General features: G+C 70.2%; 34 protein-coding genes and 1 pseudogene. 16 read left to right on the top strand and 19 right to left on the bottom strand.

The genetic code is table 11. The annotated features are described in order from the left end of the window. The first annotated feature begins 29 nt into the window (after positions 1-29). The gene (locus SSQG_RS30275; protein WP_003993746.1) at positions 30-1,670 is read left to right on the top strand and encodes an alpha/beta hydrolase; all 1,641 of its coding nucleotides are present in this window, start codon (positions 30-32) and stop codon (positions 1,668-1,670) included. Here SSQG_RS30275 and hemQ read toward each other — a convergent pair whose 3' ends face one another. Continuing rightward, entirely contained in the window at positions 1,671-2,402 is a 732-nt protein-coding gene (hemQ, locus tag SSQG_RS30270) for a hydrogen peroxide-dependent heme synthase (RefSeq protein ID WP_003993745.1), read from the bottom strand. It abuts the gene before it with no gap. 5 nt (positions 2,403-2,407) lie between these two features. Further along, positions 2,408-3,871 carry a protoporphyrinogen oxidase gene (hemG, locus tag SSQG_RS30265; RefSeq protein ID WP_003993744.1) on the bottom strand — a complete coding sequence of 488 codons (1,464 nt, stop codon included), beginning with the start codon at positions 3,869-3,871 and terminating at the stop codon, positions 2,408-2,410. A 174-nt stretch (positions 3,872-4,045) separates the two neighbouring features. Here hemG and SSQG_RS30260 point away from each other — a divergent pair, with 174 nt between their 5' ends. Beyond that, complete coding sequence (locus tag SSQG_RS30260) at positions 4,046-5,050, top strand: DUF4349 domain-containing protein (protein ID WP_003993743.1); 1,005 nt, start codon at positions 4,046-4,048, stop codon at positions 5,048-5,050. 27 nt (positions 5,051-5,077) lie between these two features. Next, the gene (locus SSQG_RS30255) at positions 5,078-6,475 is read left to right on the top strand and encodes an FAD-dependent oxidoreductase (RefSeq protein WP_039933957.1); all 1,398 of its coding nucleotides are present in this window, start codon (positions 5,078-5,080) and stop codon (positions 6,473-6,475) included. Positions 6,476-6,599: 124 nt separating this feature from the next. Here SSQG_RS30255 and SSQG_RS30250 read toward each other — a convergent pair whose 3' ends face one another. Beyond that, positions 6,600-6,932 (bottom strand): hypothetical protein, encoded by a 333-nt coding sequence (locus SSQG_RS30250; RefSeq protein ID WP_003993741.1) that lies wholly within the window; start codon positions 6,930-6,932, stop codon positions 6,600-6,602. Positions 6,933-7,068: 136 nt separating this feature from the next. Here SSQG_RS30250 and SSQG_RS30245 point away from each other — a divergent pair, with 136 nt between their 5' ends. Beyond that, on the top strand, positions 7,069-7,887 hold the full coding sequence (locus SSQG_RS30245; protein ID WP_039933956.1) for a rhomboid family intramembrane serine protease: 819 nt from the start codon (positions 7,069-7,071) through the stop codon (positions 7,885-7,887). A gap of 22 nt (positions 7,888-7,909) precedes the next feature. Here the strand turns inward: SSQG_RS30245 and hemE are convergent, their stop codons facing one another. Further along, positions 7,910-8,977 (bottom strand): uroporphyrinogen decarboxylase, encoded by a 1,068-nt coding sequence (gene hemE / locus SSQG_RS30240; RefSeq protein WP_003993739.1) that lies wholly within the window; start codon positions 8,975-8,977, stop codon positions 7,910-7,912. 101 nt (positions 8,978-9,078) lie between these two features. On the opposite strand from hemE, the gene SSQG_RS30235 reads away from it, so the two are divergent. From SSQG_RS30235 to SSQG_RS30225, 3 genes and pseudogenes are all read left to right on the top strand, one after another. Continuing rightward, positions 9,079-9,753: a DUF3000 domain-containing protein gene (locus SSQG_RS30235; RefSeq protein WP_003993738.1), complete on the top strand. Its 675-nt coding sequence runs from the start codon at positions 9,079-9,081 to the stop codon at positions 9,751-9,753. A 323-nt stretch (positions 9,754-10,076) separates the two neighbouring features. Next, on the top strand, positions 10,077-10,739 hold the full coding sequence (locus SSQG_RS30230) for a response regulator transcription factor (RefSeq protein WP_003993737.1): 663 nt from the start codon (positions 10,077-10,079) through the stop codon (positions 10,737-10,739). A gap of 187 nt (positions 10,740-10,926) precedes the next feature. After that, positions 10,927-12,217, top strand: a pseudogene (locus SSQG_RS30225) (ribonuclease D). A gap of 111 nt (positions 12,218-12,328) precedes the next feature. Here SSQG_RS30225 and SSQG_RS30220 read toward each other — a convergent pair. From SSQG_RS30220 to SSQG_RS30210, 3 genes are read right to left on the bottom strand one after another with little or no spacing between them, the layout of a single operon-like run. Next, positions 12,329-13,159, bottom strand: a complete 831-nt coding sequence (locus tag SSQG_RS30220) for a carbohydrate ABC transporter permease (protein WP_003993735.1) — start codon at positions 13,157-13,159, stop codon at positions 12,329-12,331. Then, on the bottom strand, positions 13,156-14,103 hold the full coding sequence (locus tag SSQG_RS30215) for a carbohydrate ABC transporter permease (RefSeq protein ID WP_039933954.1): 948 nt from the start codon (positions 14,101-14,103) through the stop codon (positions 13,156-13,158). The genes SSQG_RS30220 and SSQG_RS30215 overlap by 4 nt, the downstream gene beginning before the upstream one ends. Beyond that, positions 14,103-15,416 carry an ABC transporter substrate-binding protein gene (locus tag SSQG_RS30210; RefSeq protein WP_039933953.1) on the bottom strand — a complete coding sequence of 438 codons (1,314 nt, stop codon included), beginning with the start codon at positions 15,414-15,416 and terminating at the stop codon, positions 14,103-14,105. The genes SSQG_RS30215 and SSQG_RS30210 overlap by 1 nt, the downstream gene beginning before the upstream one ends. Positions 15,417-15,591: 175 nt before the next feature. Here SSQG_RS30210 and SSQG_RS30205 point away from each other — a divergent pair, with 175 nt between their 5' ends. The 6 genes from SSQG_RS30205 to SSQG_RS30180 all read left to right on the top strand — a co-directional run bounded on the left by SSQG_RS30205 (position 15,592) and on the right by SSQG_RS30180 (position 25,569). Beyond that, the gene (locus SSQG_RS30205; RefSeq protein WP_003993732.1) at positions 15,592-17,970 is read left to right on the top strand and encodes a glycoside hydrolase family 2 protein; all 2,379 of its coding nucleotides are present in this window, start codon (positions 15,592-15,594) and stop codon (positions 17,968-17,970) included. Then, on the top strand, positions 17,967-19,007 hold the full coding sequence (locus SSQG_RS30200) for a LacI family DNA-binding transcriptional regulator (protein WP_003993731.1): 1,041 nt from the start codon (positions 17,967-17,969) through the stop codon (positions 19,005-19,007). Before SSQG_RS30205 ends, SSQG_RS30200 begins: the two co-directional genes overlap by 4 nt. Positions 19,008-19,127: 120 nt before the next feature. Further along, a complete protein-coding gene (locus SSQG_RS30195; RefSeq protein ID WP_003993730.1) occupies positions 19,128-20,345 on the top strand; it encodes a thiolase family protein in 1,218 nt (405 codons plus the stop codon). After that, positions 20,342-22,471 (top strand): 3-hydroxyacyl-CoA dehydrogenase NAD-binding domain-containing protein, encoded by a 2,130-nt coding sequence (locus tag SSQG_RS30190; RefSeq protein ID WP_003993729.1) that lies wholly within the window; start codon positions 20,342-20,344, stop codon positions 22,469-22,471. The genes SSQG_RS30195 and SSQG_RS30190 overlap by 4 nt, the downstream gene beginning before the upstream one ends. Before the next feature lie 162 nt (positions 22,472-22,633). After that, complete coding sequence (locus tag SSQG_RS30185) at positions 22,634-24,085, top strand: cellulose binding domain-containing protein (RefSeq protein ID WP_003993728.1); 1,452 nt, start codon at positions 22,634-22,636, stop codon at positions 24,083-24,085. 59 nt (positions 24,086-24,144) lie between these two features. Continuing rightward, positions 24,145-25,569 carry a polysaccharide deacetylase family protein gene (locus SSQG_RS30180; protein WP_244299296.1) on the top strand — a complete coding sequence of 475 codons (1,425 nt, stop codon included), beginning with the start codon at positions 24,145-24,147 and terminating at the stop codon, positions 25,567-25,569. Between the two features lie 88 nt (positions 25,570-25,657). Here SSQG_RS30180 and SSQG_RS30175 read toward each other — a convergent pair whose 3' ends face one another. The 3 genes from SSQG_RS30175 to SSQG_RS30165 all read right to left on the bottom strand — a co-directional run bounded on the left by SSQG_RS30175 (position 25,658) and on the right by SSQG_RS30165 (position 29,885). Beyond that, positions 25,658-27,385 (bottom strand): glycosyltransferase, encoded by a 1,728-nt coding sequence (locus SSQG_RS30175; protein WP_039933952.1) that lies wholly within the window; start codon positions 27,383-27,385, stop codon positions 25,658-25,660. Then, positions 27,382-28,653 (bottom strand): nucleotide sugar dehydrogenase, encoded by a 1,272-nt coding sequence (locus SSQG_RS30170; protein WP_003993725.1) that lies wholly within the window; start codon positions 28,651-28,653, stop codon positions 27,382-27,384. Before SSQG_RS30170 ends, SSQG_RS30175 begins: the two co-directional genes overlap by 4 nt. A 212-nt stretch (positions 28,654-28,865) precedes the next feature. Beyond that, on the bottom strand, positions 28,866-29,885 hold the full coding sequence (locus SSQG_RS30165; RefSeq protein WP_039933951.1) for a hypothetical protein: 1,020 nt from the start codon (positions 29,883-29,885) through the stop codon (positions 28,866-28,868). 81 nt (positions 29,886-29,966) lie between these two features. Between SSQG_RS30165 and SSQG_RS30160 the strand changes: the two genes are divergently transcribed. After that, entirely contained in the window at positions 29,967-30,338 is a 372-nt protein-coding gene (locus SSQG_RS30160; protein WP_003993723.1) for a hypothetical protein, read from the top strand. Positions 30,339-30,406: 68 nt separating this feature from the next. On the opposite strand, the gene SSQG_RS30155 is transcribed toward SSQG_RS30160, so the two are convergent. From SSQG_RS30155 to ngcE, 9 genes are all read right to left on the bottom strand, one after another. Next, entirely contained in the window at positions 30,407-31,918 is a 1,512-nt protein-coding gene (locus SSQG_RS30155) for an amino acid permease (RefSeq protein WP_003993722.1), read from the bottom strand. A 145-nt stretch (positions 31,919-32,063) separates the two neighbouring features. Continuing rightward, entirely contained in the window at positions 32,064-33,995 is a 1,932-nt protein-coding gene (dxs, locus tag SSQG_RS30150) for a 1-deoxy-D-xylulose-5-phosphate synthase (RefSeq protein ID WP_003993721.1), read from the bottom strand. 257 nt (positions 33,996-34,252) lie between these two features. Beyond that, on the bottom strand, positions 34,253-35,554 hold the full coding sequence (locus SSQG_RS30145; protein ID WP_003993720.1) for a sugar ABC transporter permease: 1,302 nt from the start codon (positions 35,552-35,554) through the stop codon (positions 34,253-34,255). After that, on the bottom strand, positions 35,551-36,342 hold the full coding sequence (locus SSQG_RS30140; RefSeq protein WP_031119096.1) for an ATP-binding cassette domain-containing protein: 792 nt from the start codon (positions 36,340-36,342) through the stop codon (positions 35,551-35,553). The genes SSQG_RS30145 and SSQG_RS30140 overlap by 4 nt, the downstream gene beginning before the upstream one ends. Positions 36,343-36,540: 198 nt before the next feature. Then, complete coding sequence (locus SSQG_RS30135; protein ID WP_039933950.1) at positions 36,541-37,641, bottom strand: sugar ABC transporter substrate-binding protein; 1,101 nt, start codon at positions 37,639-37,641, stop codon at positions 36,541-36,543. A gap of 133 nt (positions 37,642-37,774) precedes the next feature. Then, complete coding sequence (locus SSQG_RS30130) at positions 37,775-38,986, bottom strand: ROK family transcriptional regulator (protein WP_003993717.1); 1,212 nt, start codon at positions 38,984-38,986, stop codon at positions 37,775-37,777. A 182-nt stretch (positions 38,987-39,168) separates the two neighbouring features. After that, positions 39,169-40,092, bottom strand: coding sequence for a carbohydrate ABC transporter permease (locus SSQG_RS30125; RefSeq protein ID WP_003993716.1), 924 nt, complete (start codon positions 40,090-40,092; stop codon positions 39,169-39,171). 4 nt (positions 40,093-40,096) lie between these two features. Further along, entirely contained in the window at positions 40,097-41,023 is a 927-nt protein-coding gene (locus SSQG_RS30120) for a carbohydrate ABC transporter permease (protein WP_003993715.1), read from the bottom strand. Positions 41,024-41,064: 41 nt separating this feature from the next. Beyond that, positions 41,065-42,519: an N-acetylglucosamine/diacetylchitobiose ABC transporter substrate-binding protein gene (gene ngcE / locus SSQG_RS30115; RefSeq protein ID WP_039933949.1), complete on the bottom strand. Its 1,455-nt coding sequence runs from the start codon at positions 42,517-42,519 to the stop codon at positions 41,065-41,067. Between the two features lie 367 nt (positions 42,520-42,886). Here ngcE and SSQG_RS30110 point away from each other — a divergent pair, with 367 nt between their 5' ends. Continuing rightward, positions 42,887-46,684: a GH92 family glycosyl hydrolase gene (locus tag SSQG_RS30110; protein ID WP_003993713.1), complete on the top strand. Its 3,798-nt coding sequence runs from the start codon at positions 42,887-42,889 to the stop codon at positions 46,682-46,684. 19 nt (positions 46,685-46,703) lie between these two features. Next, positions 46,704-48,332, top strand: a 1,629-nt coding sequence (locus SSQG_RS30105; protein WP_052310367.1) for an alpha-glucuronidase, incomplete at its 3' end; no start/stop codon positions are given.

The raw sequence follows: 48,332 nt of genomic DNA, 5'->3' as shown, positions 1-48,332 counted from the left end.
GTCGCCACGGTGCACCGAAGGGATACGTGATGAGAGCCGCCCTCCTCTACTCGGCCGCGGGGTCCTTGCTGCTGAGCGCCCTCACCGCGACGCCGGTCGCCGCGACGCCGGTCACCGGGGAGCGGGAGGCGGCCGAGCTGCGTGGCACCGCCGTGGCCGCGGCGCGGGCGAAGGCGGCCGGCGTCGACTTCGGCCCGTGTCCCGACGCGCGGGACCGGCCGGGCGGCATGCGGTGCGGCACCGTGACCGTCCCGCTCGACTACGCCCGGCCGGACGGCCGGCAGATCGAACTCGCCGTCAGCCGGGCCCGGGCCACGCACAAGGACCCGCACGACAGCAGGCACAAGGTCCGCCGCCAGGGCGCCCTGGTCTACAACCCGGGCGGGCCGGGCGCCTCCGGCCTGTACTTCCCGCTGGCCGGACAGCTCCCCGGGTGGAAGCGGATCGCGGCCGCGTACGACCTGGTCGGCTACGCCCCGCGCGGCGTCGGCCGTTCCGCACCGCTGTCCTGCGAGAACCCGAAGCACTTCTTCAAGGGGCCCACGCAGTCGCCCGCGCACCCCTCGGAGTCGTTCAAGAAGGCACGCGTCGCCGAGGCGAAGGCCTACGCGCGCGGCTGCGCCGAACGGACCGGCAGCGCGCTGCGGCACTACCACTCGCTGAACAACGCCCGCGATCTCGACGTGCTGCGCGCCGCGCTCGGCGAGGACCGGCTGACCTTCGTGGGCACCTCGTACGGCACGTACTTCGGGGCCCTGTACGCGACGCTGTTCCCCCGGCACGTACGGCGGATGGTGTTCGACTCGGTGGTCCACCCCGCCCCGGCACGGGTCTGGTACCGCAACAACCTCGCCCAGTCGGCGGCGTTCGAGCGCCGCTGGCAGGACGTCCGGGAGTGGATCGCCCGGCACCACGACGTGTACGGGCTGGGCGGGACCGCGCGGGAAGTGCGGCGCAGCTACGCGCGGGCGAGCGCGCGGCTGGCGGCCCGGCCGGCGGGCGGGAAGGTCGGGCCGGGGCAGTTGCAGGGGGCGTTCCTGCAGGCCGGGTACTACGACGAGCAGTGGCCGCACAGCGCGCGGGCGCTGTCGGCGTACCTCAAGGGCGATGCCCGGCCGCTGGTCGAGCAGGCGGCCCGGGATCCGGAGGCAGCCGCCGAGGCGGAGAACTCCCGCGCGGTCTACGTGGCCGTCGAGTGCAACGACGCCTCCTGGCCGACGGACTGGGAGGTGTGGGACCGGGACAACACCCGGCTCGCGCGGACGGCGCCGTTCGAGACCTGGGACAACGTCTGGACGAACCTGCCGTGCGCCTATTGGCGGGCGCCACGGCAGCGGCCCCTCGCCGTGGGCGCCCGGCCCGGCGCCCTGCCCCCGACGCTGATCCTGGCCGCCGAACGGGACGCCGCCACGCCGTACGACGGCGCCCTGGAACTGCACCGCCGTCTCGCGGGCTCGGTCCTGGTGACCGAGCGGGACGCCGGCGCGCACGGACTGGCGGGCGGCCCGAACGCCTGCGTCAACGGCCACATGGAGGCGTATCTGCTGACGGGGCGGCTGCCGGGAAGGCGTACGGACTGTGCCCCGCGTCCGGAACCGAAGCCGGACGCGGAGGCGAAGGCGCGTCGCGCGGCCCCGGGCGAGCCCGGGGCCGGACGGCCGCGTCGCTGATCAGGCCAGGCCGGCGACCAGTTCGGCGATGTCCTTGCGGCGGCCCGTGAAGAACGGCACCTCCTCGCGGACGTGCCGGCGGGCCTCCGAACCGCGCAGGTGGCGCATGAGGTCGACGATGCGGTGCAGCTCGTCGGCCTCGAAGGCGAGGATCCACTCGTAGTCGCCGAGGGAGAACGAGGCGACGGTGTTGGCCCGCACGTCCGGGAAGCCGCGGGCCATCTTGCCGTGGTCGGCGAGCATCCGGCGGCGGTCCTCGTCGGCCAGCAGGTACCAGTCGTAGGAGCGTACGAAGGGGTAGACGCTCACGTAGTTGCGGGGCGTCTCGTCGGCGAGGAACGCCGGGATGTGCGAGCGGTTGAACTCGGCGGGGCGGTGCAGCGCCATGTTCGACCAGACCGGTGTGAGCGCCCGGCCCAGCTTGGTACGGCGGAAGAGGTTGTACGCCTCCTGCAGCGCGTCGCTGGTCTCCGCGTGCCACCAGATCATCAGGTCGGCGTCGGCGCGCAGGCCCGAGACGTCGTAGGTGCCGCGGATCGTGACGTCCTTGGCGGCGAGCTGGTCGAACAGCTCCTGGACCTCGTCGGCGTACCCGGCACGGTCCTCGGGGAGCACGTCCTTCAGCTTGAAGACGGACCAGAGCGTGTAGCGGATGACCTCGTTGAGGTCCTTGGCCAGCTTGCCCTTGTTCGGGAGGCGGTCGGGCGCGGTGGTGGAGGCGTCGTCACTCATGCTCCTCATTCTCCCGCTCCGCCGTGCAGGCTCTGCACCGGGTGGGCGGTGAGCTCCTGCACACCCCGCAGGTCACCGTGGATCTGGTCCACGGCGGCGTACGCGCTCGCGATGCACGCCGGGACACCGACGCCGTCGTACGGGGCGCCGCACACGGCGAGCCCCGGGAGCCGGGCGACGTGCTCCCGGACGCGGGCCACGCGCGCGTGGTGGCCGACGGGGTACTGGGGCAGGCCGTCGTCCCAGCGGGTGACGCGGGTCGCGACGGGTACGGCGTCCAGGCCGGTCGCCGCCCGCAGGTCGTGCCGGGAGACGTCCACGAGCTCGGCGTCGTCACGCCGCAGGATCTCCGTCTCGCCGTACCGCCCGACGGAGGTCCGCAGGACGAGCAGGTCGGGGTCCTCGTCGGCGATCCAGCCCCATTTCTGCGAGGCGAAGGTGGCGGCCTTGATGGTGCGCCCGTCGACCGGCGGCACGAGGAAGCCGCTGCCCTCGGGGAGGGCCGCTTCGGCGCGGCGGTAGGCGAGGGTGACCAGGGCCATGGAGGCGTACTCGACGGCGCCGAGCTCGGCGGCGGCCCCGGGGCTGTCGGTGCGCAGCAGGGCGGCGGCGGCCTGGGCGGGGACGGCGACGATCACCGCGTTGGCGTGCCACACGTGCACACCGGAGACGATGCGCCACCCGCCGTCCGCCGGGGTGCGGCGCAGCTCCGTCACCGGCGTCCCCGTCAGGATCTCGCCACCGCGGGCCCGGACCGACTCCGCCACCGCGAGAGGCAGGGTGCCCACACCGCCCTGGATGCCCGTGAACACCGGGCCGGTCTGCTGGGCGGCGGCCGCCTTCGCCTGGATCTCGCGGACCCCCTCCGTCAGGGAGGTGTGGGCCCGGGCGGCCTCGAAGAGCTGCGGGACGGCCGAGCGCATCGAGATGCGGTAGGCGTCGCCCGCGTACACGCCGCCCAGCAGGGGCTCCACCAGGCGGTCGACGACCTCGCGGCCGAGGCGAGCCGCCACGTACTCCCCGACGGCCACGTCGTCACCGACCTCCGTGCGGGGCAGCTCGGCGTCCTGCTCGATGCGGGCGAGGCCCTCGTCGGACAGCACGCCGGACAGGGCGGCGGCGGTGCCGGGCACGCCCATCACGTGGCCCTTGGGCATGGGGCGCAGCGCGCCGCGCGTCCAGATCGAGGCCGTCGCCGTGGCAGGCGGCTGGAGGCGGTCGGCGAGGCCCACCTCCCGCGCCAGTGCCACCGCCTCGGGGCGCCGGGCCAGCAGCGACTCGGCGCCGAGGTCCACGCGTGCGCCCGCGATCTCCCCGGGCAGCAGCTTGCCGCCGACCCGGTCCGCGGCCTCCAGCACCGTCACCCGCGCCCCGCGCTCCAGCAGCCGGTGCGCGGCGGCCAGACCCGCGATGCCGGCCCCGATGACGACGACATGCCCCGTGCTCGCCCGGGCTTGAACTTCGCGCATGCCACCAGCCTCTCAGACCCCGCCGACAGCGCGCCCGCGCCCCGGTGTCCGTCACGAGTCCCGACCGTGACCACATCGGGACCGTCCCGGGCCAAACGTCCGGTGCCGTCCGGGCGTCGAAGAAGCGTCGGCAGTTTCCGACACCCGTCCGATCGACCCCCGGGGGATGCCCGTATGCGCACACGACGATCCGTACGACGTTCCGTACGCCGCCCCGTCCCGGCCCTGGCCGCGCTCCTGCTGGCCGCGGCCCTCGCGCTCACCGGGTGCAGCGCCGGGGACGACGCGTCCGGCGGCAGTGCCGCCGCCGACAACGCGGGCACCGGCTCCCAGGCGGACGGCAAGGCGGGCGCACGCGAGGCCGCCCCCGGCGGCGCTGGAAGCGGAGCCGGGTCGACCGCGCCGCCGAAGCTCACCGCGACCCACATCATCCGCACGGCCTCGCTGACCGTGCAGGTCAAGGACGTCCCCGAGGCCCTGGCCCAGGCCCGCGCCGGCACCGAGAACGCGGGCGGGTACGTCGGGGACGAAACCACCACCCGGGACGAGGAGGGCCACGAGCGGACCCGGGTCGTGCTGCGGGTTCCCGTGGAGAAGTACGACGAGGTCCTCACCGGGCTGGAGGGCGCGGGCAAGCTCCTCGACCGCAACGCGAAGGCGGAGGACGTCACCGACCAGGTCGTGGACGTGGAGAGCCGGATCAAGTCGCAGCGGGCCAGCGTGGCGCGGATCCGCGAGCTGATGGACCGCGCCACGAGGATCGGCGACGTGGTGACCCTGGAGGGCGAACTGAGCACCCGCCAGGCCGACCTGGAGGCGCTGCTCGCGCGCCAGGCGTCCCTGAAGGACCGCACGAGCCTGGCCACCATCACCCTCACGCTGTCCGAGACACCGGTGAAGAAGGCCGAGAAGGACGACGACCCGGGCTTCGTGGACGCGCTGGCGGGCGGCTGGGACGCGTTCGTGACGATGCTGCGCTGGCTCGCGGTGGCAGTCGGCGCGCTCCTGCCGTTCGCGGCGGTGGCCGCCCTGATCACACTGATCTGGCTGCGCGTCGTACGCCCCCGCCTCCCGCGCCGCCCGCGGCCCGCGCCCGCGCCGAGCGCGCTCGGCCCGCTGCCGACGGCCCGGCCGGCGCCCGAGTCCGGGGGCCCGCGCACCCCAGGCGAGCAGGACTGAAATGCCGTGCTCCCGTAGCGTGTTCGCATGAGCATGAGCCGTACGCGGGGTACACGGGAGCGACTGGTCGTGATCGGCGGCGACGCCGCGGGGATGTCCGCGGCGTCGCAGGCACGCCGTCTGAGGAAGCCCGACGAGCTGGAGATCGTGGCGTTCGAACGCGGCACCTTCACGTCGTACTCGGCGTGCGGGATCCCGTACTGGGTGGGCGGCGACGTCCCGGACCGGGACAGGCTCGTCGCCCGTACGCCCGAGGAGCATCGCGCACGGGACATCGATCTGCGGCTGCGCACCGAGGTCATGGAGCTCGACGTCGACGGGCAGCGGGTCCGCGCGCGTGACGTCGACTCCGGCGCCGAGTCCTGGACGTCGTACGACAAGCTCGTGATCGCGACCGGTGCCCGGCCGATCCGCCCGGACATCCCCGGCATCGACGCTCCCGGTGTGCACGGTGTGCAGACACTGGACGACGGCCAGGCGCTGATCGACACGCTGACGGGCACGCGTGGCCGTCGCGCGGTGGTCGTGGGGGCCGGGTACATCGGCGTGGAGATGGCCGAGGCGCTCATCAACCGCGGCTACGAGGTGACGGTCGTCAACCGGGGCAGCGAGCCCATGTCGACGCTCGACCCCGACATGGGCCGCCTGGTGCACGAGGCCATGGAAGGCCTGGGCATCACGATGGTCGACGACGCCGAGGTCACCGAGGTCCTGACGGGTGACGACGGCCGGGTACGCGCGGTGGCCACCCGGGACCGGGAGTTCCCGGCGGACGTCGTCGTGCTCGGCATCGGGGTGCGCCCCGAGACGGCGCTCGCGAAGACGGCCGGCCTCCCGCTGGGCACGCACGACGGCCTCCTCACCGACCGCTCGATGCGGGTCCGCGGCCACGAGAACATCTGGGCCGGCGGCGACTGCGTCGAGGTCCTCGACCTGGTCTCCGGCCAGGAACGGCACATCGCGCTCGGCACGCACGCCAACAAGCACGGCCAGGTCATCGGCACCAACGCGGGAGGCGGCTACGCCACGTTCCCGGGTGTGGTGGGCACGGCGGTCAGCAAGGTCTGCGACCTGGAGATCGCGCGCACGGGACTGCGCGAGAAGGACGCCCACCGTGTGGGCCTGCGCTTCGAGGCGGTCACCATCGAGTCGACCAGCCGCGCGGGCTACTACCCGAACTCCTCCCCCATGACGGTCAAGATGCTCGCCGAGCACCGCACGGGCCGCCTCCTCGGCGTCCAGATCGTCGGCAGGGAGGGCGCGGGCAAACGGGTCGACATCGCGGCGGTCGCCCTCACGGCGGGCATGACGGCGGAACAGATGACGGCCCTGGACCTCGGCTACGCCCCACCGTTCTCCCCGGTCTGGGACCCGATCCTGGTAGCAGCCCGCAAGGCGGCGACGAAGGTCCGCAGTTCGATGTAAGGGACGGCGCGGTCATTGCCATAGGGGCGCGGGGCTGTATTGATGTGCGGCTCCGCCGCGTGGGCGCGACCAGTTACAACGAGCCCGCACCCGGCAGCACCCCCGCCCCCCCACGGCGAACTCCCTAAGCAGTCCCAGCCGTCCCGTTGATCCGATCAATGGCCTGCCGCGCCTGCTCCGCCGGCGGCCGGGACGGCAAGGACGAAACCGACGCCGAAGCAGCCGTCACCGCCGGCGGCTGCTCCCCCGCCGGCTTCGCGTGCGCGGCGACCCGCGACGAACGCAACCGGTGGCTCACCGCCTCATCCAGCGTCACGGGCCGCCGCATCTGGGAGGCCAGCCGCCCGGCCTCCTGGCCGAGGCGCGCCACGTCCTCCCAGGGCAGCCGCACCACCAGCGTGAGCTCCGCCTCGCCGTCGGGCAACGCGTGCATCGCGGGAGTAACTCGGTCGTTCATCGCCTGTTCCTCACGTCGGCCCCGCGACCCGCCTTCCCCGCGCCGCGGGCGGTTGCCGACACATACGCACACCCGCACGGCTGCGTTCAGCCACATCCCCCTGATTCATCGGCGCCTCTGCGGGCACACGAGTGGTGTGGTCATCCCCGTCCATGACGTGAACCCCGTGCGGCGCACCCCCTGGGTGACGTACGCCCTGCTCACCGCCAACATCGTCGTGTTCCTGCGCACCCCCGGCATGGCCGGCTCCCTGACGGGCGACAGCAGCCTGGCCCAGCTGTGCCACCTCCAGGCGTTCCTGGACCATTACGCGGCGGTGCCACGGGAGCTGATCCACCATCAGCTGCCACGACTGGTGCCCACGGGCGACGTCGGAGTCGGCTCACAGGGAGCCGGCTGTGTCGTCGGGCCGCCGCCCTACGACAAGTCCCCGGAACTCAGCGTCCTGACAGCGATGTTCCTGCACGGCAGCTGGCTGCACCTGCTGGGCAACATGCTGTTCCTGTGGATCTTCGGCAACAACATCGAGGACCGGATGGGCCACCTCCGGTTCCTGCTCTTCTACGTCGTCTGCGGATACGCGGCGGGGTACGGCTTCGCGCTCCTCAACGCCGACTCGGGCGCCCCCCTGATCGGCGCGTCAGGGGCGATCGCGGGGGTGCTGGGCGCCTATCTGGTGCTCTACCCGAGGGCCCGGGTCTGGGTCCTGGTGCCGTTCCTGATCTTCCTGCCGCTGCGGCTGCCGGCCTGGATCGTGCTGGGCTTCTGGTTCGTCCTGCAGGCGGTGTACTCCTCCGGCGAGGGGGTCTCCGACGCCGGCACGGTGGCGTACGCGGCGCACGTCGCGGGCTTTGTCGCCGGCATGCTGATCGCCTGGCCGTTGCGGCCCGGCACGCCGCCGCCGCCGGAGCCGCGCGGCATCCTCTTCGGCAGGCGGGCGCGGCCGGGCTGGTAGGGCCCCTCGGCGCGCGGGTGCGTCAGCGGGCGGTCCGTGTGTGGACGTACTCCACCAGCCGCGTCAGCGCGTCCGGGTCCGTGGCCGGCATGACGCCGTGGCCGAGGTTGAAGACGTGCCCCTCCAGGTCCGCCGCCGCGTCCAGGACCTCCTGGGTCTTGGCCTCGACGGCCTCCGTCGGGGCGAACAGCACGGTCGGGTCGAGATTGCCCTGGAGCGCCTTGCCGGGGCCGACGCGGCGCGCGGCCTCGTCCATGGGGACGCGCCAGTCGACGCCGACGACGTCCGCGCCGGCCTCGCCCATGAGCGGGAGCAGCTCGCCGGTGCCGACGCCGAAGTGGATGCGCGGCACGCCGTAGCCGGCCACGGCGTCGAACACCTTCGCCGACGCCGGCAGCACGGAGCGCCGGTAGTCGACGGGGGCGAGGGCGCCCGCCCAGGAGTCGAACAGCTGGACCGCCGAGGCGCCCGCCTCGATCTGCACCTTCAGGAAGGCGGCCGTGATGCCGGCGAGGCGGTCGAGCAGATCGGCCCAGAGCTCGGGGTCGCCGTACATCATCGCCTTGGCGTTCTCGTACGTGCGGGACGGGCCGCCCTCGACGAGGTAGCTGGCGAGGGTGAAGGGGGCGCCGGCGAAGCCGATGAGGGGCGTGGCGCCGAGCTCGCGGGTGAGCAGGCCGATGGCCTCGGTGACGTAGGAGACGTCCTCGGGGGTCAGGTCGCGCAGTTGGGCGAGGTCCTCGCGGCTGCGGATCGGGCGCTCGACGACCGGGCCGACCCCTGGCTTGATGTCGAGGTCGACGCCGATGGCCTTGAGCGGGACGACGATGTCGCTGAAGTAGATCGCCGCGTCCACGTTGTGCCGGCGCACCGGCTGGAGGGTGATCTCCGTGACGAGTTCGGGCCGCATGCAGGACTCGAGCATCGGAATGCCCTCGCGCACCTTGCGGTACTCCGGCAGTGAGCGCCCGGCCTGCCGCATGAACCACACCGGCGTGTGGGGGACGGGCTCGCGCCGGCAGGCCTTGAGGAAGGCGGAGTCGTACGTGGCGGACGGCTGCTGGACCCGGGGGGCGTCGTTGGCACTCACGGGGCAAGTTTCGCACGCCGCGCATGGGCGTGATTCAGCCCCTGGAGAGGCGCGGGGTGTCTAGCCCGGCAGCCGGGCTCCGGTCCCCGTAATCTTCCCGCATGGCTGCGGCTCAGGGACGACTGTCGGACGGCGCTGGCGGAATGGACGAAGCGAAGGACACCGAGAAAGACCGGCGGGAGGCGGACACCGCCCCGCTGCCCTTCCGGGCCGCCGTCGACGCGCTCAGGTCGGCGCGGCTGCGGCCCCAGATCGAGGTCGAGCCGACCCCCGCGCCGAAGCGGCTCGCCCCCCACTCCTACGCGCTGGAGGCCGCGGTCGTCGACGGCGACCAGGACCTGGCCGACGGCCGGCTGGTGCTGCTGCACGACCCGGCCGGACACGACGCGTGGCAGGGCACGTTCCGGCTGGTGACGCTGGTGCGCGCGGAGCTGGAGTCGGAGATGGCCGCGGATCCGCTGCTGCCGGAGGTGTGCTGGTCCTGGCTGACCGGCGCGCTCCAGACGCGCGGACTGGCGTACGGGGAGCCGAGCGGCACGGTCACGCGGGCGAGCTCCCACTACTTCGGCGGGCTGTCCGCGCGCCCGGCCGCCTCGCAGATCGAGATCCGGGCGTCGTGGACGCCGCGCGAGGGTCTGGGCGGGGTTCCGGACACGGCCGCGCACCTGGCGTCCTGGTGCGATCTCCTCGCCCAGGTCGCGGGCCTGCCGCCGGCCGGGCCCGGGGACGCGTCGGTGGTGACGCTGCCGCAGCGGCGGGGGCCCCAGTCCCGCTGATCGAACCTGTTCCGACCCCGTACTGATCGAACCTGTACGGGGCGGTCAACCATGCCCTGTCGACGATCACACCTGCGTCCCTCTCTTGGCCGAATCACTTTGTCGATACGGCCACTTTCGACCGCGTAGCGACGCAGAGCGAAACCGTTCGACCTTCGAATGATCGACCGCGTGTCCGAATTGCACGGATTGTTATCACCGATTCGTGATCATTCTCTAAAGGCGGACGGGTTGGGTGCCGAAGACGACTGTGACCTTGAAAGCACGGTTCGTCCCGGCTTCACCCCCACGAGCCGGCCCCGTCCCGCACCCCAGGAGGCCTGGTGTCCGTTCTCCTCGAGCAGCCCGCAAGCCTGGTCGCCTACCGCCCGAACAAGCCCACCGCCATGGTGGTCGTGGCCGACCCGCGTGTTCGCTCCACCGTCACCCGCCACCTGTGGGCGCTCGGTGTACGCGATGTCATCGAGGCCTCGTCCATCGCGGAGGCTCGTCCCCGCATCGGCAACCCCCGCGACATCTGCGTCGCCGACGTCCATCTGCCCGACGGCTCCGGCCTCACCCTGCTGTCGGAGACCCGCGCCGCGGGCTGGCCCAACGGGCTCGCCCTCTCCGCCGCCGACGACATCGGCGCCGTGCGCAACGCCCTCGCCGGCGGTGTGAAGGGCTACGTCGTCACCGGCACGCGCACCAACGTCGGGCTCCCCACCCGCCCGGGCGCCGCCCCCATCGGCGCCGCCGCCGCCCGTCTGCACCGCCGCCCCCCGGGCGCCCCGAGCCACCCGGGCGGTTACCGCGAGCTGTCCGGCCGCGAGGTCGAGGTGCTGCGCCTGGTCGCCGAGGGCCAGTCGAACAAGGCGATCGGCGTTTCCATGGGGCTGTCCGCCCTGACCGTCAAGAGCCACCTCGCCCGCATCGCCCGCAAGCTCGGCACGGGCGACCGCGCCGGGATGGTCGCGGTCGCGCTGCGGACCGGGATCATTCACTGACCCTCATTCCGATGACCCTTTGTGATCAGTCACTCACGTGAACGGAACTCGGACCACCGATCCCGTCCATGCCTTCACGACCCGCGAACCCGATGTTTCCCCGACCTGACTGGTTTGCGACCCCCGGGTGCCCGTCGACGGAACGTTCCGTCGGCGGGCGCTGTCCATACACGGATACCCTTGACATGTGACCGACGCCCACGAGACCGCAGCAGACAGCTCACTGCGAACCACCGGAGGCGCCCCTCCGGACGACGGCGGAACTTCTGCTACGGAGGCGCCGATCCCTTTGCTGGAGCCGCGTGAGGGCATTCCGCCCGTGATCGCGGACGAGGCCGCCCTGGCCCGGGTGATCGCCGCCTTCGCGGCGGGCTCCGGCCCGGTCGCCGTCGACGCCGAGCGGGCGTCCGGCTACCGCTACGGGCAGCGCGCCTACCTGGTGCAGCTGCGCCGCGAGGGCGCCGGAACCGCGCTGATCGATCCCGTGGCCTGCCCCGACCTCTCCGCCCTGGGCGAGGCCCTGTCCGGCGTCGAGTGGGTGCTGCACGCCGCCACCCAGGACCTGCCCTGCCTGCGCGAGATAGGCATGGTGCCGACACGGCTCTTCGACACCGAGCTCGCCGGGCGGCTCGCCGGATTCCCCCGGGTCGGCCTCGGCGCGATGGTCGAGGGCGTCCTCGGCTTCGTCCTGGAGAAGGGACACTCCGCCGTCGACTGGTCCACCCGTCCGCTGCCGGAGCCCTGGCTGCGGTACGCGGCGCTGGACGTCGAGCTGCTCGTCGACCTGCGCGACGCGCTGGAGAAGGAACTGGACCGGCAGGGCAAGCTGGACTGGGCCCGCCAGGAGTTCGACGCGATCGCCTCCGCCCCGCCGCCGGAGCCGCGCAAGGACCCCTGGCGGCGTACGTCCGGGATGCACAAGGTGCGCCGGCGGCGGCAGCTGGCCGTCGTACGGGAGCTGTGGCAGACCCGGGACCGGATCGCGCAGCGGCGGGACGTCTCCCCCCGGCAAGGTGCTCGGGGACGCGGCGATCGTGGAGGCCGCGCTGGCCCTGCCGGCCAACGTGCACGCGCTGGCCGCGCTGAACGGGTACGGACACCGGATGGGCAAGCGGCAGCTGGAGCAGTGGCAGGCCGCGGTGGACCGGGCGAAGGGGCTGAGCGAGGCGCAGTTGCCGCAGCCGGGGCAGCCTGTCGCGGGGCCGCCGCCGCCCCGCGCCTGGGCCGACAAGGACCCGGTGGCCGCGGCGCGGTTGTCGGCCGCGCGGGCCGGGGTCTCGGCCCTGGCCGAGGAGCTCAACATGCCGCAGGAGAATCTGATCACGCCGGACACGGTGCGCCGGGTCTGCTGGGAGCCGCCTGCGGTTGTCGACGCCGAGTCCGTGGCGGCCGCGCTGGCAGGTCATGGCGCGCGTCAATGGCAGGTCGAGCAGGTCACGCCGGTGCTGGTGGAGGCTCTGTCCGCGAAGGAGGCCTAGCCGCCGCAGAGCTTCTCGTCGTACGGCGGCTGCGGGTGTGTCGTGGTGGTTCGCGCCCATGCGGCGGAGCCGCATATCGACACGGCCCCGCGCCCCGGAGAAGAAGGGCGCTTACTTCGTGGCCCCTTGCGTGAAGCCGTTGTAGATGAAGCGCTGGAGGAACAGGAAGACGATCAGGGTCGGGGCGATCACGAGGATCGCTCCTGCCGAGATGGTCTCCCAGTGGGCGCCGAAGGGGCCCTTGAAGCGGAACAGGGACGTCGAGATCACGCCAAGATCCTCGGAGGGCATGTAGAGGAACGGAATGTAGAAGTCGTTGTAGGTGGTGATGCCCTCGACGATCACCACCGTCGCGATCGCCGGCTTCAGCAGCGGGAGGATGATCCTGCGGTAGATCGTGAAGGCGTTGGCGCCGTCCAGGCGGGCCGCCTCGTCCAGCGAGGTCGGGATGGACCGGACGAACTGCAGGAAGATGTAGATCGAGACGATGTCCGTGCCCATGTAGAGGGCGATCGGCGCCCACAGGCTGTCGAACATGCCGAAGCTGTTCACGATCTGGAAGGTCGCCACCTGGGTCGTGACACCGGGGACCAGCGCGGCGATCAGGAACAGGGCCACGACCAGCTTCCTGAAGCGGAAGGTGAAGCGGTCGATCGCGTACGCCGTCATCGAGCCGATCAGGACCGTGCCGCCGATGGCGAAGAGCAGGATGAGAGCCGTGTTGGCGAACGCCGACAGCATGTGGCCGTCCTGGAAGGCCGTCGCGTAGTTGTGGAAGTTGAGCAGGTCGTCGGGGAGGGCGAGGGCGCCGCTGTCGTCCGCCATCTCCCGCTCGGACTTCAGGGACGTCAGGAGTACGGCCACCAGCGGGAGCAGGACCACCACCGTCGCGGCGACCAGGGACAGATACACCAGCGTTCGGGCCACCGCGCGGCGCGTCATGCGAGGTCCACCTTGTCGTCGGGGACGAGGCGCCGCTGGACCCAGGTCACCGCCAGGACGATCAGCAGCAGCACGATCGCGGCCGCCGAGGCGAGCCCTGTCTTGTTGAACTGGAAGGCCAGCTTCACGGTCTGGATCACGAAGGTCTCGGTGCCGGTCGCCCCGCCGGTCATGATGTACGGGATCTCGAAGACCGACAGCGAGCCGGAGACCGAGAGGATCACCGTCAGGGACAGCACCGGTTTGATGCCGGGCGCGATGACGTGGCGGAACTGGTGCCAGCGGTTCGCGCCGTCCAGCTCGGCCGCCTCGTGGAGCTCCCCGGGGATGGACTGGATCGCGCCCAGGAAGAGGACGAAGTTCAGGCCCAGGTAGCGCCAGACCGAGACGGCGGCGAGGGAGGTGTTCGCCGACGTCGGGGAGCCGAGCCACGCGCGGTCCGTCTCGATGCCGAGGAGGCCGAGGACCGAGTCGAGGGTGCCGCCGTCCTGGAAGAAGTAGAGGAAGACGAAACCGATCGCCACCCCGTTGATCAGGTACGGGAAGAACAGCACGCCCTTGAAGAAGTTCCGGAAGCGGACGTTGAAGCTGAGGATCGTGGCGAAGTACAGCGCGGCGACGATCTGGAAGACCGAGGCCGCCAGGTAGTAGCCGCTGACCCAGAAGACCTCGAACAGGTCGGAGCGGGTGAAGAGTTCGGCGTAGTTCTCGGCGCCCGTGTAGTGCAGCTCGGGGCTCACGCCGTCCCAGTCGGTGAAGCTGTAGGCGACCATGTTGGCGATCGGGGCGTACGTGAAGACGATCAGCAGCGTGAGCGGGGCGAGCAGGAAGAGCCAGGGGGTGGCCCCGCGCCACAGCGGTGCGGGGCGCGGGGCGGGGGCCCCTCCGGGCGCGGGCGGCCCGGGCACCGACTCCCGGGCCGCCCTTGCGGTCGTGTCCGTCATCAGGACCCCAGGGACTGCTGGGTGTCGGTCCACTTCTTCGCGAGGCCGTCCAGGAAGTCGTCCAGGCTGCCCTTGGTGGCGCCGCGGGCGAGGTCGACCAGGTCCTGGCGGTAGTCGGGCTTGTTGATGCCGACCTCCGACTGGTTGTCGATGGTCTTCACCTCGGCGCCCTTGGCATCGTCGAGGTCGAGGATCCTCACCCCGGCCTCCTCGTACGGCTTCAGGACCTCGGGCAGCGGGGCGGACCTGAGCGGGGACAGCGCCAGGTTGTCCGCCGCGTAGCCGGACTTGTCGGTGAACCAGTCGATCCAGGCGCGGGCGGCGGCCTTGTGCTCGGAGTGGATGTTGACGGCCTGGTTGTAGTCGGGCTGCGCCACCGCGCAGAAGGTGCCGTTCTTCTGGGCCGGGAAGGGCATGAAACCGATGTCGCCGGGGTCCGCGCCGGCCTGCTCCGCCGCGCCCCGCATCTGGATGACGGCCCAGGAGCCGAGCCACATCGTGGCGATCTCCCCCTTGGCCAGCTTGGGCTTGGAGGCCTCCCAGTTGGTCGTCGTCGGATCCTTCTCGACGAGCCCTTCGCGCACGATGTCGTAGAGCAGCGTGTCGGCGGTCCGGACGTCGGCGCCCTCGGCCCACGGGTCGCCCTCGGCGAGCTTCGTGGTGGCCTGTTCGTCGCAGCTGACCGAGCCGTTGACCTGTGTCCACTGGGTGAGCGGCCACATGTCCTTGAAGTTGGTGTAGTACGGGATCGCGTCGGTCCTGGACTTGATCGCCTTGAGGTCGGCGAGGAACTCGGCCGGGGTCTTCGGCCAGTCGGTGACGCCGGCCTCCCGCCACACCTTCTTGTTGTAGATGAACCCCGGGACCGCGCCGAGTGGGCTCTGGCCGTAGACCTTGCCCTCGACCGTGGTGTAGTCGGTGAAGCGGTACTTCTTGCTCCGCTCGGCCTGACGGCCCAGTGAGGCGAAGAACCTGGGGTAGTCCTTCTTCTCGATCACCCCGGGGATCATGAGGACGTCGCCGTAGTTCTCCGTGTTCATACGGATCTTGACTTCGCCCTCGTAGTCGGTGATGCCGTCGAACTCGACCTTCGCCTTGGGGTAGGTCTTTCGGAACTCGGCGGCGTACTTCTTCATCGTCCCGTCCTGCACGAGGTCGGTCCGGTGGGTGAGGACGGTGATGGTTCCGCTGACCTCGGCGGGGTCGTCGGGCGCCTCGGCATCCGCGCCCTTGGAGGAGCCTCCGGTGCCCGTGCAGCCGGAGGCCAGCAGGGCGGCGCCCACGGCGAGGGCGAGGACGGTACGGCGGTTCATGTGCATCAGCTCCGTTCGCGGAGAGGAACTCGGGACGGAAGAGCACGTGCGGTATGGCTGGTTCGGCACTCTGACAGCGCTTTCTCAACCGGTAAAGTCCCATTCCCGCCAACGATGTGAAAGCCACACACGACGCCACACACGACTCTTCTCTGAACCGGTTAAGGGAGTGCGCATGCTGGAGGCCACACCGCTCGGCGACGGATGGATCCTGCGGTACGAGTCGGACACGCCGGCGGCCTCGGTGCCGGGCTGTGTGCACACCGACCTGATGGCGGCCGGGGTGATCCCGGACCCGTTCCTCGGCCGCGACGAGACCGAGGTGGCGTGGGTGGGGCGCCGCGACTGGACGTACGAGCGGGAGCTCGGAGACCTGTCCGCGTCGGTCGCGCACGAGCAGACCGATCTGGTCTTCGACGGGCTCGACACCGTCGCCGAGATCTCCCTGGACGGGCGGCCGTTGGGGACGGTGCGGAACATGCACCGCTCGTACCGGTTCGACGTGACGGGGCTGTCGGGGCGGCTGTCCGTGCGGTTCGTCTCCGCGTACGCCGAGGCCGAGGCCGTACGGGGGCGGCTGGGCGAGCGGCCCGCCGCGTACGCCGAGCCCTACCAGTACCTGCGCAAGATGGCCTGCTCCTTCGGCTGGGACTGGGGGCCGACGCTGGTGACGGCCGGGATCTGGCGGCCGGTGCGGCTGGAGCGCTGGTCGACGGCCCGGATCGCCCGGGTGCGTCCGCTGGTCACCGTCGACGAGGGCGTGGGCGTCGTCGAGCTGGCCGTCGACGTCGAGCGGACCCGGGGGGAGGCGCCGCTCACCGTGGAGGCGACGGTGGGCGGGGTGCGGGCACGGGCGACGGTCGACGGGTCGGGCGGCGTGGTGCGGCTCCGGGTGCCGGACGCGGAGGTGTGGTGGCCGCGCGGATACGGCGAACAGCCGCTGTACGACGTGGAGTTGAGGCTGCTGTACGGTGAGGACGCGCTGGACGTGTGGCGGCGGCGGGTCGGTTTCCGGACCGTGGAGCTGGACCGCCGGCCCGACGCGCACGGCACCGGCTTCACCCTCGTCGTCAACGGCGAGCGGCTCTTCGCACGCGGGGTCAACTGGATCCCCGACGACGTCTTCCCGTCCCGGATCACCCGCGCGCGCTACCGGGAGCGGCTGGAGCAGGCCGCCGCCGCGGGCGTGGACCTCGTACGCGTCTGGGGCGGCGGGATCTACGAGAGCGAGGACTTCTACGACGCCTGCGACGAACTCGGGCTGCTGGTCTGGCAGGACTTCCCGTTCGCGTGCGCGGCCTACCCGGAGGAGCAGCCGCTGCGCGGTGAGGTGGAGGCCGAGGCGCGGGAGAACGTCGTACGGCTGATGCCGCATCCGTCGCTGGTGCTGTGGAACGGCAACAACGAGAACCTGTGGGGCTTCCGGGACTGGGGGTGGGAGCCGGCGCTGGCCGGGGACTCCTGGGGCGAGGGGTACTACCTGGGCGTGCTGCCGCGTGTGGTGGCCGAGTTGGACCCGACCCGGCCGTACACGGCGGGCAGCCCCTGGTCCGGGTCCTGGCGGCACCACCCGAACGACCCGGCACACGGCACCCACCACTCGTGGGAGGTGTGGAACCGGGAGGACTACGCCGACTACCGGCTGAGCGTGCCCCGGTTCGTCGCCGAGTTCGGCTGGCAGGCGCCGCCCGCGTACACCACGCTGCGGCGCGCTCTGCCCGGGGAGGAACTCGCGCCGGACTCCCCCGGCGTGCTGCACCATCAGAAGGCCGACGACGGCAACGGCAAGCTGGAGCGGGGGCTGGCCCGGCACTTCGCCGTGCCGGACGGGGACTTCGACCGCTGGCACTACCTCATGCAGCTCAACCAGGCGCGGGCGGGCGCGGCCGGGATCGAGCACTGGCGCGCGCACTGGCCGGTGTGCGCGGGCACGGTCGTCTGGCAGCTCAACGACTGCTGGCCGGTGACGTCCTGGGCGGCGATCGACGGCGACGGCCGGGAGAAGCCGCTGTACCACGAGCTGAAACGGCTGTACGCGGACCGGCTGCTGACGCTGCGGGCGCGGGACGGGCGGTTGGAGTGGGCCGCCGTCAACCAGTCGGCGCAGGACTGGAGGGGGACGCTGATCCTGCGCCGGATGTCCGTCGAGGGCGAGGTACTGGGGCAGGCGGCCGTGGAGCTGGCGGCCGTGGGGCGGACCGTCGCCCGGGCCGGTGTCCCGCGTGAGCTGACGCCGGTCGGGCCGAAGGAGTTCCTGGTCGCGGACGCGGAGGGACTCCGGGCACTGCACTTCCCGGTACCGGACCGTGACGTCCCTTATCCCGCACCGCGGTTCGACGTCGCGCTCGCCCCGGACGGCATCACCGTGACCGCCCGCACCCTGGTCCGGGACCTGCTGCTCCAGGCCGACCGGCTGGATCCGGGGGCGCGGGCCGACCGGGGGCTGGTCACGCTGCTGCCGGGCGAAGAGGTGACCATCGGGGTGAGCGGCTGGAGGACTCCGGACGTCCGGAGCGCTCGTTCGGCCCTGTACTGCGTGGAGCCCACCCGATGACGGCCACGCCGACCCCCCGCGTCACCATCAGGGACGTCGCCGCGCGCGCCGGCGTGTCCAAGGGTGCCGTGTCGCTCGCCTTCAACCACAAGCCCGGGCTGTCGGAGGCGACCCGGGACCGGATCTTCCGGGCCGCGCGGGAGCTGGGCTGGGCGCCGAACCTCACGGCCCGGACGCTGGCCGGGTCCCGCGTGGACGTGGTGGGGCTCGCGGTGTGCCGGCCGGCGCGGATGCTCGGGCTCGAACCCTGGTACATGGAGTTCGTCTCGGGCGTGGAGAGCGTCCTGGCCGAGCACTCCTGTTCCCTGCTGCTGCGGCTCGTCCGGAGCATGGACGAGGAGCTGCGGGTCCAGGAGGCGTGGTGGCGGGGGCGGCAGGTCGGCGGGTCGATCCTCGTCGACTTCCAGGCCGGCGATCCCCGGGTGGGCCTAGTGGAGGGGCTCGGGCTGCCGGTGGTCGCCGTCGGGCATCCCTCACTGACCGGGGGGCTCCCTTCCGTGTGGACCGACGACGCCACGGCCGTGACGGAAGCGGTGCGCTACCTGGCCGCGCTCGGGCACCGGCGGATCGCCCGGGTCGGCGGGGCGGCGGCCCTCGGGCACACGGCGATCCGGACGGCGGCGTTCGACGAGGCGGCGGGGGCGCTGGAGCTGGCCGGGGCGTGGCAGGTGGCGACGGACTTCTCGGGGGACGCGGGGGCGCGGGCGACGCGGTCGCTGCTGACCGCGGCGGTGCCGGACCGGCCGACCGCGATCGTGTACGACAACGACATCATGGCGGTGGCGGGGCTGTCGGTGGCGGCGGAGATGGGGTTGCGGGTGCCGGAGGACGTGTCCCTCCTGGCGTGGGACGACTCGCAGCTGTGCCGGCTGACGCATCCGACGCTGTCCGCGATGAGCCATGACGTGCACGGGTTCGGGGCGGAGGTGGCTCGGACGTTGTTCGGGGTGATCACCGCAGAGGGCACGGCCGGGTCGCATCCCGTGCCCACGCCCGTACTGACACCTCGGGGATCCACGGCACCCCCGAAGGTGTGACCTTCACCGCTCCGCCTGTCAGGACTGTGCAGCTACGTTACCCATAAGTAGCATGGGCCTGAGCGCGCGCTCAGCGCATCGCAGCAGCAATGCAGTTCCGGACCCTGGAGGAGAGCCATCGTGCCTCGTACCGTCAGGGACGTCGTCTTCGTCGACGGCGTCCGCACCCCGTTCGGCAAGGCGGGCCCGAAGGGCATCTACCACGAGACCCGTGCCGACGACCTCGTCGTGAAGGCGATCCGGGAGCTGCTGCGCCGCAACCCCGGACTCGACCCGAAGAAGATCGACGAGGTCGCCATCGCCGCGACCACGCAGATCGGTGACCAGGGACTCACCATCGGCCGCACGGCCGGGATCCTGGCCGGTCTCCCCCAGTCGGTCCCCGGCTACTCGATCGACCGCATGTGCGCCGGCGCCCTGACCGCCGTCACCACGGTCGCCGGCTCCGTCGCCTTCGGCGCGTACGACGTCGCCATCGCCGGCGGTGTCGAGCACATGGGGCGTCACCCCATGGGCGAGGGCGTCGACCCGAACCCGCGGTTCGTGAGCGAGAAGCTGGTCGACGAGTCGGCCCTGTTCATGGGCATGACCGCGGAGAACCTGCACGACCGCTACCCGCAGATCACCAAGCAGCGCGCCGACGAGTACGCCGTGCGCTCCCAGGAGAAGGCCGCCAAGGCGTACGCCAACGGCAAGATCCAGGCCGACCTGGTGCCGATCTCGGTCCGCCGCACCTCCCCCGAGGCCGGTGAGACGGGCTGGGGCCTGGTCACCGCCGACGAGCCGATGCGCCCGGGCACGACCCTGGAGAACCTCTCCGGTCTGAAGACCCCGTTCCGTGTGCACGGCCGGGTCACCGCCGGTAACGCGGCCGGTCTGAACGACGGCGCCACCGCCTCCCTCATCGCCTCCGAGGAGTTCGCGCGGGAGCACGACCTCCCCGTGAAGATGCGCCTGGTCGCCTACTCCTTCGCGGGCGTCGAGCCCGAGGTCATGGGCTACGGCCCGATCCCGGCGACGGAGAAGGCGCTGGCCCAGGCGGGTCTGTCGATCTCCGACATCGGCCTGTTCGAGATCAACGAGGCCTTCGCCGTCCAGGTCCTGGCCTTCCTCGACCACTACGGCATCGCCGACGACGACGAGCGCGTCAACCAGTACGGCGGCGCCATCGCCTTCGGCCACCCGCTGGCCTCCTCCGGCGTCCGTCTGATGACGCAGCTGGCCCGCCAGTTCGAGGAGCAGCCGCACGTCCGCTACGGCCTGACCACCATGTGCGTCGGCTTCGGCATGGGCGCGACGGTCATCTGGGAGAACCCGCACTTCGAGGGGGACAAGTGAGCACCACCGCCGAGCTTCTCAAGCAGGCTTCCGAGCTGTTCCCGGACGAGGTCGTCACAGTTGCGCACGTACGCCACTTCGACCTCCCCCTCGGTGCCGGGCGCTTCGCCCTGATCACCCTGGACAACGGCCACGACCACACCAAGCCGACCACCTTCGGCCCGGCGTCGCTGGCGAACCTGAACGCCGCGATCGACCAGGTCGAGAAGGAGGCGGCGGACGGCGAGATCGTCGGCGTCGGCCTCACCGGCAAGCCGTTCATCTTCGCGGTCGGCGCCGACCTCAAGGGCGTGGAGATCCTCAAGGAGTACGAGCACGCCCTCGCCATCGGCAAGGGCGGCCACGAGGTCTTCAAGCGGCTGTCCAAGCTGGCCGTGCCGACCTTCGCGTACTACAACGGCGCCGCGATGGGCGGCGGTGTCGAGGTCGGTCTGCACTGCACCTACCGCACCGTCTCCGCGGCCCTGCCCGCGTTCTCGCTGCCCGAGGTCTTCCTCGGTCTGGTCCCGGGCTGGGGCGGCTGCGCCCTGCTGCCGAACCTGATCGGCCCCGAGAAGGCCGTCTCGGTGATCATCGAGAACAGCCTCAACCAGAACAAGCAGCTCAAGGGCAAGCAGGTCTTCGAGCTCGGGATCGCCGACGCGATCTTCGAGGGCGCGGACTTCCTGGAGCAGTCGCTGATCTGGACCGCGGCCGTCCTCAAGGGCGAGCTGGAGATCGAGCGCCCGGTGATCGACCGCGGCGAGGCCTGGGACCAGGCCGTCGCCAAGGGCCGCTTCATCGCGGACTCCAAGGTGCACGGCGCGGCCCCGGCCGCCTACCGCGCCCTGGACATCATCGCCGCCGCCAAGAACGGCGACCTCCAGCAGGGTTACGACGCCGAGGACAAGGCGCTCGCCGACCTCATCATGGGCGGCGAACTGCGCTCCGGCATCTACGCCTTCAACCTGGTGCAGAAGCGCGGCAAGCGCCCGGCCGGCGCCCCGGACAAGAGCCTGGCCCGCCCGGTCACCAAGGTGGGTGTCGTCGGCGCCGGTCTGATGGCCAGCCAGCTCGCGCTGCTGTTCCTGCGCCGCCTGGAGGTGCCGGTCGTGCTGACCGACATCGACCAGGAGCGCGTCGACAAGGGTGTGGGCTACGTCCACGCCGAGATCGACAAGCTGCTCGGCAAGGGCCGGATCAACCAGGACAAGGCCAACCGCCTCAAGGCGCTGGTGTCCGGTGTGCTGGACAAGGCCGAGGGCTTCGCGGACGCGGACTTCATCATCGAGGCCGTGTTCGAGGAGATGGGCGTCAAGCAGAAGGTGTTCGCGGAGGTCGAGGCGGTCGCCCCGGCGCACGCCATCTTCGCGACGAACACCTCCTCCCTCTCCGTCTCGGAGATGGCCTCGAAGCTGAAGCACCCCGAGCGGGTCGTCGGCTTCCACTTCTTCAACCCGGTCGCCGTGCTGCCGCTGCTGGAGATCGTCCGCGGCGAGCAGACCGACGACGCCTCCCTGGCCACGGCGTTCGGCGTCGCCAAGAAGCTGAAGAAGACCGCGGTCCTCACCAAGGACGCCCCGGCGTTCGTCGTGAACCGCATCCTGACCCGCTTCATGGGCGAGATCCAGAACGTCATCGACGAGGGCACCCCGGTCGAGGTCGCCGAGAAGGCCGTCGAGCCGCTCGGTCTGCCGATGTCGCCGCTGGTCCTGCTGGAGCTGGTCGGCCCGGCGATCGGTCTGCACGTCTCCGAGACGCTCAACCGGGCGTTCCCGGACCGCTTCACGGTCTCCCCGAACCTCGCGGCCGTCGTCAAGGCCGGCAAGCGCGGCTTCTACGTCTACGACAGCGGCAAGCCCGAGCTCGACCCGGAGGTCGCCGCGCTGCTGAAGCAGGGCGACAGCGTCCTGACGGAGGAGCAGGTCCGTGACCGCGTACTCGACGCGGTGGCGCAGGAGATCGGCCTCATGCTCGACGAGGGCGTCGTCGCCGAGGCGCAGGACATCGACCTGTGCCTCATCACCGGCGCCGGCTGGCCGTTCCACCTGGGTGGCATCACGCCGTACCTGGACCGCGAGGGCGTCTCCGAGCGCGTGAACGGCAAGAGGTTCCTGGCTCCGGGCGTCGCGAGCGTCCCGGCGTAACGCGTTACCCCTGAGGGGGGTGGGGCGTACGGTAACAATCCGTGCACCCGCCCCCCTTTTCGCATGCCGTCATAGATAGGATCCTCACACAATCCGACCATTGTTTACCTGACTCTGACGGTCTCCACCCAAGACCGCCGGGTGTCCTCGAAGGAGTCCTGCGTGGCGTCCCCTCGTCGCCGAACACCCCGACGCCGGGTCTGGCCCAAGATCAGGCTCCTGCTCCTCGTGGCGGTGGTCGCCGCCGGCGGCACGGCGCTCTATCCCGTGTGGAAGGCGGCGAACCCGGACCCGCCCGAGCTGAAGGTCCGCTACCGGACCGACACCCCGGCGACGGCCACGGCGGCCAAGCCGTCGTTCGAGGTCTTCAACGACACGGACAAGCCACTGCCGTTGAGCGAGGTGACGCTCCGGTACTGGTTCACGGCCGACGGCTCCGCGGGGCCCTCCTCGTACGCCTTCAACTGCGTCAACGTCGTCTTCGGCTGCTCGAACGTCGCCGGGCGGATCGTCGCGATGGACAAGGCCACCGACACCGCCGACCACTACCTGGAGCTCAGGTTCACCGAGGGCGCGGGCGACCTGAAGCCCGGAGCGAACAGCAAGGGCATCGACGTCCAGCTGTTCCGCACCGACCACAAGGAGCTGAAGCAGTCCGACGACCGCTCCTTCGACGCCGAGATGACGTCGTACAAGGAGGCGGAGAAGGTCACCGCGTACAAGCGGGGCGTCCTCGCCTGGGGCGAGGAGCCGGACGGCACCAAGGCGAGCGACGAGAAGAAGGCCTCGGCGAAGGCCGACGCGCCCGCGCCGCTGCCGGCCCCGCCGGCCGGAGTGCTGTTCGACGACTTCACCTACCAGGGCGCCAAGGACCCGGCCCTGTTCAAGCACGGCTGGCTGGTCCGCACCAGCAAGGGCGGCCCGGGCATCGAGAACACCTGGTCGGCGGAGGGCGTCACCTTCCCCACCGCGAAGGGCGCCCTGGCCGAGGGCCAGGTCCTCAACCTGCGCGCCAGCACGGACGGCACCGAGGCCGGGACGAAGCAGGCGAGCCTCGGCACGGCCGCGAGCAAGTTCCGCGACGGCACCTACGCGGCCCGGATCCACTTCAGTGACGAGCCGGCCACCGGGGACTTGGGCGACCACGTCAACCAGACCTTCTACACCATCGGCGGCAAGGGCTCGAAGTACAGCGAGCTGGACAACGAGTACATGCCGAACGGCGGATGGGGTCGGCCGGGCCCCAAGCTCGACACCGTGACCTGGTACGACCACAAGACGAACGACCGGGTCTACCAGACCACGAAGAAGAGCCTCGACACCTGGCACACCATGCTGATCAGGGTGAAGGACGGCGTGGTCGCCTACTGGATGGACGGCAGGAAGCTCTTCCTCAGCAACGGGAAGTACGCCCCGCGCGCGGACATGTCCGTGAACTTCAACCACTGGTTCATCGATCTGCCGTTCAAGGGCGACCGCGCCTGGGACATGAAGATCGACTGGCTCTACTACAACGCGAACGAAACCCTGTCGGCGAAGGAAGTCCAGGCCGAGGTCGAGGACTTCACCGGCGAGGGCATGAACTACTTCGACACGGTTCGGGAGTCCCGGTGAGGAACAGGCGGTCCGGCGCCCACAGGCACGCTGCCGAGGCAACGGAGGACAAGCCGGTGGTGAGCAGGCGCTCCGCTCTGCTGATGGGCGGTACAGGAGGCGTCGCCATGGCCGGTGGCGGGGCGTGGCTGGGCAAGGTGGTGGCGCAGCCCGCGGCCGCCCCTGCCGCCGCGGGAGGCATCGGGGGCCTCACCACGCCTCCCCTCTACGCCCCCTCCGGGCGCCGCCCCAAGTACCGGCGGGCGAGCTGGTCCCAGCAGTTCCAGTCCGGCCATGGCTGGACGCCCGGCGGCGCGGGCACCGCGTCGGCCGAGGCGAACGACACGTCCGTCTTCGTCCGCGGCACCCAGTCGGTCCGGGTGACCACGGGCGGCTCCGGCAAGCAGTCCTACGTCCGCAGGACCGGCATGCCCGCGATGAGCATGACCGGCAAGATGATCCGGCTCGTCTTCCGCGTCGACGACGTGACGAACCTGGCCAAGATGGTCTTCTACCTGGGCAGCGGCTCCCTCGCGAACCACTTCGCCTGGACGTTCCACGCCCACTCCAAGACGTCGGCGAACTACGTGCAGTCCGGGGAGTGGGTGACCGTCCACCTCCAGTGGGCGGATGTCAACGCGGCGGCCGGGACTTACTCCATCGGCGCCGACGGCAAGCCGTCCACGAAGACCGGCTTCACCGACATGTCGTTCGCGGTGTACGACGACGCGGGCGGTCCGGTGACCTACCGGCTGCAGGCCGTCGAGCTGATACCGGACACGGTCTCGGTCTTCCCCAAGGGCGTCGTCTCCATCACCTTCGACGACTCCCACAAGTCGATCCACGACCTGGCCCGCCCGGTCATGGACCGCTTCGGCTTCCCCGGCACGGTCTACAACATCGCCGACGCCATCGGCACCGGCAGCTTCCTGACGCTGGGCCAGATGCGGTCCATGCAGGACTTCTCCGGCTGGGAGATGGCGGGCCACTCGTACGCGAACGCCGTGCACACGGCCAGCTATCCCAAGCTGACCGCGGAGCAGGCCGACGACGACTTCCGGAAGCTGCGCGAGTGGCTGGTGTCCAACGGCTTCACCAGTGAGCACTTCGCCTATCCGCACGGCGCGTTCCAGAAGACGACCGACGGTGTCCCGGTGGACCAGATCGCGAGCCGGCACTTCACCACGGCCCGGTCGATCATCTCCGAGACCATCGAGTCGTTCGCCCCGGCGATGCCCTACCGCCTGAAGGCACTGACCGGCATCAACGACGGCGACGGCATCGGCGGTACGGCCCTGTCGAAGCTGACGGGCACGGGCGGCCGGCTCGACCGGTGCGTGAACAGCGGTGACTGGCTGATCCTCTGTCTGCACAAGGTCACCGAGGGCGCCCCGGCCACGAGCACCGAGATCGGCAAGGCGGGTCTGGAGACGCTGATGAAGGCGATCGACGACCGGGACATCCCGGTGCTGACGGTCGAGGAGGCGATGGCCTCGTACACCTGAGGCCCCTGCCCATCGGGCCCGTGTACATGTGAGAGGGGCGGCCCCCCGGCCGCCCCTCTGCTCTGCTCTGCTCTGCTCTGCTGCGGCCCTACCAGCCGCCCTGACCGTTCCCCTGCTGCCAGGAGGGGTCCTGGTACGGGTAGGCGCCCTGCTGCGGGTGCTGCTGCTGGTACGGGTCGGGATGGCCCTCGTACCCGCCCTGCCACTGCTGCTGCCCGGCCGGTGCCGGCGCCCCCCAGCTCACGCGCTGCTGCGGAACGCCCGCATGCTGCTCCTCGTCGTAGCCGGGGATCGGCTGCGGCTGGGACGGGATACCGCCCGCCGGGCGGGGCCGGGTGCGCAGGGCCACGCCCTCCAGACGCATCAGCTGGAGCGTCTCGGTGACCTTCTTGTCGGAGTACGGGTCCTCTTCCTCGAAGATCTCCGTCACGTCGTTCTCGTGATCACCGGCCACGGACACCTCGACACCGCCCTGACGGGTGCCCCAGGAGCCCTTGTGCAGGGTGAACAGGGCGTAGAAACGCAGCGGGGTCAGCAGGGTCAGCTGGATCACGCCGTAGAGCGGCGCGAGCAGGAACATGCCGAAGCGCTTGACGAAGCCCATGCCGCGGCGCGGGAAGTCGAGGTACCGCACGTTGCGGAGGTACCCCATCAGCACCATGAAGATGAGGTAGTCGCCGATGTGGTTGACGAACTGGGCGGGCTTCATGATGGGCAGGATGACCATCGAGTAGAACATCGCCGTGCCGAAGACCAGCCACAGCGCGAGTTCCATGCAGGTCAGCCAGAAGGCCGGCCGGTACTTCTTCTGGTGCCGGAAGGCCCACAGCGACTCGCGGAAGAAGGACTTGTTCCAGCGGACCTGCTGGCGCAGGAAGTGCGGCAGCTTCTCGGGGACGGCGGTGTAGCCGACGGCCGTCTCCTGGAAGACGACCTGGCCCTCCATCAGGCAGTAGTTGGTCATGCGGCGGTCGTCACCGAAGACGGCCGGCTTGCCCAGGAACTGCTGGTTGAGGAAGTCCGGCAGGTACTTGCGCACCAGCGAGCCGCGGTACGCCGACAGCGCGCCGCAGCAGCACAGGACCGACTTCAGCCGCGAGTAGGCGGCCCGCTCGAAGAGGAACGAGTTGCCGTAGCGCAGGTCCTGGAGGCGGGTGAAGATGTTGCTGTCGTGGTTGAGCGCCAGGACCATGCCGGTGGAGGCCATGATCTTCTCGTCGGCCAGCGGCAGCAGCAGCTCGCGGACGGTGTCCCGGGACAGCACCGTGTCCGAGTCGACGCACAGGAAGATGTCGGAGTACGGGGCGGCCTCGAAGCCCAGCGCCAGCGCCTCGCGCTTGCCCTTGTTCTCGGGCTGCACGCTCACGGTGTACTTGACGCCCCTGGCCTCGAACTCGCGGCGCAGCTTCTTCGCCGCCTTGATGCCCGAGTCGTTGGCGCTCGCGTCGTCGATGATGTGGATCTCGTTCGGCAGGCGGCTCTGCGCGAGGAGGCTGCGCATGCCCTGCTCGAACATCACCGGGTCCTCGTTGTAGATCGGGATGACCGCGGTGACCCAGGCGTTCTCGAGGTACTCCAGCTCCTCCCGCCCGGCCTTGGCCGGACGGTAGAAGAGGGCGCCGAACATCTTCAGGGACAGCAGGCCCATCGCACCCAGCGAGTACAGGTGCAGGGAACCGGCGTCGAGCCGGGTGGCGATCAGCGCGGCCAGGCCCAGGAAGACGAAGTACGAGACCTTCAGATGCCGTCGCTTGCGATGTGCGCGGCGGCCGCCGGCTTCGACGGCCCCGGGTATGTACGTGTCCTCGGAGGTCACAGCTTGACCACCCGCGGGTGATCGGCGGCCTTGCCCCGGGTGTCGAAGAGTGCCCGGGCGCGGTCGGCGAGCTCGTCCAGGTCGATCTCGCGGTGCGGCTGGAGCAGGATGGTGAGGTCGGCGGCCTCGGCGGCGGCGAGGTAGTCGCCGGCACGCTCGACGGGCGCTCCGCCGACACGCCAGTCCTCGACCCGCGGGTCGAAGTAGACGAGCTCGGCTCCGCGCGCGAGGAGGTTCTCGGCGACGGCCAGGGCCGGGCTCTCCCGCTGGTCGGAGATGTCCGGCTTGTAGGTCACGCCGAGCAGCAGCACGCGGGACCCGCGCACGGCCTTGCCCTGGTCGTTGAGCAGATCGGCGGCCCGGTTCACCACGTGCACGGGCATCCGCTGGTTGATCTCCTGCGCCAGCTCCACGAAGCGGAACGGGATGCCCAGCGAACGCACCTTGTACGAGAGGTAGTTGGGGTCGATCGGAATGCAGTGCCCGCCGACACCGGGTCCGGGGTAGAAGGGCGCGAAGCCGAACGGCTTGGTGGACGCGCACCGGATGGCGTCCCACAGGTCGACGCCGATCTCCCGGCAGAACATCGACATCTCGTTGACGAGGGCGATGTTGACGTGCCGGTACGTGTTCTCCAGCAGCTTGGCCATCTCGGCCTCGCGGGTGCCCTTGGCCTCGACGACCCGGTTGACGAACCGCTCGTAGAGGGCGCGGGCGGCCTTGGTGCAGTCGGCCGTGATGCCGCCGACGACCTTGGGCGTGTTCTCCAGGCCGAAGGAGGCGTTGCCCGGGTCGATGCGCTCCGGGGAGAACGCGAGGTGGAAGTCGGCCCCGACGCGCAGGCCACCGGCCTCCAGCCGCGGCCTGACGACCTCGTCGGTGGTCCCGGGGTACGTCGTCGACTCCAGCACCACGAGCGTGCCGGTCCGCAGATGGGCGGCGATGTCGTCGACGGCGGCGTGCACCGCGCCGAGGTCCGGGGCACCGTGGTCGGTCAGGGGCGTCGGAACACACACGACGACCGCGGCGGCGTCGGCGATGACGCCGGCCCGGTCCGTGGCCTCGAAACCCTGCTCCAGCATGGAGCGCACGTCGGTGTCGGTGATGTCGTCCACATGCGAACGGCCGGTGTTCAGCCCGTCGACCACCCGTCGGCTGCGGTCGAGACCGACCACCTTCAGGCCCGCGGCGGCGGCGGACCGTGCCAACGGCAGCCCCACGTAACCGAGTCCGACAACGACAAGATCCACCGTGGAGGATCTGCTCACGACATCATTCCCCAACCCCGTTGCCACGGCGTCGGCCAGACGCAGCAGCAACCGGCCCCCCGAGCAAAATCGAACAAGTCCGAGGAGGTTAACAAGACCTTCACTTTTTGACCATGTTCACCCCAGGTGCGCCTTGTCACGCACACATCCGTACAACCCTTGACACGTCTCATGTGTCTGGAGCGACAGGAGCCTCAAGTGGAACGGGAGAGTCAGATCTCCCGCCAGGCCTCCAGCGCGAGCCCCGGCTCGTCCTTGCGGCGGGTGAGGAGCAGTGTGCCGGTCGACGGGGCGAGGGAGGCCGCGACGACCTCACCGTCCTCGTCGAGCGCCAGCGACACCGTGGCGTCGGCGGGCAACGGTGGCCCGGACTCGGTCCACCAGGCGCCGGCGGACTCCTGCTCGGTCGGATAGGCGGCGAAGGCGACCCGGCCGCTCGCCGACCGCTGGGCGAGAACGGTGCAGTCGTGCCCCTCGATCTCACACCGCACGGCGGACACCGGCCCCGGCCCGGCCGACGCGATGAGCGTCACCGGCTTCTCGCCCGGACGCCAGGCGCACAGGTCGCCGGAGGTGTCCGTGAAGAACAGGGTGGTGTGCTCGGCGGACGTGGCGAGCGCGCGCAGGGTTCCCGGCCGGACGGGCACGTCGACGCCTTCGGTGCGCACCGGCTTCTTCCCGTCCCCCTCCTGCCGCCAGTGCAGGATCCCGCCGGGCACGCAGGCGTACACCTCCACGAGCCCCGACTCCCCCGTCAGGGCGGCCAACTCCCCCTCCACGTCATGCCCTGCGAGGTCCAGCCACCCTCCCCAGCCGCCCTTCACCTTCTGGTTGCGCAGGCTCACCCCGCCGCCCTTGTTCCGGACGAAGACATAGCCGCGCCCCGCGCCGTCCACGGCGACGGCCGGCGGGCCCGTCCGGTCGCCCTTCTGATCCGGGTGCCCGATCGGAACCCAGTCCAGGGGAGCGAGCCCCGGCCGGAAGTGCGTGGAGTGCACGAGCCCCGACTCCCCCGGCACGGTGGGCCGCCACGCGGCCAGGTGGGCGTACCCGTCGGCGCCCTGGCCGACCGCCGCGCCCGGGCGCAGCTTCTGGCTGCCGCCGACGGTGCGGGGAGCGTCTTCCCAGGGGCCGGCAGGGCCGCGTTCCGCACGGCACAGGACGGCGTCGTCGGAGGGAAGGTAGACGGTGAGGCGGCCGTCACGGCCGCGGATGAGCCATTCGCCGTTCACCAGTTCACTTTATGCGGGCCGGACGGCCACGCGTGCGGCCCTACCGCGCCGGGCGGTCATGTTCCGTGCGACCCTGGCCACATGAACGACCACCTGCCTCTGCTTGTCGTCGTCGACGCCGCGAACGTCGTCGGGTCGGTGCCGGACGGGTGGTGGCGGGACCGGCGGGGGGCGGCGGAGCGGTTGCGGGACCGGTTGGCGGCGGACGGGGTGCCCGGGGTTTCCGGGGCGGTCGAGGTCGTGCTCGTGGTGGAGGGGGCTGCGCGGGGCGTGGAGTCCGTGCCCGGGGTGCGGGTGTCGTCGGCGCCGGGCAGTGGGGACGATCACATCGTGGAGGTCGTCGCGTCGGCCGGTGAGCGTGCGGTGCTGGTGGTGACGGCGGACCGGGAGTTGCGGAGGCGGGTCGGGGAGCTGGGGGCGGAGGTCGCCGGGCCCCGTACGGTGCGTCCGTAGGAGCCCGGCGTGGGTGCTGGGGGCGGGGCGTTCGCGCGGCATCGCCCCAGCGGCACGACTGCCTGCGGCTAGGCGGAACCGCCGGGTGTCGGCTGTTCCTTCTCTGCCTCCTGTAGGGCGAGGCGGCTGTGGGTGCGGCCGTAGAGGAAGTACACGACGAAGCCGACGACCATCCAGATGGCGAACCGCACCCACGTCTCGGCGGGCAGGTTGATCATCAGCCACAGCGAGGCGCACACCGACAGGATCGGGATGACCGGCACCCACGGGGTGCGGAAGGACCGGGGCAGGTCGGGGCGGGTCTTGCGGAGGATGATCACGCCGATGGCGACCACCACGAAGGCGAACAGCGTGCCGATGTTCACCAGGGCGGCGAGTTCGGTCAGCGGAGTGAACCCGGCGACGATCGCGATGATCACGCCCAGCAGGATCGTCGGCCGGTGCGGGGTCTTGAACCGCGGGTGGACGTGGGAGAAGAACCGCGGCAGCAGCCCGTCCCGGCTCATCGCGAAGAACACCCGCGTCTGGCCGAGGAGCAGGATCATGCACACCGTCGTGAGGCCGACCGCGGCGCCGAAGCTGATGAAGCCCGCGTACCAAGGATGCCCGGTCGCCTTGAAGGCTTCGGCGAGCGGCGCGTCGACGTCCAGCTTGCTGTAGTGCTCCATGCCGGTGACGACGATCGACACGAGGACGTACAGCGTCGTGCAGATCACGAGGGAGCCGAGGATGCCGCGCGGCATGTCGCGCTGCGGGTTCCGGGTCTCCTCCGCGGCCGTGGCCACGACGTCGAAGCCGATGAAGGCGAAGAACACGACCGAGGCCGCGGTGAAGATGCCCATCACGCCGAAGTTGGAGGGCGCCCAGCCGAACATCAACTGGATGAGTGGGGCCTGGAGACTGCTCCCGGCCTCCACGGGCTTCTCCTTCGGGATGAACGGGTCGTAGTTGTCGGCGTCGATGAGGAACGCGCCCGCGATGATCACGACAAGGACGACCGTCACCTTGATGGCGACGACGATCGACGTGATCCGGGCCGACAGCTTCATGCCGAGCACGAGGATGCCGGTGAGGACGAGGACGAGCGCGGCGGCGAGGATGTCGAAGCCGAAGACGTCGGAGCCCTCCCGGCTGCCCAGGCTCGCCGGCATGACCCAGCCCGCGTTGTCCATGAGCGACTGGATGTAGCCGGACCAGCCGACGGCCACCACCGCCGTCCCCAGGGCGAATTCCAGGACGAGGTCCCAGCCGATGATCCAGGCGGGCAGCTCGCCCAGTGAGGCGTAGGAGAACGTGTAGGCGGACCCGGCGACCGGAACCGTGGACGCGAACTCCGCGTAACAGAGCGCGGCCAGCGCACAGGCGACGCCGGCCGCGACGAACGCCAGGGCCACCGCGGGCCCGGCGTTGTCCTTCGCGACCGTGCCGGTGAGGACGAAGATGCCGGTGCCGATGATCACACCGACGCCGAACACGGTCAGATCCAGCGCGGACAAGGACTTCTTGAGCGCGTGTTCTGGTTCCTCGGTGTCGAGGATGGACTGCTCGACCTTCTTCGTCCGGAAGAGGGTGCTGCTCACGGGGTACCTCCCACGCTTGTCGTCCTCGACATGATCGAGAGGTGGCACCATCCGTATGCCCCGGCACGGACCAATTCACGCCAATGGGCCGGTTCCACCACCCTCACGGTGGGGACACCGGCCCATCAGAGCTCGTTCAGCCGCGTCAGTCGCGCGCGCTCTCCACCGAGTCCACGGCGTCCGCGGCGCTGCGCTCGTACCGCCCGTCCAGCTTGGCGACCAGCCCGGTCACCTGGCGGGCGATGTCCGGCGCGGTGAGGCCGATCTCGGCCATGACCTCGGCGCGCGAGGCGTGGTCGAGGAAGCGCGGCGGGATGCCGAAGTCGCGCAGCGGGACGTCGACTCCCGCGTCCCGCAGGGCCTGCGCGACCGCCGAGCCGACACCGCCGACGCGGCTGTTGTCCTCGACGGTGACGACCACACGGTGCCGCTCGGCGAGCGGGGCCATCGCCTCGTCGACGGGCTTGACCCAGCGCGGGTCGACGACGGTGGTGGAGATGCCCTGCCGGTCGAGCAGACCGGCGATCTCCAGGCACATCGGCGCGAGCGCGCCGACGGAGACCAGCAGCACGTCGGGCCGGTCGGTGCCGGGCTCGCGCAGCACGTCCATGCCGCCGACACGGCCCACGGCGGGCACGGCGGGGCCGACGGCGCCCTTGGAGAAGCGGACCACGGTCGGCGCGTCGTCGACGGCGACGGCCTCGCGCAGCTGCGCCCGGACCTGGTCGGCGTCGCGCGGCGCGGCGAGCCGCAGCCCGGGCACGACCTGAAGGATCGACATGTCCCACATGCCGTTGTGGGAGGCGCCGTCGGTGCCCGTGACACCGGCCCGGTCCAGGACGAAGGTGACCCCGCACTTGTGCAGCGCCACGTCCATCAGTACCTGGTCGAAGGCGCGGTTGAGGAAGGTGGCGTACACCGCGAACACCGGGTGCACCCCGCCCGTCGCCAGGCCCGCGGCCGACACCGCGCCGTGCTGCTCGGCGATGCCGACGTCGTAGACCCGCTCGGGGAACCGCTTGGCGAACTTCTCCAGGCCCACCGGCTGGAGCATGGCGGCCGTGATGGCGACGACGTCGTCGCGCTCCTCGCCGAGCTTGACCATCTCCTCACCGAAGACGGACGTCCAGTCGGCGCCGGAGGAGGCGATCGGCAGGCCCGTGTCGGGGTGGATCTTGCCGACGGCGTGGAAGCGGTCGGCCTCGTCCTGGAGGGCGGGCTGGTAGCCGCGGCCCTTCTCGGTGAGGCAGTGCACGATGACGGGTCCGCCGAACCGCTTGGCCCGGGCGAGCGCCGACTCCAGCGCCTCGATGTCGTGTCCGTCGATCGGCCCGACGTACTTGAGGCCGAGGTCCTCGAACATGCCCTGCGGTGCGATGAAGTCCTTCAGGCCCTTCTTCGCCCCGTGCAGGGTCTCGTAGAGCGGCTTGCCGACGACGGGCGTGCGGTCGAGGATCTCCTTGGTGCGGCTCAGGAAGCGCTCGTAGCCGTCGGTCGTGCGCAGCGTCGCGAGGTGGTTGGCGAGACCGCCGATGGTGGGCGCGTACGACCGCTCGTTGTCGTTGACGACGATGACGAGGGGGCGGTCCTTGGCCTCGGCGATGTTGTTCAGCGCCTCCCAGGCCATGCCGCCGGTCAGCGCCCCGTCACCGATGACGGCGACGACGTGGTCGTCCCGTTCGCGCAGCTGGTTGGCCTTGGCGAGACCGTCGGCCCAGCCGAGGACGGTCGAGGCGTGCGAGTTCTCGATGACGTCGTGCTCGGACTCGGCCTGCGAGGGGTAGCCGGACAGGCCGCCCTTCATCTTCAGTTTGGAGAAGTCCTGACGGCCGGTGAGGAGCTTGTGAACGTAGGACTGGTGGCCGGTGTCCCAGAGCACCTTGTCCTTGGGCGAGTCGAAGACCCGGTGCAGGGCGATGGTGAGCTCCACCACGCCGAGGTTGGGGCCGAGGTGACCGCCGGTCTTGGAGACCGCTTCGACAAGGAAGGTCCGGATCTCCTCCGCCAGCTGGTTCAGCTCCTCCGGGCTGAGCCGGTCCAGATCGCGCGGTCCCCTGATACGGGTCAGCAGCGGCACCCGTGCCTCCTTGCAGTAGAGCTGATCGAGCTGTTGCCGGGCGTGTCGAGTCTAATGTTCCGCCCCTGAGGACTGCGCCGTGGCCATGCGTCATACGTCACGCGTTCGGCTGTACCCAGCTTGCGCCCCACCTACGACACGACTGTGCCCGGCACCTTCCGATGCCGGGCACAGTCATGTCCCTTCAGGGGCGCGGGGAACTGCGCGACAAGCCACGACGCATCCGCGTCCGCCCACGCAGCGCAGCTCCCACGGCGCTACGCACGCCCCGCGGTCTTCTGCGTCTTACGCGTCACAGCGTCGATCACAACCGTGGCCAACAGCACACCACCGGTGATCATGTACTGCACCGGCGAGGCAATGCCCTCGAGGGCGAGCCCGTACTGAATGGACACGATCACCAGCACACCGAGCAGCGCGTTCCACGTACGCCCCCGCCCACCGAACAGCGACGTCCCTCCGATCACCGCCGCGGCGATCGCGTTCATCAGCAGGTCACCCCCACCGGCGCCCTGGTTCGCCGCCGCGATCTTCGACGCGATGAACAGACCACCCACCGCGGCGAAGGTACCGGAGATCGCGAACACCGAGATCCGCACCAGCTCCACGTTGATACCGGCCCGGCGCGACGCCTCGACGCTGCCGCCGAGCGCGAACACCTTCCGCCCGTACGCCGTGCGCCGCAGCACGAAGTCCGTGACCAGCAGCACCACGATGAAGATCACCACGGCCAGCGGCAGGCCCTTGTACTGGTTGAAGACGATGGCGACGGCGAACGCGAGGACCGCCAGCAGCGCCGTGCGCACGATGGTCTCGCTCAGCGGCCGCGACGGCACCCCCGCGGCCTCCCGCCGCCGGTTGCCCAGGAACGAGCTGAGGAAGTAACCGGCGGTCACCACGACGGCCAGCCCGTACGCCGCGGCGACGTCCGAGAAGTAGTAGCTGGTCAGCTGGGCCACGACCCCGTCCGGGTCGAGGTTGATGGTGCCGTTGTCGCCCAGGACCTGGAGCATGAAGCCGTTCCAGAAGAGCAGGCCGGCCAGCGTGACGGCGAACGCGGGGACACCGATCTTCGCGAAGAAGAAGCCGTGCAGCGCGCCGGCGACCGTGCCGGTGACGATGGCCAGCACGAAGGCGAGCCACTCGTTCATGCCGTTGGTGACGTTCAGCACGGCGAAGCCGGCCCCGGCGACACCGCTGACCGAGCCGACCGACAGGTCGATCTCGCCGAGCAGCAGCACGAAGACGATGCCGACGGCGATCATGCCCGTACCGACCATGGCGACGGACATGTCGGACAGGTTGCCCGCGGTGAGGAAGTTGGAGTTCAGGCTCTGGAAGATGATCCAGATGACGGCCAGGCCGACGACGACCGGAATGGATCCCAGGTCACCGGACTTCATCTTCCGCTTGAACTCGGTGACGTATCCCCCGAAGCCCTGCTCGCGCACCAGCAGCCGGGGGTCGACGACCGTGACGGCGGCCTTGGCCGCCTCGGGGTTCGCCACGACGTGGTCCCCGGGCGTGTCCGGGGCCGCGGAGGTCTTGTCGATGCTCACTTCTTGATCTCCCCATTGGTGCGCGCCGCACGACGGGTCACGGCGTTGTCCGTGGCGCCCGTGATGGCGGAGATGATCTCTTCCTGCGAGGTCGACTTGACCTCGAAGACGCCGTTGTTGCGGCCGAGGCGCAGCACGGCGACCTTGTCCGCGACGGCCTTGACGTCGGCCATGTTGTGGCTGATGAGGATCACGGCGTGGCCGCGCTCCCGCAGCCGCTCGACGAGGTCGAGGACCTGTGCGGTCTGCTCCACGCCGAGGGCGGCGGTGGGCTCGTCGAGGATGACCAGCTTGGGCTCGCCGAGCATGGAGCGTGCGATGGCCACGGTCTGGCGCTGGCCGCCGGAGAGCGAGGCGATCGGGATGCGCACGCTGGGGATGCGGATCGACAGCGTGTCGAGCAGCTCGCGGGAGCGGCGCTCCATCTCCACCTCGTCCAGGACGCCGCGCTTGCGGATCTCCCGGCCGAGGTAGAGGTTGCCGACGACATCGATGTTGTCGCACAGCGCGAGGTCCTGGTAGACGGTCGCGATGCCCAGGTTCTGGGCGTCGTGCGGCTTGTTGATCTGGACGGACCTGCCGTCCCACTCGATGACGCCCTCATCGATGGGGTGCACGCCGGCGATCGTCTTGACCAGCGTGGACTTTCCGGCGCCGTTGTCGCCCACCAGGGCGACCACCTCACCGGCGTGGACCTCAAGCTCTACGTCGGTGAGCGCCTGTACGGCACCGAACCGCTTGGAGACCCCGCGCAACGCCAGCACGGGCGTAGCGGACACGTGAACCATCTCCTTCGCCGCCTGACCCGGCGGGAGGTTGTGCAGAAGTGTGGGAAGAGTGATCACTCCGGCGCCCCGCGGAGCTTGCGGGGCTGGTGTGGCGGGGCGCCGGAGGAACTCGTGGGAACTCGTGGCAGCCGGTCCGCTGCGGGAGTCACGGGAGTCCGTACGCGGACTCCCGTGACTCCGGCGGGACCTGACGGCTGCCTACTTGAGGCCGGCCTTGTCGCAGGCGGCCTTGTACTTGCCCGTGCAGATCTCAGCGACCGTGTAGATGCCGTCCTTGATGACGGTGTCCTTGATGTTGTCCTTGGTCAGCGAGACGACCGGGACGAGCACGGAAGGGATGGCCTTGGTGGTCGGGCTGTCGACCTTGTCCTTGGCGATGGAGTCGAGTGACTTGCCCTGGGCGAGGGCGACGGCCATCTCGGCCGCGACGTCCGCCTCCTGCGGGTAGGGCTTGTAGACGCTCATGTACTGCTCGCCGGTCACGATGCGCTGCACGCCGGAGAGTTCGGCGTCCTGGCCGGTGACGGGTATGTCGGCGATGCCGGCCGCCTTCAGGGCCGTGATGATGCCGCCCGCCATGCCGTCGTTGGCGGAGTAGACGCCGACGATCTTGTCCTTGCCGAGGGCGGAGATGGCGCCCTCCATGTTGGCGTTGGCGTTCTCCGGCTTCCACTCCTTGGTGTCGTACTCGCGGCCGACCTTCACCTTGCCGTCGAGGACGGCGTGGGCGCCCTTCTTGAACTGGGCGGCGTTGGGGTCGGTGGACGACCCGTTCATCATGACGATCTGGCCGCTCTTGGCCTTGGAGCCGAGGGCCTTCAGCAGGGCCTCGCCCTGGGTCTTGCCGACGGTGACGTTGTCGAACGAGGTGTAGGCGTCGATCGGGCCCTCGGCCAGGCGGTCGTAGGCGACGACGGGGATGCCCGCGTCCTTGGCCTTCTTCACCGAGCCGGCGATGGCCTTGGAGTCCACCGCGTCCACGATCAGCACGTCGACCTTGTTGGTCACCATCGTGTCGACCTGCTGGTTCTGCGTGCTGGCGTCCTGCTTGGCGTTGGCGTAGACGACCTCGCCCTTGCCGCCGGTGAGTTCCTTGACCTTCTTCTCGATGAGCACCCGGTCGAACTTCTCGTACCGCGCGGTCGCGTTCTCCGGAAGGAGGAGACCGACCTTGATGTCGTCGCCCTTCTTGGGCGACCCGGAGGAGCCGGCCTTGTCGCCCGACTCCTTGGCGCTGCCACAGGCAGCAAGCGAAACGGCCATCGCACCGGCGGCCATCGCAACAGCGGCGCGACGCATACGCGTGTTCACTTCAGAAACCTCCCTGACGAGGCCGCGACATTGCGGCCGAGGTGGCTGGAAGTCAACTCGGCCACACGTGCGACGTCAAGAAGTAAATTCTTAACGAGATGGCAACGGTGCCATCCGTTCTCTAAGTGAAGGCAGGCGTCGCTGTCTGTAGCGTTCCAGGGGCAGTTCCGTCCAAAAGGGTCGAATCGCCCATCTCGCTGAGGGCGAGGGCGAGCGCCCCGAGCACCTCCGCGCGGCCGCCGAGCGCCCCCGGGAGCACGGACAGATGGCGTGCCGCACTGGGGATGGCGTAACGGCCGACGGACTCCCGGATCGGCCCCAGCACCAGCTCACCGGCCTCGGCGAGATCACCGCCGAGGACCACGCGGCTCGGGTTCAGCAGATTGCAGAGATTGGCCACTCCGCTGCCGATGTGGCGGCCGACGTCGGCGATCACCCGGCGGCAGCCCGGGTCGCCCTCCCGCCCGAGCCGCACGACGCCTTCCATCGTCAGGTCGGTGCCATGGCTGGACTGCAGGAGCGGGAGCACGTAACGCGCGGCCGTGAAGGTCTCCAGGCAGCCGCGGTTCCCGCAGCGGCAGACCGGGCCGGACTCGTCGAGTGTGATGTGCCCGATCTCCCCGGCCGTACCGCCCGGACCGCGATAGATCTTGCCGTTGATCACCAGACCGGCGCCGACACCGCTGGCGACCTTGATGTACGCCAGGTCCCGCACCCCCCGGCCGCTGCCCCAGACCATCTCGCCCAGGGCACCGAGGTTGGCGTCGTTGTCCACGTGCACCGGAACGCCGAGCCGCCCCCGCAGCTCCTCGGCGGGCTTGGTGCCGGTCCAGCCGGGCAGGATCGCGGTCGAGCCGAGGGTGCCGGACTCGACGTCGATCGGGCCGGGCACGCCGAGACCTACCCCGGCGATCTTGGACCGGTCGACCCCGGTCGCCTCGATCAGCCGGCTGACCAACTGCTCCGCCCGGTCGAACCCCTGCGCAGAGGAGGCGTCCACATCCAGCGGCTCGGACTCCTCGGCGAGCACCTGGTGCGCGAGGTTCCCCACCGCGACCCGCAGGTGGGTGTGGCCGAAGTCGACCCCGATGACGATCCCGGCGTCCCCGCTCAGCGACACGCTGCGGGCCCGGCGGCCGCCCGCCGAGGTGGGTGTGACCTCGACGGTGCCGCCGTCCTTCAACTCCCGCACGATGTTGGATACTGTCGCCGCGGACAGCCCGGTCGTCCGGGCGATCTCGGCCTGGGTGAGGGAGCCCGCCAGGCGCACGGCTCGTACGACCCGCTCCAGGTTGGCTCGGTGCAGCGACGACTGCGACCCCGGAGTCTCCACGACGACCTCCTGCGCGCGGGGCCGCTTCAATGAGACCCCGTCCATGTCCAACTAGTGAACTCTAAGTCGAGCCGTTCGGGTCGCCTCCCGTCAAGAGGTTGAACGGTTTCCGGGTCCATGGACACACACGTGCACGCCACCCCGTGATCGGGAGCGGCGTGTGCGCGAGCGATTCCGCAGGGTTACTTCAGGGCGCCGGCCGTCAGCCCCTGCACCACCTGCCGCTGGAAGACGATGTACGCGGCGAGGACCGGCAGCATCGCCATCACCAGGCCGGCGAAGAGCCCGGACCAGTCGCCCTTGTAGCCCTGGCTCACGGCCAGCTGGACGAGCCCCTGGGTGAGGACGCGCTTGTCCGGGTCGGTGTTGAGGACCGTGGGCAGCATGTACTGGTTCCACTGGCCGAGGAAGTTGAAGATGCCGACGCTGACCAGACCGGGCTTGGCCATCGGCAGCATGATCTGGAAGAACGTCCGGCTGTGCGAGGCGCCGTCGACGAAGGCCGCCTCCGCCACCGAGGTGGGCAGGGTCCGGAAGAACGCCGTCAGGAAGAACACCGTGAACGGCAGCGAGTAGGCGATGTAGACCAGGATCAGCCCGTGGATGGTGTTCAGCAGGCCCATGTTGTTCACGACGTAGAACAGCGGGACCAGCGCCAGCATGATCGGGAAGCTCATGCCGCCGATGAAGAGGAAGTAGATGAACCGGTTGCCCGGGAAGTCGAAGCGGGCGAGCACGTAGGCCGCCATCGAGCCGAGCACCAGGGTGCCGATGAGCGAACCTCCCACCACCAGCACGGTGTTGAGGAAGTAGTCGCTCATGTTGGCCTCGGTCCACGCCCGCGACCAGTTGTCGAAGTGCAGCGTGTCCGGCAGCGACCAGGGCGAGGAGAAGATGGACCGGTCGTCCTTGAAGGACGTCATCACCGCCCACAGCAGCGGCATGACCACCATGATCGCCCAGAGGACGAGGATGCCGTGGGAGAAGACGTTGAGGACCGTGCCCTCCTTCTTCTCCTTCGGGGGCGGACCCGGCGGGGCGTCCGTCTTCGCCAGGGGGGCGCCGGACTCGGCCGGCAGGGGTGCGGGGGTCTGCGTCGTCTTCATCTGGTCAGAACTCCAGCCGCTCGCGACGGCCCAGCCGCATCACCACGGCGGCGAAGGCCAGCGTGACGACGAGCAGGGCGACACCGATGGTGGTGGCGTAGGCGGCCTGCCCGTCACGGAACGCCTTCTGGTACACGTACAGGACCATGACGGTGGTCGAGTAGTCGGGACCGCCCGGCCCGGTCGTCATGATCTGCACGACCGCGAACGACTCGGCGCCCAGGGCGAGGATGCCCATGTAGACCCAGCCGGACTGCACGGTGTCCCACAGCAGCGGCAGGGTGATGCGGAAGAAGGTCGTGGCGCGGCCCGCCCCGTCCAGCAGCGCCGCCTCGTACATCTCCGCCGGGATGGAGGCCATGCCGGCGGAGAAGAGGACCACGAAGAAGCCGACCGTGGACCAGACGAGCACCCCCATCACGGCCCACAGCGCGAGATCGGGGTCGCCCAGCCACAGCGGCTGGACGTCGTCGAGACCGATCCCGCGCAGGACCGAGTTGATCGCGCCGCTGTCCGGGTTGTACGCGAACGCGAACAGCAGCGCGACGATGGCGATGGAGAGCACCTGCGGGAAGAAATAGACGATCTTGTAGAAGGAGGAGCCCCGGACACCGGAGACGACCGGGCCGTTCCTCCTCTTTCTGCCTCCCACATTGATCATGAAGGCGAAGAACAGCGCCAGGCTGATCGTCACCACCGGCAGCAGGAGCGCGAACAACAGGCTGTGCTGCAACGACTTCCAGAAGATCTCGTCGTCGAGCAACCGGCTGTAGTTGTCGAACCCGACCATCTTGAATTCGGGACTCAGGCCGGTCCAGTCCGTGAACGAGTAGTAGATGGACTGGATGAACGGCCAGATCACGAAGAGCGCGTACAGTCCCAGGGGCAGCGCGAGGAAGCCCACGATGAACCGGTACTTGCCGTGCTGCATCGCCACTCCGGTGCCGTTGCGGAAACGAGTTTCCGGTGCCGTTACTGGTGCTTGTAGTGCTTGATGGAGTCGTCCTTGGCGGCCTCGTCGGCGAAGCCCTGGATCTTCTTGACGGCCTCGGCCGGCGTGAGGCGGCCGGCCATCATCTCGCCCAGGCCGGACACCCCGATCTTCTCCTTCTGCAACTGCACGTACCAGTCCTGCAGACGGGGGTTCACCACGTTCTGGCCGGCCTTGTCCAGCGCCGCGACACCGGACTTCAGTCCCGGGGTGAGGGTGATGCCGTCGGTGCCGCCGTTGTAGGCGGTCAGTGACTTCACCTTGCTGGTGAAGTTCTTCGACGACGCCTCGCTGAGCATGATGCGCAGCTGCTCCATGCCGCCCGCGGCGTTCTTCGCCTTGGACGGGACGATGAACGGCTCGCCGCCGGAGGCCCAGATGGTGCCGAAGGGCAGCTTGTCGGAGGAGTCGAGTCCGGTCGGCGCCGAGACGGACAGCCCGAAGTCCTTCGGGATGACGTTGGCCGACTCGTTCTCCACCCAGGAGCCGTTCGGGATGAACAGCGCCTTGCCCTGGGCCCACGCGGTCTGCGACTGGATGTGGTCCAGGCCCGGGGTGCCCTTGAGGACGTAGCCCTTCTTGTAGAGCTCGTAGTAGGCCTCGAAACAGGCCTTGACCGCCGGGTGCTTCCAGGCGTTCGGCTCCAGGTTGTCGATGGCGTCGAGCACCTCGACGCCGCCCACCTTGCCGATCATCGGGTAGAGCGAGAAGGGGAGGTAGTACGGGTACTTGCCCGCGTACGTCCAGCCCGCCATGCCCTTCTTCTTGGCCTTCGCGCAGACCGCGAGCATCTGGTCCCAGGTCTCGGGGTACTGCTCGTCGAGCGAGTCGAGGGCCTTCTGCGAGTACCAGACGCCGTACACCGTGTAGGCGTAGTAGAAGATCCAGACCTTCTCGCCGTCGAACTGGCCCATCTCGACGATGCCGGGGCGCAGCGTGTCGCGGACCTTCTTGTTCGGGTCGTCGTAGGAGGGCGCGTCCAGCAGCGGGGTGAGGTCGGCGAGCTGGTTCTTGCCGACCAGGACGCCCATGTCCATCTGCTCGGCGCCGGAGTTGTCGATGAGGTCCGGCGGGGTGCCCTGGTTGAAGCGGGGCTGGAGGGTGGACTGGATCTTCTGGGTGGCGGAGAACTTCACCTTCACCTCGGGGAAGTTCTTCTGGTAGATCTTCACCGCGTCCTCGGCGTACTCCTTGCCGAAGCCGCCGTCGAACAGGACGAACTCCATGCCCGCGGTGTCGTTGACGCCGAGCGGGTTCTTCGCCGTCTTCTTGCCGGCCTTGGCCTTGCCGCCGGTGTCGTCGCCCCCGCTGCTCGCGCAGGCGGACAGGAAGCCAAACGTCGGTACGGAGATCAGTCCGAGCGCGGCGGACCTCTTGATCAGATCACGGCGGCCGACACCCTCGGTGCCGTGGTTCTCGGCGGAAGTGGATCCCATGCTCAAGTCCTCGCCTTCTCCAGGACTCAGGCGGTGAACCGGATCCTCCCGGCACCGCGGTCGGGTCACGCTGGGTCGTGCAGGAAAGTGCGGGTGGTGACGTGCGGATCGTGTGAAGCGCCCGACAGGTATAGTCCACTTCCCGCCAACGGATCAAGATCGAACACAAGGTTGGCCACGGGTCTTATCCGAGTTGAGACCTCACGGAAAGACGAGCGGTCCGCGGGGTGCCCGGCGGAAAAATCCCGGTCGCCGCCCGTGGGTCCCACAACCAACACCCTTGACACCCCTCGCCACTTGGGCAACTACTGGTCCTTGCGCACCGAAGTTGACAACGTTGTCCACTGCGCAGGGAGGGTACCCGTTGATGCAGCGGAAAGCTCGGCACAGATGGGGTTCGGCGGTCGTGTCGACGACCGCCTTCGCTTTGGCCCTGAGCTCACAGGGCGTGGCGGTCGCACGGCCCGGAGCCCCCGAGGCCGCCGACCGGAGGTTCGCGTCCTCCTTCGAGGCGGACGACCCGGTTCCGGACTGGTCGAACACCGTCGACACCGCCCCCGACGGCGGCAAGCGGGCCTCGGGGGTCGACGGCGGATACAGCAGCGGCATACCGGGCAACGTCACCGACCAGGTCACCGACGTCCGGGCCGGCGCCGAGAACACGGGCGGCGGTGAGGTGAAGGAGAACCTGGTCGACGGCGAGCCGAGCACCAAGTGGCTCACGTTCGAGCCCACCGGCTGGGTCGAGTTCGACCTCGACAAACCCGTCAAACTGGTGCGATACGCCCTGACATCGGCCAATGACCACGACGAGCGCGACCCGAAGGACTGGACCCTGAAGGGCTCCACCGACGGCAAGGAGTGGAAGACCCTCGACGCCCGTTCCGGCGAGTCCTTCCCCGAGCGGTTCCAGACCAGGACGTACGACGTGGCGGAACCCGCCGAGTACCGGCACTTCCGGCTCGACGTCACCGGTAACAACGGCGGCGACCTCCTCCAGCTCGCCGACGTGCAGTTCTCCACCGGCGGCGGTGACGGGCCGGTCCCGCAGGACATGCTCTCCCTGGTCGACCGCGGTCCGAGCGGCTCCCCCACCGCCAAGGCGGGCGCCGGGTTCACCGGGAAGCGGGCCCTGCGCTACGCCGGGCGGCACACCGCCGACGGACGGGCGTACTCGTACAACAAGGTCTTCGACGTGAACGTGGCCGTCGGCCGGAACACCCGGCTCTCCTATCGGGTCTTCCCGTCGATGGCGGACGGCGACCTCGACTACGACGCGACGAACGTCTCCGTCGACCTCGCCTTCACCGACGGCACCTACCTGAGCGACCTGCGGGCCACCGACCAGCACGGATTCCCGCTGACCCCACGGGGACAGGGCGCGGCGAAGGTGCTCTACGTCAACCAGTGGAACAACGTGGCCGCGCGGATCGGGTCGGTCGCGGCCGGGAAGACCGTGGACCGGATCCTGGTGGCGTACGACTCCCCGAAGGGCCCTGCGAGGTTCCGGGGCTGGCTGGACGACGTGACCATCGAGTCCGTCGCCCCGGAGCGGCCGAAGGCGCATCTGTCCGACTACGCGGTCACCACGCGCGGCACCAACTCCAGCGGCGGCTTCTCACGGGGCAACAACTTCCCGGCGACGGCGGTGCCGCACGGCTTCAACTTCTGGACGCCGGTGACCAACGCGGGCTCGCTGAGCTGGCTGTACGACTACGCACGCGCGAACAACGCGGACAACCTGCCGACGATCCAGGCGTTCAGCGCGAGCCACGAGCCCAGCCCCTGGATGGGCGACCGGCAGACCTTCCAGGTGATGCCGTCCGTCGCCGCCGGCACTCCGGACCTCGGCCGGGAGGCCCGGGAGCTGGCCTTCCGGCACGAGAACGAGACGGCGCGGCCGTACTACTACGGGGTGCGGTTCGAGAACGGGCTGAAGGCCGAGATGGCGCCGACGGATCATGCGGCGGCGCTGCGCTTCACCTACCCCGGCGACGACGCGAGTGTGCTCTTCGACAACGTGACGGAGCAGGCGGGGCTGACCCTCGACCAGGAGAACGGGACTGTCACCGGCTACTCGGACGTGAAGTCCGGTCTGTCGACGGGCGCGACCCGGCTGTTCGTCTACGGCGAGTTCGACAAGGCGGTGACCGAGGGCTCGTCGTCCGGTGTGAAGGGCTACCTGCGCTTCGAGACCGACGACCGGACCGTCACCCTGCGCCTCGCGACCTCGCTCATCAGCGTCGACCAGGCCAAGGACAACCTCCGCCAGGAGATCCCGGAGGGCAGGTCCTTCGAGGCGGTGAAGAAGGGCGCCCAGCGGCAGTGGGACCGGCTGCTCGGCAAGGTCGAGGTCGAGGGCGCGACCCCCGACCAGCTGACCACGCTGTACTCCAGCCTGTACCGGCTCTACCTGTACCCGAACTCCGGTTTCGAGAAGGTCGGCGGGAAGCACCAGTACGCCTCGCCCTTCTCCCCCATGCCGAACCCGGACACCCCGACGCACACCGGCGCGAAGATCGTCGACGGCGAGGTGTACGTCAACAACGGTTTCTGGGACACCTACCGGACGACCTGGCCGGCCTACTCGTTCCTGACGCCGTCCCGGGCGGGCGAGCTGGTCGACGGGTTCGTGCAGCAGTACAAGGACGGCGGCTGGACCTCCCGCTGGTCCTCCCCCGGCTACGCGGACCTCATGACGGGCACGTCCTCGGACGTGGCGTTCGCGGACGCGTACGTCAAGGGCGTGGACTTCGACGCGAAGGCGGCGTACGACGCGGCCGTGAAGAACGCCACGGTGGTGCCCCCGAGCTCGGGCGTCGGCCGCAAGGGCATGGCCACCTCCCCGTTCCTCGGCTACACGAGCACCGAGACGCACGAGGGCCTGTCCTGGGCGCTGGAGGGCTACCTCAACGACTACGGGATCTCCCGGATGGGCCGCAAGCTCTACGAGGAGACCGGCGAGCGGCGCTACAAGGAGGAGTCGGAGTACTTCCTGAACCGCGCCCGGGACTATGTGAACCTCTTCGACACGAAGGCCGGGTTCTTCCAGGGCCGGGACGCGAAGGGCGGCTGGCGGGTCGACTCGTCGAAGTACGATCCGCGGGTCTGGGGGTACGACTACACCGAGACAAATGGGTACGGATATGCATTTACCGCCCCACAGGACAGTCGAGGTCTGGCGAACCTGTACGGCGGCCGGAAGGGTCTCGCCGACAAGCTCGACGACTACTTCTCCACACCTGAGACGGCCTCCCCGGAGTTCGTCGGCTCCTACGGCGGCGTCATCCACGAGATGACGGAGGCGCGGGACGTGCGGATGGGCATGTACGGGCACTCCAACCAGGTCGCGCACCACGCGATCTACATGTACGACGCGGCCGGGCAGCCGTGGAAGGCGCAGCGGAACGTCCGCGAGGTGCTGTCGCGCCTGTACACCGGAAGCGAGATCGGCCAGGGCTACCACGGGGACGAGGACAACGGCGAGCAGTCGGCCTGGTTCCTGTTCTCCGCGCTCGGCTTCTACCCGCTGGTGATGGGCAGCGGCGAGTACGCGATCGGCTCGCCCCTGTTCACCAAGGCGACCGTCCATCTGGAGAACGGGCGCGAGCTGGTGGTGAAGGCGCCCGAGAACAGCGCGAGGAACGTGTACGTGCGGGGGCTGAAGGTCAACGGCCGGACCTGGACCAAGACCTCCCTGCCGCACTCGCTGGTCGCCGAGGGCGGGGTCCTGGAGTTCGACATGGGTCCGCGCCCGTCGTCCTGGGGCACGGGCGAGCACGCGGCGCCGGTGTCGATCACCCGGGACGACGAGGTTCCGGCGCCCCGCGCGGACGTGCTGAAGGGCGAGGGTGCCCTGTTCGACGACACCTCGGCGACGGACGCGGCCGCGACCTCGGTGGACCTTCCGGTCCGCGAGCGCGCCGAGGCCGTCCAGTACACGCTGACGTCCTCGTCCGACCGGACGAAGGCACCGGCCGGCTGGACGCTCCAGGGCTCGTCCGACGGCACGACCTGGCGGACGCTGGACCGGCGCTCCGGGGAGTCCTTCGCCTGGGACAGGCAGACACGCGCGTTCAGCGTGAGGTCGCCGGGTACGTACGAGAGGTACCGCCTGGTCCTCGACGGCGAGGGCACCCTGGCGGAGGTCGAACTGCTCTCCTGAGCAAGGGAGTGGGGGTCTCATGTCGCTTCCCGTGCCCGTCCCGCCCGAGGGTGTCGACCCGGCCTGGCTGCCGGCCGCCGCCTTCCGGGCGATCGGCGGCCGGCGGACGCTGGTCCGAGGGCCGGATCCGCTGGTGGAGACGGTGCACGGGGAGGTGGCGGAGGCCTGCCGACGGTTCGGGGGCCGGGTCGCGCGGGCCGCTTCGGACGGCTCGTACCACCTGGTCCTCGGCCTGGGGGACGACGGCCTCGGAGAGGAGGGCTTCACGGTCGCGCGCTCGGGCGGCGCGACGACCGTCACCGCCTCCGGCCCACGCGGGCTGCTCTACGGGCTGTTCCACGTCGTACGGCTCGGGGAGGCGGCGTTCCGGGGTGAGTGGGCGCCGGAGACACATCGCCCGGCGCACGCGCTGCGGATGCTCGACCACTGGGACAACGTGGCCGTGCATCCGGTCATGGGCCAGGTGGAGCGGGGGTACGCGGGCGGCTCGCTGTTCTGGGAGGACGGGAGGGCTCGGGGCGAACTCGACCGCGTGCGGGCGTACGGCAGGCTGCTCGCGGCGTGCGGGATCAACGCGATCTCCGTGAACAACGTCAACGTGCACGCGACCGAGGCCCGCCTGCTGACCGACCGGATCGGTGAAGTGGCGGACCTGGCCGACGCGTTGCGGCCCTACGGCGTCCGCACCCACCTGTCGGTGTCCTTCGCCGCGCCGATCGTGCTCGGCGGCCTGCCCACGGCCGATCCGCTGGACGCCTCGGTGCGGGACTGGTGGGCCGGGGCGACGCGGCGGGTGTACGAGGCGATACCCGACTTCGGCGGGTACGTGGTGAAGGCCGACTCGGAGGGGCAGCCGGGTCCGTTCGCGTACGGCCGCAGTCACGCGGACGGCGCGAACATGCTGGCCGCCGCGCTGGAGCCGCACGGCGGCACGGTCCACTGGCGGGCGTTCGTCTACGACCACCGCCAGGACTGGCGGGACCGCACCACGGACCGGGCGCGGGCCGCGTACGACCACTTCGTGCCGCTCGACGGGGAGTTCGCGGCGAACGCGGTGCTCCAGGTGAAGCACGGGCCGATGGACTTCCAGGTGCGGGAGCCGGTCTCGCCGCTGATCGGGGCGATGCCGCGCACCCGGCTGGCGGTGGAGGTGCAGGCCACCCAGGAGTACACGGGCCAGCAGCGGCACGTCTGCTGGCTGGGACCGATGTGGAGCGAGGTGCTGCGGTTCCGGCACGAACAGGACATCACCGTCGGCGAGTTGGCACGCGGCGGGCTGGTGGCCGTGTCGAACGCCGGCGACGACCCGTTCTGGACGGGGCATCCGCTGGCCCAGGCGAACCTGTACACCTTCGGGCGGCTGGCGTGGCGGCCGGACGCCGAGCCGCGCGCGGTGCTCGACGAGTGGATCGGGCTCACGTTCCCGGACGCCCCCTCGCCACTGGCCGACGGGCTGCACGCGGTGCTCGACGGCTCGTGGCGGACGTACGAGAAGTACACCGCTCCCCTCGGCGTGGGATGGATGGTGCAGCCGGGCCACCACTACGGGCCGAGCGTCGACGGTTACGAGTACAGCCCCTGGGGGACCTACCACTTCGCCGACCGGGACGGCATCGGGGTCGACCGCGGTGCGGCCACCGGCACCGGG

Origin of the sequence: Streptomyces viridochromogenes DSM 40736, from assembly GCF_000158955.1 — a bacterium.
Classification (GTDB): domain Bacteria; phylum Actinomycetota; class Actinomycetes; order Streptomycetales; family Streptomycetaceae; genus Streptomyces; species Streptomyces venetus.
The sequence above is the reverse complement of the archived record's forward strand: the minus strand, read 5'-3'. Positions and strand labels throughout refer to the sequence as shown.

Coding starts and splice junctions, on each gene's coding strand:
- SSQG_RS30200 (WP_003993731.1), top strand. CDS start 17,967: ATGACGGCCACGCCGACCCCCCGCGTCACCATCAGGGACGTCGCCGCG.
- hemG (WP_003993744.1), bottom strand. CDS start 3,871: ATGCGCGAAGTTCAAGCCCGGGCGAGCACGGGGCATGTCGTCGTCATC.
- SSQG_RS30110 (WP_003993713.1), top strand. CDS start 42,887: ATGCAGCGGAAAGCTCGGCACAGATGGGGTTCGGCGGTCGTGTCGACG.
- SSQG_RS30220 (WP_003993735.1), bottom strand. CDS start 13,159: ATGACGCGCCGCGCGGTGGCCCGAACGCTGGTGTATCTGTCCCTGGTC.
- SSQG_RS30255 (WP_039933957.1), top strand. CDS start 5,078: ATGAGCATGAGCCGTACGCGGGGTACACGGGAGCGACTGGTCGTGATC.
- SSQG_RS30215 (WP_039933954.1), bottom strand. CDS start 14,103: ATGACGGACACGACCGCAAGGGCGGCCCGGGAGTCGGTGCCCGGGCCG.
- SSQG_RS30205 (WP_003993732.1), top strand. CDS start 15,592: ATGCTGGAGGCCACACCGCTCGGCGACGGATGGATCCTGCGGTACGAG.
- SSQG_RS30250 (WP_003993741.1), bottom strand. CDS start 6,932: ATGAACGACCGAGTTACTCCCGCGATGCACGCGTTGCCCGACGGCGAG.
- SSQG_RS30235 (WP_003993738.1), top strand. CDS start 9,079: ATGGCTGCGGCTCAGGGACGACTGTCGGACGGCGCTGGCGGAATGGAC.
- SSQG_RS30160 (WP_003993723.1), top strand. CDS start 29,967: ATGAACGACCACCTGCCTCTGCTTGTCGTCGTCGACGCCGCGAACGTC.
- SSQG_RS30210 (WP_039933953.1), bottom strand. CDS start 15,416: ATGAACCGCCGTACCGTCCTCGCCCTCGCCGTGGGCGCCGCCCTGCTG.
- ngcE (WP_039933949.1), bottom strand. CDS start 42,519: ATGGGATCCACTTCCGCCGAGAACCACGGCACCGAGGGTGTCGGCCGC.
- SSQG_RS30260 (WP_003993743.1), top strand. CDS start 4,046: ATGCGCACACGACGATCCGTACGACGTTCCGTACGCCGCCCCGTCCCG.
- SSQG_RS30125 (WP_003993716.1), bottom strand. CDS start 40,092: ATGAAGACGACGCAGACCCCCGCACCCCTGCCGGCCGAGTCCGGCGCC.
- SSQG_RS30135 (WP_039933950.1), bottom strand. CDS start 37,641: ATGCGTCGCGCCGCTGTTGCGATGGCCGCCGGTGCGATGGCCGTTTCG.
- SSQG_RS30120 (WP_003993715.1), bottom strand. CDS start 41,023: ATGCAGCACGGCAAGTACCGGTTCATCGTGGGCTTCCTCGCGCTGCCC.
- SSQG_RS30140 (WP_031119096.1), bottom strand. CDS start 36,342: ATGGTTCACGTGTCCGCTACGCCCGTGCTGGCGTTGCGCGGGGTCTCC.
- SSQG_RS30275 (WP_003993746.1), top strand. CDS start 30: ATGAGAGCCGCCCTCCTCTACTCGGCCGCGGGGTCCTTGCTGCTGAGC.
- hemQ (WP_003993745.1), bottom strand. CDS start 2,402: ATGAGTGACGACGCCTCCACCACCGCGCCCGACCGCCTCCCGAACAAG.